Annotated in this window: 68 protein-coding genes and 2 pseudogenes (2 of these 70 running past the window's edge); 5 read left to right on the top strand and 65 right to left on the bottom strand. The window is 36.0% G+C overall.

Going from position 1 to position 56,115, the window contains the following annotated elements:
• The 3 genes from PSR14_RS18045 to PSR14_RS18055 form a co-directional block, all read right to left on the bottom strand.
• Positions 1–348, bottom strand: the beginning of a protein-coding gene (locus PSR14_RS18045) for a nucleoside hydrolase (protein WP_155005152.1). 600 nt of this gene lie to the left of the window's left edge; the window shows 348 of its 948 coding nt (coding positions 1–348); its start codon is at positions 346–348; the stop codon falls past the left edge of the window.
• Positions 349–454: 106 nt separating this feature from the next.
• The gene (gene panF, locus PSR14_RS18050; RefSeq protein ID WP_001104829.1) at positions 455–1,888 is read right to left on the bottom strand and encodes a sodium/pantothenate symporter; all 1,434 of its coding nucleotides are present in this window, start codon (positions 1,886–1,888) and stop codon (positions 455–457) included.
• A gap of 3 nt (positions 1,889–1,891) precedes the next feature.
• Positions 1,892–2,170 (bottom strand): YhdT family protein, encoded by a 279-nt coding sequence (locus PSR14_RS18055; protein WP_000800722.1) that lies wholly within the window; start codon positions 2,168–2,170, stop codon positions 1,892–1,894.
• Positions 2,171–2,443: 273 nt separating this feature from the next.
• Between PSR14_RS18055 and dhaS the strand changes: the two genes are divergently transcribed.
• Positions 2,444–3,928 carry an aldehyde dehydrogenase DhaS gene (gene dhaS, locus PSR14_RS18060; protein WP_406644039.1) on the top strand — a complete coding sequence of 495 codons (1,485 nt, stop codon included), beginning with the start codon at positions 2,444–2,446 and terminating at the stop codon, positions 3,926–3,928.
• Positions 3,929–3,978: 50 nt separating this feature from the next.
• Here the strand turns inward: dhaS and fabG are convergent, their stop codons facing one another.
• Entirely contained in the window at positions 3,979–4,719 is a 741-nt protein-coding gene (gene fabG, locus PSR14_RS18065) for a 3-oxoacyl-ACP reductase FabG (protein ID WP_000395021.1), read from the bottom strand.
• A gap of 283 nt (positions 4,720–5,002) precedes the next feature.
• Between fabG and PSR14_RS18070 the strand changes: the two genes are divergently transcribed.
• A complete protein-coding gene (locus PSR14_RS18070) occupies positions 5,003–5,152 on the top strand; it encodes a YfhD family protein (RefSeq protein ID WP_001035808.1) in 150 nt (49 codons plus the stop codon).
• Between the two features lie 72 nt (positions 5,153–5,224).
• Here the strand turns inward: PSR14_RS18070 and PSR14_RS18075 are convergent, their stop codons facing one another.
• From PSR14_RS18075 to fdhF, 17 genes and pseudogenes are all read right to left on the bottom strand, one after another.
• Entirely contained in the window at positions 5,225–7,078 is a 1,854-nt protein-coding gene (locus tag PSR14_RS18075) for a prenyltransferase/squalene oxidase repeat-containing protein (protein WP_074532810.1), read from the bottom strand.
• Between the two features lie 99 nt (positions 7,079–7,177).
• A complete protein-coding gene (locus PSR14_RS18080; protein ID WP_000447815.1) occupies positions 7,178–7,603 on the bottom strand; it encodes a divergent PAP2 family protein in 426 nt (141 codons plus the stop codon).
• Positions 7,604–7,680: 77 nt separating this feature from the next.
• Positions 7,681–8,622, bottom strand: a complete 942-nt coding sequence (gene rarD, locus PSR14_RS18085; RefSeq protein ID WP_000535534.1) for an EamA family transporter RarD — start codon at positions 8,620–8,622, stop codon at positions 7,681–7,683.
• Positions 8,623–8,714: 92 nt separating this feature from the next.
• On the bottom strand, positions 8,715–8,963 hold the full coding sequence (locus PSR14_RS18090; RefSeq protein WP_000871344.1) for a DUF1294 domain-containing protein: 249 nt from the start codon (positions 8,961–8,963) through the stop codon (positions 8,715–8,717).
• Positions 8,964–9,122: 159 nt separating this feature from the next.
• Positions 9,123–9,521, bottom strand: a complete 399-nt coding sequence (locus tag PSR14_RS18095) for a hypothetical protein (protein WP_001056287.1) — start codon at positions 9,519–9,521, stop codon at positions 9,123–9,125.
• 42 nt (positions 9,522–9,563) lie between these two features.
• Positions 9,564–9,788, bottom strand: a complete 225-nt coding sequence (locus tag PSR14_RS18100; RefSeq protein WP_000227057.1) for a hypothetical protein — start codon at positions 9,786–9,788, stop codon at positions 9,564–9,566.
• Between the two features lie 13 nt (positions 9,789–9,801).
• Positions 9,802–10,851, bottom strand: a complete 1,050-nt coding sequence (locus PSR14_RS18105; RefSeq protein ID WP_000957502.1) for a P-loop NTPase — start codon at positions 10,849–10,851, stop codon at positions 9,802–9,804.
• A 66-nt stretch (positions 10,852–10,917) separates the two neighbouring features.
• Positions 10,918–11,154: a molybdopterin converting factor subunit 1 gene (gene moaD, locus PSR14_RS18110; protein ID WP_098487413.1), complete on the bottom strand. Its 237-nt coding sequence runs from the start codon at positions 11,152–11,154 to the stop codon at positions 10,918–10,920.
• A gap of 4 nt (positions 11,155–11,158) precedes the next feature.
• Positions 11,159–11,623: a molybdopterin synthase catalytic subunit MoaE gene (gene moaE, locus PSR14_RS18115; RefSeq protein ID WP_098487414.1), complete on the bottom strand. Its 465-nt coding sequence runs from the start codon at positions 11,621–11,623 to the stop codon at positions 11,159–11,161.
• Positions 11,604–12,911, bottom strand: a complete 1,308-nt coding sequence (moeA, locus tag PSR14_RS18120; RefSeq protein WP_098487415.1) for a molybdopterin molybdotransferase MoeA — start codon at positions 12,909–12,911, stop codon at positions 11,604–11,606. The genes moaE and moeA overlap by 20 nt, the downstream gene beginning before the upstream one ends.
• Before the next feature lie 18 nt (positions 12,912–12,929).
• The gene (locus PSR14_RS18125; RefSeq protein WP_073541305.1) at positions 12,930–13,946 is read right to left on the bottom strand and encodes a molybdopterin-synthase adenylyltransferase MoeB; all 1,017 of its coding nucleotides are present in this window, start codon (positions 13,944–13,946) and stop codon (positions 12,930–12,932) included.
• Between the two features lie 24 nt (positions 13,947–13,970).
• Positions 13,971–14,750, bottom strand: a complete 780-nt coding sequence (locus PSR14_RS18130) for a formate/nitrite transporter family protein (RefSeq protein ID WP_098487416.1) — start codon at positions 14,748–14,750, stop codon at positions 13,971–13,973.
• A 189-nt stretch (positions 14,751–14,939) separates the two neighbouring features.
• Positions 14,940–15,956, bottom strand: coding sequence for a GTP 3',8-cyclase MoaA (gene moaA, locus PSR14_RS18135; protein ID WP_048557172.1), 1,017 nt, complete (start codon positions 15,954–15,956; stop codon positions 14,940–14,942).
• A gap of 20 nt (positions 15,957–15,976) precedes the next feature.
• Complete coding sequence (gene fdhD, locus PSR14_RS18140; protein WP_113732761.1) at positions 15,977–16,774, bottom strand: formate dehydrogenase accessory sulfurtransferase FdhD; 798 nt, start codon at positions 16,772–16,774, stop codon at positions 15,977–15,979.
• A 16-nt stretch (positions 16,775–16,790) separates the two neighbouring features.
• Complete coding sequence (locus tag PSR14_RS18145) at positions 16,791–17,135, bottom strand: DUF2294 domain-containing protein (RefSeq protein ID WP_000039582.1); 345 nt, start codon at positions 17,133–17,135, stop codon at positions 16,791–16,793.
• A 116-nt stretch (positions 17,136–17,251) separates the two neighbouring features.
• Positions 17,252–17,734, bottom strand: a complete 483-nt coding sequence (locus tag PSR14_RS18150; RefSeq protein ID WP_000729887.1) for a DUF1641 domain-containing protein — start codon at positions 17,732–17,734, stop codon at positions 17,252–17,254.
• 12 nt (positions 17,735–17,746) lie between these two features.
• Positions 17,747–20,029, bottom strand: a pseudogene (gene fdhF / locus PSR14_RS18155) (formate dehydrogenase subunit alpha); the annotation flags it as partial.
• Positions 20,030–20,368: 339 nt separating this feature from the next.
• On the opposite strand from fdhF, the gene PSR14_RS18160 reads away from it, so the two are divergent.
• A complete protein-coding gene (locus PSR14_RS18160) occupies positions 20,369–21,193 on the top strand; it encodes a helix-turn-helix domain-containing protein (RefSeq protein WP_098487418.1) in 825 nt (274 codons plus the stop codon).
• Between the two features lie 9 nt (positions 21,194–21,202).
• On the opposite strand, the gene PSR14_RS18165 is transcribed toward PSR14_RS18160, so the two are convergent.
• From PSR14_RS18165 to PSR14_RS18180, 4 genes are all read right to left on the bottom strand, one after another.
• Positions 21,203–21,823, bottom strand: coding sequence for a replication-relaxation family protein (locus PSR14_RS18165; protein WP_098487419.1), 621 nt, complete (start codon positions 21,821–21,823; stop codon positions 21,203–21,205).
• Complete coding sequence (locus tag PSR14_RS18170; RefSeq protein ID WP_406644040.1) at positions 21,765–22,946, bottom strand: FtsK/SpoIIIE domain-containing protein; 1,182 nt, start codon at positions 22,944–22,946, stop codon at positions 21,765–21,767. The genes PSR14_RS18165 and PSR14_RS18170 overlap by 59 nt, the downstream gene beginning before the upstream one ends.
• 115 nt (positions 22,947–23,061) lie before the next feature.
• On the bottom strand, positions 23,062–23,244 hold the full coding sequence (locus PSR14_RS18175) for a hypothetical protein (RefSeq protein ID WP_098487782.1): 183 nt from the start codon (positions 23,242–23,244) through the stop codon (positions 23,062–23,064).
• Complete coding sequence (locus tag PSR14_RS18180; protein ID WP_406644041.1) at positions 23,241–23,558, bottom strand: hypothetical protein; 318 nt, start codon at positions 23,556–23,558, stop codon at positions 23,241–23,243. Before PSR14_RS18180 ends, PSR14_RS18175 begins: the two co-directional genes overlap by 4 nt.
• Positions 23,559–23,762: 204 nt before the next feature.
• Between PSR14_RS18180 and PSR14_RS18185 the strand changes: the two genes are divergently transcribed.
• Positions 23,763–23,975, top strand: coding sequence for a helix-turn-helix domain-containing protein (locus PSR14_RS18185; protein ID WP_088114837.1), 213 nt, complete (start codon positions 23,763–23,765; stop codon positions 23,973–23,975).
• Positions 23,976–24,309: 334 nt separating this feature from the next.
• Here PSR14_RS18185 and PSR14_RS18190 read toward each other — a convergent pair whose 3' ends face one another.
• The 14 genes and pseudogenes from PSR14_RS18190 to PSR14_RS18255 form a co-directional block, all read right to left on the bottom strand.
• Entirely contained in the window at positions 24,310–25,065 is a 756-nt protein-coding gene (locus tag PSR14_RS18190) for an N-acetylmuramoyl-L-alanine amidase (protein WP_098487249.1), read from the bottom strand.
• On the bottom strand, positions 25,065–25,505 hold the full coding sequence (locus PSR14_RS18195) for a holin family protein (protein ID WP_098487248.1): 441 nt from the start codon (positions 25,503–25,505) through the stop codon (positions 25,065–25,067). Before PSR14_RS18195 ends, PSR14_RS18190 begins: the two co-directional genes overlap by 1 nt.
• A 16-nt stretch (positions 25,506–25,521) precedes the next feature.
• A pseudogene (locus tag PSR14_RS18200) lies at positions 25,522–26,481 on the bottom strand (tyrosine-type recombinase/integrase).
• Between the two features lie 105 nt (positions 26,482–26,586).
• Positions 26,587–30,516 (bottom strand): phage tail spike protein, encoded by a 3,930-nt coding sequence (locus PSR14_RS18205; RefSeq protein ID WP_406644043.1) that lies wholly within the window; start codon positions 30,514–30,516, stop codon positions 26,587–26,589.
• A complete protein-coding gene (locus tag PSR14_RS18210) occupies positions 30,513–31,994 on the bottom strand; it encodes a distal tail protein Dit (RefSeq protein WP_098487246.1) in 1,482 nt (493 codons plus the stop codon). The genes PSR14_RS18205 and PSR14_RS18210 overlap by 4 nt, the downstream gene beginning before the upstream one ends.
• Positions 31,995–32,035: 41 nt before the next feature.
• Positions 32,036–35,671, bottom strand: a complete 3,636-nt coding sequence (locus PSR14_RS18215; protein ID WP_098487245.1) for a DUF2207 domain-containing protein — start codon at positions 35,669–35,671, stop codon at positions 32,036–32,038.
• Between the two features lie 230 nt (positions 35,672–35,901).
• Complete coding sequence (locus tag PSR14_RS18220; RefSeq protein ID WP_000415934.1) at positions 35,902–36,258, bottom strand: hypothetical protein; 357 nt, start codon at positions 36,256–36,258, stop codon at positions 35,902–35,904.
• 4 nt (positions 36,259–36,262) lie between these two features.
• The gene (locus PSR14_RS18225; RefSeq protein ID WP_098487244.1) at positions 36,263–36,853 is read right to left on the bottom strand and encodes a major tail protein; all 591 of its coding nucleotides are present in this window, start codon (positions 36,851–36,853) and stop codon (positions 36,263–36,265) included.
• Positions 36,854–37,183, bottom strand: coding sequence for a hypothetical protein (locus PSR14_RS18230; RefSeq protein ID WP_098487243.1), 330 nt, complete (start codon positions 37,181–37,183; stop codon positions 36,854–36,856).
• Positions 37,180–37,551, bottom strand: coding sequence for an HK97 gp10 family phage protein (locus PSR14_RS18235; RefSeq protein ID WP_098487242.1), 372 nt, complete (start codon positions 37,549–37,551; stop codon positions 37,180–37,182). The genes PSR14_RS18230 and PSR14_RS18235 overlap by 4 nt, the downstream gene beginning before the upstream one ends.
• 26 nt (positions 37,552–37,577) lie before the next feature.
• Positions 37,578–37,931 (bottom strand): phage head closure protein, encoded by a 354-nt coding sequence (locus PSR14_RS18240; RefSeq protein WP_098487241.1) that lies wholly within the window; start codon positions 37,929–37,931, stop codon positions 37,578–37,580.
• A gap of 1 nt (position 37,932) precedes the next feature.
• Positions 37,933–38,226, bottom strand: a complete 294-nt coding sequence (locus tag PSR14_RS18245; RefSeq protein ID WP_098487240.1) for a hypothetical protein — start codon at positions 38,224–38,226, stop codon at positions 37,933–37,935.
• Positions 38,227–38,231: 5 nt separating this feature from the next.
• Complete coding sequence (locus tag PSR14_RS18250; protein ID WP_098487239.1) at positions 38,232–39,383, bottom strand: phage major capsid protein; 1,152 nt, start codon at positions 39,381–39,383, stop codon at positions 38,232–38,234.
• Positions 39,384–39,386: 3 nt separating this feature from the next.
• The gene (locus tag PSR14_RS18255; RefSeq protein WP_098487250.1) at positions 39,387–40,175 is read right to left on the bottom strand and encodes a head maturation protease, ClpP-related; all 789 of its coding nucleotides are present in this window, start codon (positions 40,173–40,175) and stop codon (positions 39,387–39,389) included.
• Between the two features lie 373 nt (positions 40,176–40,548).
• Here PSR14_RS18255 and PSR14_RS18260 point away from each other — a divergent pair, with 373 nt between their 5' ends.
• Positions 40,549–41,778: an IS110 family transposase gene (locus PSR14_RS18260; protein ID WP_098487274.1), complete on the top strand. Its 1,230-nt coding sequence runs from the start codon at positions 40,549–40,551 to the stop codon at positions 41,776–41,778.
• 121 nt (positions 41,779–41,899) lie between these two features.
• Here PSR14_RS18260 and PSR14_RS18265 read toward each other — a convergent pair whose 3' ends face one another.
• From PSR14_RS18265 to PSR14_RS18390, 26 genes are all read right to left on the bottom strand, one after another.
• Positions 41,900–43,054 carry a phage portal protein gene (locus PSR14_RS18265; RefSeq protein WP_262727231.1) on the bottom strand — a complete coding sequence of 385 codons (1,155 nt, stop codon included), beginning with the start codon at positions 43,052–43,054 and terminating at the stop codon, positions 41,900–41,902.
• A gap of 6 nt (positions 43,055–43,060) precedes the next feature.
• Entirely contained in the window at positions 43,061–44,746 is a 1,686-nt protein-coding gene (locus PSR14_RS18270) for a terminase TerL endonuclease subunit (protein WP_098487826.1), read from the bottom strand.
• Positions 44,743–45,054 (bottom strand): P27 family phage terminase small subunit, encoded by a 312-nt coding sequence (locus tag PSR14_RS18275; protein ID WP_098487825.1) that lies wholly within the window; start codon positions 45,052–45,054, stop codon positions 44,743–44,745. The genes PSR14_RS18270 and PSR14_RS18275 overlap by 4 nt, the downstream gene beginning before the upstream one ends.
• 124 nt (positions 45,055–45,178) lie before the next feature.
• Positions 45,179–45,514 (bottom strand): HNH endonuclease, encoded by a 336-nt coding sequence (locus PSR14_RS18280; RefSeq protein WP_098487828.1) that lies wholly within the window; start codon positions 45,512–45,514, stop codon positions 45,179–45,181.
• Positions 45,510–45,782, bottom strand: a complete 273-nt coding sequence (locus PSR14_RS18285; RefSeq protein WP_001014577.1) for a hypothetical protein — start codon at positions 45,780–45,782, stop codon at positions 45,510–45,512. The genes PSR14_RS18280 and PSR14_RS18285 overlap by 5 nt, the downstream gene beginning before the upstream one ends.
• A 6-nt stretch (positions 45,783–45,788) precedes the next feature.
• The gene (locus PSR14_RS18290; RefSeq protein WP_000778981.1) at positions 45,789–46,007 is read right to left on the bottom strand and encodes a hypothetical protein; all 219 of its coding nucleotides are present in this window, start codon (positions 46,005–46,007) and stop codon (positions 45,789–45,791) included.
• The gene (locus PSR14_RS18295; protein ID WP_000398645.1) at positions 46,007–46,177 is read right to left on the bottom strand and encodes a hypothetical protein; all 171 of its coding nucleotides are present in this window, start codon (positions 46,175–46,177) and stop codon (positions 46,007–46,009) included. The genes PSR14_RS18290 and PSR14_RS18295 overlap by 1 nt, the downstream gene beginning before the upstream one ends.
• A 566-nt stretch (positions 46,178–46,743) precedes the next feature.
• Positions 46,744–47,286, bottom strand: a complete 543-nt coding sequence (locus PSR14_RS18300) for a site-specific integrase (protein ID WP_071679576.1) — start codon at positions 47,284–47,286, stop codon at positions 46,744–46,746.
• The gene (locus tag PSR14_RS18305; RefSeq protein ID WP_098487824.1) at positions 47,286–47,768 is read right to left on the bottom strand and encodes an ArpU family phage packaging/lysis transcriptional regulator; all 483 of its coding nucleotides are present in this window, start codon (positions 47,766–47,768) and stop codon (positions 47,286–47,288) included. Before PSR14_RS18305 ends, PSR14_RS18300 begins: the two co-directional genes overlap by 1 nt.
• A gap of 27 nt (positions 47,769–47,795) precedes the next feature.
• Positions 47,796–47,966 (bottom strand): hypothetical protein, encoded by a 171-nt coding sequence (locus tag PSR14_RS18310; protein ID WP_098487823.1) that lies wholly within the window; start codon positions 47,964–47,966, stop codon positions 47,796–47,798.
• Between the two features lie 105 nt (positions 47,967–48,071).
• Positions 48,072–48,254, bottom strand: a complete 183-nt coding sequence (locus PSR14_RS18315; protein ID WP_098487822.1) for a hypothetical protein — start codon at positions 48,252–48,254, stop codon at positions 48,072–48,074.
• A gap of 19 nt (positions 48,255–48,273) precedes the next feature.
• Positions 48,274–48,396: a DUF3983 domain-containing protein gene (locus PSR14_RS18320; RefSeq protein ID WP_098487827.1), complete on the bottom strand. Its 123-nt coding sequence runs from the start codon at positions 48,394–48,396 to the stop codon at positions 48,274–48,276.
• Positions 48,397–48,735: 339 nt separating this feature from the next.
• Positions 48,736–48,861 (bottom strand): hypothetical protein, encoded by a 126-nt coding sequence (locus PSR14_RS18325; RefSeq protein ID WP_257147407.1) that lies wholly within the window; start codon positions 48,859–48,861, stop codon positions 48,736–48,738.
• 528 nt (positions 48,862–49,389) lie between these two features.
• A complete protein-coding gene (locus PSR14_RS18330; protein WP_239694356.1) occupies positions 49,390–49,869 on the bottom strand; it encodes a hypothetical protein in 480 nt (159 codons plus the stop codon).
• A 35-nt stretch (positions 49,870–49,904) separates the two neighbouring features.
• On the bottom strand, positions 49,905–50,306 hold the full coding sequence (locus tag PSR14_RS18335) for a YopX family protein (protein ID WP_046648231.1): 402 nt from the start codon (positions 50,304–50,306) through the stop codon (positions 49,905–49,907).
• Positions 50,293–50,472, bottom strand: coding sequence for a hypothetical protein (locus PSR14_RS18340; protein ID WP_046648233.1), 180 nt, complete (start codon positions 50,470–50,472; stop codon positions 50,293–50,295). The genes PSR14_RS18335 and PSR14_RS18340 overlap by 14 nt, the downstream gene beginning before the upstream one ends.
• Positions 50,473–50,765: 293 nt before the next feature.
• Positions 50,766–51,137 (bottom strand): hypothetical protein, encoded by a 372-nt coding sequence (locus PSR14_RS18345; protein ID WP_098487864.1) that lies wholly within the window; start codon positions 51,135–51,137, stop codon positions 50,766–50,768.
• 35 nt (positions 51,138–51,172) lie between these two features.
• Positions 51,173–51,772 (bottom strand): hypothetical protein, encoded by a 600-nt coding sequence (locus PSR14_RS18350; protein ID WP_098487045.1) that lies wholly within the window; start codon positions 51,770–51,772, stop codon positions 51,173–51,175.
• Positions 51,773–51,812: 40 nt separating this feature from the next.
• Positions 51,813–51,989 (bottom strand): hypothetical protein, encoded by a 177-nt coding sequence (locus PSR14_RS18355; protein WP_257147355.1) that lies wholly within the window; start codon positions 51,987–51,989, stop codon positions 51,813–51,815.
• A gap of 34 nt (positions 51,990–52,023) precedes the next feature.
• Entirely contained in the window at positions 52,024–52,188 is a 165-nt protein-coding gene (locus PSR14_RS18360; protein ID WP_016098383.1) for a DUF3954 domain-containing protein, read from the bottom strand.
• Between the two features lie 71 nt (positions 52,189–52,259).
• Entirely contained in the window at positions 52,260–52,526 is a 267-nt protein-coding gene (locus PSR14_RS18365; protein WP_098487046.1) for a hypothetical protein, read from the bottom strand.
• A gap of 41 nt (positions 52,527–52,567) precedes the next feature.
• Positions 52,568–53,380 carry a DnaA ATPase domain-containing protein gene (locus PSR14_RS18370; RefSeq protein ID WP_098487047.1) on the bottom strand — a complete coding sequence of 271 codons (813 nt, stop codon included), beginning with the start codon at positions 53,378–53,380 and terminating at the stop codon, positions 52,568–52,570.
• The gene (locus tag PSR14_RS18375; protein ID WP_098487048.1) at positions 53,343–54,347 is read right to left on the bottom strand and encodes a DNA replication protein DnaD; all 1,005 of its coding nucleotides are present in this window, start codon (positions 54,345–54,347) and stop codon (positions 53,343–53,345) included. Before PSR14_RS18375 ends, PSR14_RS18370 begins: the two co-directional genes overlap by 38 nt.
• A gap of 244 nt (positions 54,348–54,591) precedes the next feature.
• Positions 54,592–55,239: a sigma-70 family RNA polymerase sigma factor gene (locus tag PSR14_RS18380; protein ID WP_098487049.1), complete on the bottom strand. Its 648-nt coding sequence runs from the start codon at positions 55,237–55,239 to the stop codon at positions 54,592–54,594.
• 25 nt (positions 55,240–55,264) lie between these two features.
• Positions 55,265–55,573 carry a hypothetical protein gene (locus tag PSR14_RS18385; protein ID WP_098487050.1) on the bottom strand — a complete coding sequence of 103 codons (309 nt, stop codon included), beginning with the start codon at positions 55,571–55,573 and terminating at the stop codon, positions 55,265–55,267.
• Positions 55,574–55,735: 162 nt separating this feature from the next.
• Positions 55,736–56,115 carry the final stretch of an ORF6C domain-containing protein gene (locus PSR14_RS18390; protein WP_098487051.1) on the bottom strand. It continues 445 nt past the right edge of the window, so the window shows 380 of its 825 coding nt (coding positions 446–825); the start codon falls outside the window, past its right edge; it ends in the stop codon at positions 55,736–55,738.

Consider the following 56,115-nt stretch of genomic DNA (forward strand, 5'->3'; position numbering starts at 1 on the left):
TTCAAGTATGTCAAAAAACTCACAAAAAGGCTTTATATTTGGAGAAAGATTTTTTGGCGGTCGAATTGGTCCTAAACCTTCCGCCCCATGAATTTCTGGATAGTATGTTGTAATATCTCCAGATAAAGGGATTTTCGCACCATTAATAACAGGTATGTCTTCCCGCCCTGCCAGTTGCAATAAATATGCCGCATTACTTGTCGCCTTTTCTTGCGTTACATTTCCATATCCAGTTACTACACCAACAATATCAATATCAGGATGTAACAATCCATACATAATTGCCAAAGAGTCATCAATTCCCGGGTCTCCTAAAAACAATACTTTTTTCATCACCCTCAACTCCATCCCCTCAATTGTTATTAATTTATGAATATTCACAGGATTACAGAATAAAAAGAACAAATTTATACGAAAAAACGCAGTCCTCTAAGGACTACGTTCTCCCACTAACCTATACTGTTTTCTTTACAGCACTCATACTTCCAACGATATAAGCGATAAACGCAAAACAAATTGGGAAGACAACTGTATGTATACCGAACGGATTTGGATAGAAAAGATGGATACACATATATGAGCTTACCCCAACTAAAATAGATGCAAGCGCTCCTGTTGCATTTCCTTTCCTCCAATATAATCCTAATACGATTGGCCAAATGAATGCTGCTTCTAATCCACCGAAAGAAAATAAATTTAACCATATTAAAAAATCAGGTGGTTTAATTGCTGCTGCATAAACGAGCAGTCCTACGATAGCAGTAATCCATAAACTCCCTTTTCTAATCGTACTATCTGCCGCATCTTTATTTATGTAATTTACGTATATATCTTTAATGATTGATGAACTTACAAGTAGCAATAACGAGTTTACTGTAGACATAATCGCTGCCATTGGTGCAGCTAAGAAAACCCCAGCTAACCAAGGTGGCAACACTTCCATCGCGAGTAGCGGCATTACTTTATCTGGTACCGTTATACCTGGAAGTACGACTCGTGCGAACACACCCGTTAAATGCATACCAATCATAATTGTACCGACAACAATCGTCCCAATTATTAACGCTTGATGCATCGCTTTTGAATTTTTATAAGACATGGCACGCACACTAATTTGCGGTAAACCGACAACGCCAATTCCAATTAAAATCCAAAATGATGTCACATATGATTTCGTTAAACTACCATCTGCTCCGAATGGTGTAATTAAATTCGGATTGATTTGAACAAGTTCCTGCATAATCTTTTCAATTCCACCACCGGCAACGACAGTAGCAATTAAGATGATTGTCGTTCCAACTAACATAATGATACCTAATAACGTATCTGATAAAGCAACTGCACGAAATCCACCAATTAATACGTACACAAGTACAGAAAAAGTAAATAAAAATAGTGCTGTTGTATAAGAAAGACCCGTTAGCGACTCGATTAATCGGCCACCGCCGACCCACTGAGCTACTGTTGCTGAAAATAAAAAGATAATAATACATAACGCAGAAAGTATGACAACTGCTTTATTATTATATCTTCCCTTTAAATAATCGATAAGAGTAATGGCTTCCATCTTCCTAGCGATAATTGCAAACTTTTTACCGATAACTGTTAAAACGATATAACCTGTTACAACTTGAATCGCAGACAACAATACCCATCCAAGCCCCATATTGTAAGCAATACCAGGACCACCAATAAAGCTACTAGCACTACCGTATGTAGCAATCATTGTCATCGCTAATAATAAACCACCGAGCTCACGCCCACCTAAAAAATATTCTTGCAAAAATTTATTATGGGCAGTCGCTTGTACACGTCTTGAAGCATATACACCAATTAAAAATACAACGATAAACGAAATTATCATTGGAATGATTACATACCAATTCATCTATTATTCCTCACTTTTTTCTTCCTCATCGAGTGAAATATCTTGAAATACAAAACGAACAACTAAACTAAGTAAAATAACCATAACGATAAATCCAACGATACAGCTATAAAAAAACCATGCTGGAAAACCAAATACATATGTATATTCACTTGGATTTTTACTACCAAGCCCATAAGCAAATCCGTACCATATTATAAAATTGATAATAGCAAGTCCAAGACCAATTAACGCTTCTCTATGGGCGATTCGAAAGCGTGGATCATCATGATAATTCTTCATTTTTCTCCCTCCTCTCACGATGTATTATTGTACCATTGTTCTTCTAGTTTTTCCTACTAGAAAGCAAAAACAAGCAGGATTTTTTATAATCATATAGAAGACTTTCTTACATTACATATTTTTTACAATTGTAACACAAATGAAATTTGAATTTTCAGTATTTGTTAATTATGATTTTAATTAGAGGCTTTCCATCTAGTTTCCACATCCTTGATTTCGGAATAAACGCCGTCTCGTACTGCGTTTACATTATATTTTCAAGGGGGTTATACAATGAGTCAACTAGCTGTAAATCTTCATGAAAAGGTAAAAAAGTTTCTTCAAGGTACAAAAAAGTTATATGTGAATGGATCTTTCATTGAAAGCGCTTCCGGTAAAACGTTTAACACACCTAACCCAGCAACTGGCGAAACACTTGCCGTCGTTTCTGAAGCTGGTCGCGAAGATATTCATAAAGCTGTCGTTGCAGCTCGCATAGCTTTTGACGAAGGTCCTTGGTCTCGCATGAGCACTGCTGAGCGAAGCCGGCTTATGTACAAGTTAGCTGATTTAATGGAAGAACATAAAGAAGAGCTTGCACAGCTTGAAACGTTAGATAACGGAAAGCCAATCCGTGAAACAATGGCAGCAGACATACCACTTGCAATTGAGCATATGCGCTATTATGCTGGCTGGGCGACGAAAATCGTTGGTCAAACAATCCCTGTTTCCGGTGATTATTTTAACTATACACGTCATGAAGCTGTTGGTGTCGTTGGTCAAATTATCCCTTGGAACTTCCCACTTCTTATGGCAATGTGGAAAATGGGAGCAGCGCTTGCTACAGGATGTACAATCGTTTTAAAACCTGCAGAACAAACTCCACTATCTGCCTTATACTTAGCTGAATTAATTGAAGAAGCTGGATTCCCGAAAGGTGTTATTAATATCGTTCCTGGATTCGGTGAATCAGCTGGACAAGCTCTTGTTAATCATCCACTCGTTGATAAAATTGCATTTACTGGTTCTACTCCAGTCGGTAAGCAAATTATGCGCCAAGCATCTGAAACATTAAAGCGTGTTACACTTGAGTTAGGCGGTAAATCACCAAATATCATCTTGCCAGATGCTGATTTATCTCGCGCGATTCCTGGTGCACTTTCTGGTGTTATGTTTAACCAAGGACAAGTATGCTCTGCTGGATCACGTTTATTTGTTCCGAAGAAAATGTATGATAATGTCATGGCTGACCTTGTCCTTTACTCTAAAAAATTAAATCAAGGTGCTGGCTTAAGTCCAGAAACTACAATCGGTCCTCTCGTTTCCGAAGAACAACAAAAACGTGTAATGGGCTACATCGAAAAAGGGATTGAAGAAGGTGCTGAAGTACTTTGCGGAGGAAGTAATCCATTTGATCAAGGCTACTTCGTTTCTCCTACAGTATTCGCTGACGTAAATGATGAAATGACGATTGCAAAAGAAGAAATTTTCGGTCCAGTTATTTCTGCTATACCTTTTAACGATATTGATGAAGTAATTGAACGTGCAAATAAATCACAATTCGGCTTAGCAGCTGGTGTGTGGACAGAAAATGTTAAAACAGCACACTACGTTGCAAGTAAAGTACGTGCTGGTACAGTATGGGTAAACTGTTATAACGTCTTTGATGCAGCATCTCCATTTGGAGGATTTAAACAATCCGGTCTTGGCCGTGAAATGGGATCTTATGCATTAAATAACTATACAGAAGTGAAGAGCGTTTGGCTTAACTTAAATTAAAGAGAAAGAACCTGACCTATCCGGTCAGGTTCTTTTCATTATGTATGTCTTTAAACTTGCAGTCCCCCGCTCACATTTAATACTTCTCCTGTAATATAGGATGCGTATTCTGATGCTAAGAAGGCAGCTGCGTTCGCAATATCTTCTGGCGTTCCAATTCTACCAACCGGAATCGCGCCGACCATCTTTTCTTTCACTTTATCTGGTATCGTTTTTGTCATATCTGTATCCATAAATCCTGGGCAAATCGCATTACACGTAATACCGAAATTTCCAACTTCCTTCGCTGCCGTTTTCGTTAAACCTACAACGCCTGCCTTCGTAGCTGCATAGTTTGCTTGACCTATGTTTCCTTCTCTACTAATTGAAGATATATTAATAATACGTCCATACCCTTGTTGTCTCATGTAAAGCAGCGCTGGTTGCATACAATAAAAAACTCCAGTTAAGTTCACTTGTAATACTTGTTCCCAAGCAGACTTCTCCATTTTATGTAACATTGCATCCCTTGTAATCCCAGCGTTATTCACCAAAATATGTAATGTTCCGAATTTTTGAACGGCATATTCAATTAGCGACTTTGCTTCATTTTGATTACTCACATCACATCGATACAAGCTCACTTCATATCCTTCATCCAAGAACTCACGTGTCGTTTTTTGTAATTTCTCTTCATTTACATCACTAATTAATACTTTCGCCCCTAGTTTTGCATACACCCTTGCAATCTCTTTTCCAATTCCCTGTGCAGCTCCTGTTACAACAGCTGTTTTCCCGTTTAAAAACTCCATACCTATCCCCCATTTCTATTACTTATACTGTATATTTCGGCTTTTTACTTTCCAATTCCTCTTTGTATAAAAAAGTCTATTTGTGTCAAACTAACTTTGCAACGTCGCATAAAGTGAAACTTTAATCAGTGGGGATTTTCTTCATCCCCACTGATTATCAGCCCTCACCAATCGGACTTTTATGGGCAGCCCGTCCCCCCTAACTTCTTTGCTTTCACTGAATTTTAAGGTGGGGGTCTTACTGCCCATTAAAGCGGGATAAAGTGCAAGGAGATTGTGTCGAATGAACAAAAAAAATTTCAAACAAAACAAAGCTACTGATGGCATTGATGTAGAGTTCTCTCGTGAACTTGCTGACCACAATGACTTAGAAGCAAACGCACGTGCAAATGCCGCTGATGCACGTCAAAAACGCCAGTCAACTGAAAAATAAGGAAAGCACAACCTTATTCTTTTCAACAGGGACCTACTACCCAACAAAATAAACCGAGAGATATCTCTCGGTTTATTTTCTATATTTTTTTGTATAATGTGCCAAAGTAAGTAGCGGATAAATTTGGGCATAGCTATGATAACGAATATAAAACCCACCAGGTAAACCTGTTCCAGTAGGATATTTTTCATTCACATAAGGATTCGCAAGCAAATATGAAATGCCTTTTCGAATAGCTGGCGTTTCTGTATCATAGTAAGAAATGAGAGCATCTAACGCCCATGCTGTTTGAGATGGTGTACTAAATGGTAAAGTAATGAATCTTTTCTCCATACTACTTTGGCATGATTCTCCCCATCCACCATCTTCATGCTGTATATGTTCAAGCCATAAAGCTGCTCGTTTCAATGATGGATTGTTAGATGGAATTCCGAGTGACCGTAAACCTGTCATAACAGCCCACGTACCATATATATAACAAATCCCCCATTTCCCATACCATGATCCATTTTCCTCTTGTGCATTCATTAACCAATTTATCGCACTTTGTTTTTGTTTCTCAGGTAATTCATTTTGCGTATATGTCCCGAAAAGCTCTAACACTCTTCCTGTAATATCTGGTGTGGAAGGATCTGTAATCATATCACTTGCATTTTCGATTGGTAAATTTGCTAATAATTTGCTCGTCACACCTTTTTCAAACGCTCCCCAGCCCCCATCATTATTTTGTAATCCTTTAACCCAATCAATCCCTTTCTGCCAAGCATTATTTACCTTTTCATTCTCTCTACTTCTTGCCAACACTCTTAGTACAGCAGTTGTATCATCAACATCTGGAACTGTCGTATTTACATCCGAAAAACCCCAACCGCCAGGAGTAAGTGCGGGAGCATGTACGCTCCAATCAGCTTTTTTTGTATGCTGTTTTTTTAATAAATATGTTATTGTCTGTTGAATCATCTTGTGATCTTTCGGAACTTGTGCGTCTTGTAACGCATAGCTGAGTAAAGCCGTATCCCATACAGTTGAAGAAGAGTTTTGCAAGTGACTCCCTCTTTCCATCTTCCATATATAAGATGTTATACCAGCTATAGCCTTTTGAATCATTGATGATTGAAGAGAATGCCCTAACGCAAGTAAAGCATAAATCATATAAAACGAGGCAGTTGCGTAACTATATAACGTTCCATTTTCATCAATACGCTCTTTCATGAAACGTTCGACTTCCTCATATCCTTTATGATGTAACGAAAGTGGATACGAGATAATTTGTTTTACATCACTTAATAACGTTTGAAACAAAGGAGACCGATCCTCCCGAAACCATTCTCCGCCCCCGCCCGCAATGTGATTTAAATTTGGCAATAACTTTTTCCCTACTCGAAATCTTTTATTTAAACACACCATCATCGGAATTAAATGGATACGTGCTGAGCTACTCAATTCAAATATACTGAGGGGGGAATCATTCTGTAGAAACATGATTGGTGTTGGTACATGAAAGAGTGAAGGATATTCATATTCTCCATGAATTGCTAATAAAAACTTTGTCATAAAATGAGCACACGCCACGCCTCCGCGTTCCTTAATGAAATTTTCCGCTCGCTTCATATTCGCATCTTCTTTTGTATATTTTTGCGAAGCAAGTAAGGCGGCATAAGATTGAATGGTAGCTGATAAATTACCTCCCACTTCATCTTCATACAATTTCCACGTTCCTTCATTTGTTTGAAGTGATGCTAACCTTTTTACAAACGGTTCTATCTCTTTATCTCTACCTAATAATTTTAATAAAAAAATCATATGGCAATCTGTTAATGGAGCTCCTTCAAAACAAAATCGCCACGTACCATCTTGCCGTTGCATCGTTTGAAGTGCAGTTGCTCTTCTCGCTATTTCTTCATGCACTTTTTCATATAATAACAAGTTACTCACCCACCCTTTCGAAATCCGTATAACGATATTCAAGAAAGTAGCTGAATATGTATGAATACAAAGAAAAGCAGAACATATAAGATGCTCTGCTTATAAACAATATCCTACTCCGACAATAATCCCTAATAAAGCACCAACTACTACTTCATACGGCGTATGCCCGACAAGTTCATTTAACTTCTTATATTCTGTTTGTCTACCGTGAAAAAACTCATTCAATATTTTCGCCTGTTTACTTACTGCAAGCCTTACTCCTGAAGCGTCATACATAACTATAATGGCAAAAATAGCAGCAATTGCAAATAAAGTACTTTCCACACCTTCCACAACGCCAACACCTGTCGCCAGTGCTGTAACAGTTGAAGCATGAGAACTTGGCATCCCACCTGAAGCGAAAAACTTTGCAAAATCAAATTCACCCGTTTTAAATAATTTAAAGACTACTTTCGTTAATTGTGCTAAAAACCATGAAATTACAGCGGCCATAAGCGGATCGTTATGTAAAATCGTTTCCACGTTCTCAGCTCCCTACTAGCTATAATGGAAATCCTATAGTATCAGTATAAAGAAAAATGCGTAGAAAATACTACGCATTACGATACTTTTGCTGATTTATTTTTTATAAATTTCGGTTGTTTCTGCACTAAGAACTTTGTTTTCGCTACCGAGAATACAACTAATGCAACCCATATACAGAAAAATGCAATCATATGAGTAGATGTGAAATGTTCACCAAATACGAATACACCTAAAATCAAACTAATTGTTGGTGCAATATATTGTAAAAACCCTACCATATAAAGCGGAATAAGTTGGGCTCCTTTTGCAAAATAAAAAAGTGGCAATGCTGTAACAATGCCCGCTCCTATTAATAGTAATGTCGATGACATTGAGATCGAGCCAAATGAGCCGAAACCATGTACTCCTGTCATTACTAAATAAATAATCGCAAACGGCGTTACTAACATCGTTTCCATCGTAAGTCCAATTGTCGCATCATAGTTTAACATTTTTTTTGTTAATCCATATAATCCAAATGAAAGGGCAAGTGATAAAGAAACCCACGGAATAGCCCCGAAACGTACTGTTAAAATGATAACCCCTACTCCAGCTAAGCCAACTGCAACGTATTGCCAAAAGTTTAACTTTTCCTTTAAAACGACTGTACCAAGTAAAATACTAATAAGCGGATTAATATAATAGCCAAGACTTGCTTCAATGACATGATTATGATTAACGGCCCATATGTAGACAAACCAGTTTCCGCTAATCAAGACTGAAGCTATTGTTAATGACATTAATAATTTAGGTCGTTTAAAAAGATTCACGAACTCTCCAATAAACTGACGAAATCTCTTCGTAACACCTAATACGATTAACATAAACACGAATGCCCAAACGATGCGGTGTGCTAATATTTCATCTGCTGGGACTTCCTCAACCCATTTCCAATAGATTGGTAGTATTCCCCACATCGTATACGCACCAGCCGCATATATAATCCCTTTTTTTTGCTCTGCTGATTGACTCCCCATCTTCCTTTTTCTCCTCTTCTCATTTTTTCTCCATTATACGTTCCCACGTGCTCACTTTACCAATAATCAATCTGCATTTCTTTCGACATTTCTCATACAACGAATAATAAACATACCGTTATTACAACAAGTAACGGTATGCCGAAAACAAATTTCTTTTTATGAGTTTTATGATGAAACATATACATACCGATCCAAGCTCCAACTGCTCCCCCAGCTGCTGCTGATAAAAACAACGTACTTTCTGGCGTTCTCCACTGTTTCTTCTGCGCTTTTCGTTTATCAAGCCCCATAAGGCTAAAAGCTATAACGTTAATCATAATAAAATAAATCCATTTCATCGCTTTCTCTCCCTATGAAAAATTCGCTTAATGGTAACATGAAAAAACGATGGAAACAACTGAAGAACACTTTTTATTAATTCGTTACCTCCATATTTACATAGCCAATCAAAAGACTAATTATAGCTATTAAATAGAAAGGTGTTATGGGCAAGATCCTTATATTTCATTCCCTTCACCCACTACCATAGCATCAAAAAAACTTCTCTCAATCACTTTTTCATCAAAGTGAAGAACTACAATTAGCCCTACATATAAAGAAACGAAATGTAAAAACCATTCCCCATTATCATCCTTATTAGCTAAACATTTAAATATCTCTTGAAATTGCATACGCTCGTCTATAGCAACAACCGGTCGCACACCAAAATATTTCAATACGAAATGTAAATCAAGCTGCACGGATAAGGATAAAATATATTTTAATAACTCCGTATAATGAGCAACATTTTTTTGACTATATAGCTTCACGAGCTTTTGATGTAAATGAGCAATCGATAATTCTTCATCAGTCATTTTTGTTGCTTCTATCGTTTCAATCATCTTCTTCATATTCATTACATTTACCCCTCCTGTTACAAAACAAAAGCCAAAGCTTATTTATTTTATAATCAGCAATAATTGAGTATTTCTCGTCTCTCTTTCTTCTTCACTAACTAAGTCATACTTTTTTAGAAGATGAAAGACATCATTTAATATTTCTTGTGAGTGATTACCTTGCAAAAAATTTTTTAATCCTTTAAAAATCTCTTCAGATAAAAAACTCTTTTGACTTTCAAGTTTATTCATTACATCTTCAATAGAATGATCGATATTACACACCATAAAAATCCCTCCTCTATCCTTTATAAATAATATCTTCTGCTAACGATGTAAACACTTCTCCAACAAGAGAATCTTCATCATATACAGATGAACCGCTATTTTCTTCACGTTTTGCAAAAGGTACTTGTGCGATTACTTCTGTTTGCAATTGTTCTGCTAACATTTCGCCGCCGCCTTTTCCAAACAGATAATTTTTCGATCCATCTTGTTCTTCATAATAAGCCATATTTTCCACAATACCTAAAATCTCGTGTTTCGTATGTTTTGCCATTACGCCTACTCTAGATGCTACGAATGAAGCTACATTATGTGGTGTTGTAACGATAATTTCTTTCGCCTGCGGAATCATTGCTGCAACATCAATAGCAACATCTCCTGTACCAGGTGGTAAATCAAGAAGTAAATAATCTAATTCTCCCCAGTGCGTATTCGCAAGGAAATTTTGAATCCATTTATTTAACATCGGTCCGCGCCACATAACCGGATTATTTCCTTCTGTAAAAAATCCCATAGACATAATTTTAACACCGTGACTAATAACTGGAATTGCTGTTTGATCAATCATCGTTGGTTTTTGATTCGTTTCCATCATAGCTGGAATGCTAAAACCATATATATCTGCATCTAATATCCCCACTTTTTTGCCCATACGAGCTAAAGCTGTTGCAAGATTAATTGTTACAGTTGATTTTCCGACCCCACCTTTTCCGCTCGTTACAGTAAGAAATTGTACTCCTGAATCAGGACGAAGCATGCTTGGCATACCAGTTTCTGTTCTAGTATTTTTCTTTAACTTCTCTGTTAAGACTGCACGTTCTTCTTTTGTCATAGAACTAAATGTTACAGCCACTTTAGAGGCACCAATTGCGTGAAGCGATTCTTCAATATCTTGTTGAATTTTTGATTTTAACGGACATCCTTGAATCGTTAGCACTACTTCAAGTTTAACCTCTGTTCCATTCATTTGTATATTTCTAACCATGTTTAACTCCACAATACTTTTGTGTAATTCTGGATCCTCTACATGTTTTAACGCATTCATTATTTGTTCTTGAGTAAGCATAGAACTCATCCCTTCTCGTATTCGAATTTATATATAGCATCTTCTTATCGTTTCAAGAAACGCTTATTATCCACCACTAACAGACGGGATGAATGCGACAATATCTCCAGCTCGTATCATCTCTTCATTCGTTACAAACTCTTCATTAACAGCCACCATCACTCTATCAAGCGATTGTAAACTATAGTTTGCTTTGAGCCATTCTTTTAATTGCTGCACAGTCATTTCTTGTTTTTCGGAAATTACGAATCGATCTAACCCGACTTCCTCACGCAAATTTGCAAACAGTAAAATTGTAATCATTTTCTCATTCTTCCTTCTTCGGTTTTCCTGCTGGATATGGTGTATTTTCAAGTTGATCGCCAATCCACATCGTCCCATCTTCCCAAAATTCTTTTTTCCATATTGGGACGATTCGCTTTATACGTTCAATTGCGTATTCATTCGCTTCATAAGCTACTTTGCGATGCGGTGATGAAACTGCGATGACTACCGCAATATCCATTATTTCTAGCCGTCCTACTCGGTGCGTAATTGCTATTTTTGCGTCCGGCCATCTTTCACTAATTTCTTCACCAATTCTCATAAGTTGTTTTACTGCCATCGTTTCATATGCTTCATACTCTAAATGTAGCGTTCGTTTTCCTTTTGTTAATTCTCTCACTGTACCAATAAAAGTTGTAATCGCACCTGCGTCTCTTCTTGCAACCTTATTTGTTACTTCTTCAACTACAATCGGTATATCTACAATTTCAAATAGCACTTGTCCCATTAGAATCACCTCTCACTTTATAAAATGTCCAAGGCCATTCACTACCTTCGTTATCTTCCAACAAGAGAACATCTACGAACATATCTTTTTTATACCCTCTCGTACCACTTGGAAGTACAATAAATATATTTGTCTCTGCTAGAGAAGAAACTGAGCTAGATTTATCAAACCCTGACGGATAAGCGATTAACTGCCCTTCGTTATATGTTAGTTTTCCTCGTACAAATCTTGTAAATGGATTTGGCTTTAAAAAGTCTTCTCCTAATAACGCTTTTTCTCTTTTCACATGTGCTTTTTCACTAAACATATACGTTCGAATACAAGGTCTTACAAACAATTCAAATCCTACGTAACAAGCAGATGGATTTCCTGATAAACCGAATAATAACTTGCCATTTAATTGCGCTACAGTCGTAACACTTCCTGGCCTCATTGCAACTTTATTAAAAAGAACTGATGCACCTAATTTTTCGTATATAGCTGGCAAATAATCGTAATCCCCTACGGATACACCACCTGTTGTAATGAGCATATCTACTTGGCTTAATGCTTCTTTTACAGCCGTAAAACACGTATGAAAATCATCGCTAAACTTCCCAAAATATTTTACTCTTCCGCCTGCTCTTCGGATTTGAGACAATATCATATACGTATTACTATTTCGGATTTTCCCTGGCTGTAATGAATCGTTTACATCCAGTAATTCACTGCCAGTCGCTAATAGTCCAACTACAGGCTTTCTCGCAACTGGCACCTCGCTATACCCGAATGTAGCAAGAAGAGCTGAAATACCTGGATTAATGTATGTTCCTTTCTTTACAAGAACCGCTCCTTTACGAGCATCTTCACCTTGAAAAGAAATATTATCGCCCGCTTTGAATGACCGCTTCAATTCCATATACTTACTGCCAGCCTCCTCATATTGACGAGTCAGCTCTAGCATAACAACTGCATCACATCCATTCGGAATTTGCGCTCCCGTCATAATTCGAACTGCTTGAAACGGACCTACTTTCTCATCGAATAGCGATCCTGCACCAATTTCACCCACTACTTCAAATACAATTGGCGTTTCATAACTTGCTAAATTCGTATCTTCTGCTCTAATAGCAAATCCGTCATACGGGGAACGATTGAATGAAGGTACGTCATAGTCAGCTACTAAATCCTCCGCTAATACACGTCCATAAGCTAATTCAATAGGTAGTAGCTCCTTTAAACCCTCATTAGCAAATTCCATTACTTTACGAACAGCTTCTTCAACCGTAATTGGCACTCTTCTTTCCATTATTGACAACCCTTTCTATTAACCGAATACGCGATAATATAACTGTTTCGCTTTTGAAATATCATTTGTACCATGAATGAAAACACGACCATCTCGAAAAATAACGACGCGGTACTCATCTAGTTGGCAAGATAGTAAATACGGATTCCGATCTACTTCCCCCAGTTTTTTTAATACTTTTTCTATATCATCAAAATTGTACTGTCTACTTTCTACCGTTCTAATTTGAACTGTATTTCTTCCGCACAAAACAGCTACCTTCGTTTGATTTTCGTATGATAAATAAGGATAAGTTCGATTCAAACCGCACGAAGGGCAATCGTCTGTCTTGATTTTTCCTAGTTTTATAAAATGGTTTTGATTACTCCATATATCAAACATAAAAAATGTTTTTCTAATTGCTGCAAAATCTTCTACTAAAATTTTGAGTGCTTCCGCCACTTGATATGCTGCAACGATTTGAACAGTCGGACTAATAATTCCAGCTGTATCACACGTCACACCTGTAACTGGAACGTTCTTCAGCACACAATGTAAACACGGTGTCTCTTGCGGAATAATTGTATAACTCATACCGTACGAGCCAACGCAAGAACCATATACCCACGGGATATTATATTTTTGTGATAAATCATTTATTATAAATCGGATATCGAAATTATCTGTTGCATCAATTATTACATCAACATTTTCTAATAGTCCTTCCAAGTTTTCTGCACATGCATCCATTACGAAAGCATCTATTTGTACTTCCGAATTAAGTTTTTCTAGCCGATTTTTAGCAGCGATTGCTTTTGGCAATTTCTCTCTCGCATCTTCTTCAGAGTACAGTTGTTGTCTTTGTAAATTACTCCATTCAACATAATCACGATCAATAATCGTCAACTTCCCAATGCCTGCACGTACGAAACTTTCAGCACTTGCACTTCCTAATGCGCCTGCCCCTACAATTAACACATGTTTATTTCGAATCTTTTCTTGTCCTCTACCCCCAATCGGTTTGAACAACTGTTGTCGTGAATACCGCTCAGCCATTACATACCCTTCCTCTCACGAACTCTATTTCATATTAGAATGCTGTTTTTGATAACAAGCATAGTAAGCAAACCCAACAAATCCAGCTCCTCCAATTACATTCCCGATAAAAACAGGAACAAAATTTCTAGCAAGATCCATCCACGTCAGATGCCCTGCAAAAATGACTGCTGAGATGACGAACATATTTGCTCCTACTTGCTGAAATCCAATCACTACAAATGCCATTATTGGAATCCAAATTCCGATTATTTTTCCGACAAAATCACTCGTCCCATAAGCGAGCCAAAGCGCCAAACAAACGAGCCAATTACACCCAATTGCTAAAATTAAAGTTCTTCCAAAAGATTCATGTAACTTGCCTTCTGCTATCGCTACCGTTTTATTTAAATAATCCCCCTCTGTTAATCCGCCAAGATGACCGAAACAATACGCTACGAAAATAGCTCCTACAAAATTCATGAAAGTAATCCAAATCCAGTTATTTAGCACACTAACCAATGTAATTTTCTTTGCATAAAGCGCCATAGACATTGACATCATATTTCCGGTAATTAATTCTCCTCCTGCTAATACGACGAGCATGAGTCCAACAGGAAAAACCGCGCCTCCTAAAACATTTACTAAACTCCCCCAGCGCTCAGGTAAATTACCTAAAACGCGAATGTTAAGTAAAAAACCGAGCGAAATAAATGCTCCTCCTAAAAAACCGAGAATAAGCATTGCTGGCAAGGTCTGACTTACTTTTTGAACACCGGCCTCAATAACAAGCTCAGCAATTTGTTCCGGTTTATGAAATGACATTACCAATTCCTCCATTTTCTCCAAATAAAAAAGCAGCTTCAAAAAACCTCTTCAAAATAAAGGTTTTTGAATGCTGCTTAATTTCTCTGCACATCTTTTACAGAGAGATCAATCATCACTTTTACTATAAAATAGAAAATCTACAATTCTTGTACACCTTCCATTTTTCACTTTTATGTCAACTTTATATTAACCACCGATATGTGACATTTCAATTTTAGGCATAGCTTTTTTATTACTATTACTTAACCGTTCATCTGAATAACGATCTTCTCGTTTGTTCCATATATCGCGTACGACATCTGTTATTTCCTCGTCAGTGTATTCTGATCGAAGCAGTTCTCTCAAATCATTTCCTTTAGAAGCGAACAAACAAGTATATAATTTTCCTTCTGCAGAAATACGAGCTCTCGTACATGAGGAGCAGAAGGAGTCTGTTACTGATGAAATAATACCTATTTCTTCATCACTTCCAATATAACGATAGCGAGTCGCAACCTCTCCTGCATAATTCGCTTCTATTCGTTCTAATGGCATAACTTGATGAATCGTATCTACTATTTCTTGTTTAGAGACAACCTCTTTTAAATCCCAACCGTTATAATTTCCAACGTCCATATACTCAATAAAACGAAGAATATGTTTATTTTCCTTAAAGTATTGCGCCATCTGCAAGATATCCTGTTCGTTTTTCCCCTTTTGAACGACCATGTTTATTTTAATTTTCATACCGACTTCAGCTGCAGCTTGTATTCCTTCCAGAACCCTTTGTACTTTGCTTCTATTACCATTCAAATAGAAAAACCGCTCTTCTTCTAAGGAATCTAAACTAACTGTCACACGTGATAAACCCGCCTTATATAAATCAGGAGCAAACTTTTTAAGTAACGATCCATTAGTTGTTAAACCGATATCCTCCACACCATCTATTTTATTCAGGCGCTCGATAAGCTGCGGAAGACCTCTTCGAAGTAACGGTTCTCCGCCTGTAATCCGTAATTTTCTAACACCTAAAGAAACGAAAATACGCGTTATCCTTTCAATTTCATCAAAAGATAAAATTTTATCATTAGACAAAAACGAGTAATCAGGACCAAATATTTCTTCTGGCATACAATATCGACAGCGAAAATTACAGCGATCAGTAACTGAAATACGTAAATCCTTTAACGGACGTTGTAGTTTGTCTAATGTGACAGATTTCATATTTATTGCCTCGCTTTTACTTATTTTATATTTAAAACACGCTCCGGATGCGTATATACATTTAAGGATTCATTCCGAATAAATCCTATCGTAGTAATACCTAATTCTTCAGCTAGCTGTAAAGCCAACTCAGTTGGAGCTGATTTTGACAGTATAATTTCACAACCAATTTTTGCAACTTTCAATAATATTTCCGAAGAAATACGACCGCTAAAAACAATGATTTTATCTCTTATAGAAATATTATTTTTTAAACAATAACCGTAAATTTTATCTAACGCATTATGCCTTCCGATATCCATTCGACTTAAAATAATACCATTCACATTGCACAAAGATGCATTATGAACGCCCCCTGTATGACGAAATGTCTCCGCAGATTGCTGCATTTCTTTCATTAATCGAAAACAATCTTCTGCAGTAACCTGTACATGGACGCCATCCATTTTCTTTGCGCTTAGTGCATCATTTGCAAAAACAAATCCTTGTCTACTCATACCACAGCATGAAGTAATATAACGTTTATTTTGCATTTGTTCGTAATACGGATTTACTTTTGCCGTCGTGACATGTACAAATCCTTCTTTCTCTTGTACCCATATGTCATCAATATCTTCATAGTTCCGAATGATTCCTTCAGATGCTAAGAAGCCTATTACCATATCTTCTATATATTCTGGAGTACTAACCATTGTAACAAACTCCTGTCCGTTCATTTTAATCGTGACTGGAAACTCTGTTACAATGCTGTCCTCTATATGTTTAAACGCCCCTTGTTCATAACGAAAGATTTCTCTTTCTACCTGTATCGGTTTCACGATCAGTATCCTTCTCTCACGTTATATTTTTATCAAAAACAAATACCGAAACTGCAATATCTTCTTCTACTTTCATATCTGAAAATAGGTTCACTAATTTCGCTCCAACAAGTTCCTCCAAATGTTCACGGGAATTCGCGGCATATACTTCTTGAATCATTTTCGTTCTAGCCATATGAACCATTTCCGCACCGTCCATCGTACTTGAAATGAATTTTTCAGTAGGTGTTAAGTTTCCATAAAGAGTCGCAATCGCCATATTTTCAGCAAAAACAGTATGAATTCGTTCTGGCCCTTTTCCGAAAAGTTCCTTTCGAAGTTTTCGAATCATATCATTAAATTCATGTACTTTTTTTGACATACAATTATACCTCCCAAAAAGCCTCATTTTACTTTATTATATATTTTACCAAAATGAGCCTTCCGCCCAAACTATTTCGTACACACATTTGGGCGAAAAGATTCACTTCGTGAAGGTTACTCGTCTTTTAACCCTTTACCCATACCTTTTAAGAAATGAAGCCCAAATCCGATAGCACGGTTAATGTCTGGGTCTTTCAATACTTTCATAAGATCGAATACCCCTACCTTTTTATTACTCTCTAGATGTTCATTACCTTCTTCTAGCCCTACCAATAAGCTACCTATAAGCTTTTTCGTAAGCTCCGGATCAAGTTCTGTTAAAGCACCCGCAGCCCCCATCATATTATTAATTAAATTTGTAACGGGCTCACGAGTCACTTGACCAAGAACAATCTTTGCGATTGGTTCTTTCGCCTTTAGCATAGAATTTGCTGCTTCTAGCATGCCAATATCATTCAATTCCCCTACTATATTAAACATTTGATTTAGAGCGTCTTCATTATTAGCTAGAAGCTCTTTTAAATCGTCTAATTTTTTCTGTTTTATTTCTTCCTCAGTTAATTCTTGTTTTTGAATCATTTTTATAGGTGCAGCCATATTTTTCTCCTCCTACTTATCCGTTAAATGCACATACCCTGGACGTGCCCACTTACGATGTACCTCAATACCAGATTGAGGATGACGTTTTTTATTACGCGGGTTCGCTTTTGGCATCGGATTTTCGCCATCAACTTCCAGCACTTCCATACGCACTTTCGTCTGTTTATAAGCAGGTGTGTTCGTACGCGTATCAACGGCAGGACCTGTTAAGAAATTAATTGCTGTTTCATTATCTGTAGAGTTCATCGGTAAATATAACTCATTCGCTTTTACACGATCTGTTACAAGTGCACGTAATTTTAACGCTCCAAACGGAGAGACAAGACGGACTAATGAACCAGTTTTTACTCCACGTTCTTTTGCAAGTGCTGGAGAAACTTCAACGAAAACGCCAGGCACTTTCGTTTGAATACCTGTTGATTTATTTGTCATATTCCCTTCATGGAAGTGCTCAAGCATACGACCATTGTTAATATGAAGGTCGAACTCAGCTGGGAATTCAGCTGGGCGCACCCAGTCAGCAATCGCAAAACGAGCTTTTTTATCCGGGAAGTTAAATCCATCTTGGAAAAGAAGCGGTGTATTCGTTCCATCAAAACTTCCCCAATGGAAACTATTCCATCCTTCCAATACTTCATAGTTTGCTTGTGAAAATAGTGGTGATAAACTTGCCATTTCAGCAAAAATTTCACTTGGATGACTATAACTCCAGTTTGCACCTAATTTATTCGCAACTTCCTGCACAATCCACCAGTCTGGCTTCGCATCTCCAAGCGTAGGAAGAACTTGATATAGTCTTTGAACACGACGCTCTGTATTTGTAAAAGTACCTTCTTTTTCAAGAGATGGCGCTGCTGGTAATACAACATCTGCATATTGAGCCGTTTTAGATAAGAAAACATCTTGCACAACGAAGAAATCAAGGCTTGATAATACTTCATGTACATGATTCGCATTAGAGTCTACAAGAGCCATGTCTTCTCCGACAAGATACATAGCTTTCATTTTCCCTTCGTCAATCGCGTGAAGCATTTCAATATTATTCAGACCTGGTTCGCTATTAATTTTCACTCCATAAGCCATTTCAAATTTCGCACGTTCCATGTCGTTCGTAACGTGTTGATATCCAGGAAGCCATCCTGGTAAAGTACCCATATCACAAGCACCTTGTACGTTATTATGACCTCGAAGCGGATATGCACCAGCGCCTGGACGACGATAATTACCTGTTGCAAGTAGTAAGTTTGAAATTGCAGCGGAAGTATCAGATCCACCTGTATTTTGCGTTACCCCCATTCCCCAAAGGATACATGTACCATCTGCATCACGAATCATTTCAGCCATTTGAATCAGTGTTTCTTTTGAAATACCAGTCATTTCTTCTGCATATTCAAGTGTATATGCTGTAAGGCTCTCTTTGAAATCTTCAAAGAAATTTACATTCTCATCAATAAATCGTTGATCGTGCCAGCCTTGATCAATCATATATTTCGTAACAGCCATTAACCATACTTGATCTGTTCCTTGTTTTGGACTAATAAAGACATCTGAACGCTCTGCCATTTCTGTTTTACGAAGATCAGCCACAATTAATTTTTGTCCGTGTAATTTATGTGCACGTTTAATACGTGTAGCTAAAACAGGATGACCTTCTGTCGGATTACAACCTACAATAATAACAAGACCAGATTGTGCAATATCTTTAATCGTTCCAGCATCTCCGCCCATACCAATTGTACGGAATAATCCGTCTGTCGCTGGTGATTGACAATAACGTGAGCAGTTATCAATATTATTCGTTTCAAATACTTGTCGAGCTAATTTTTGAATCACATAATTATCTTCATTCGTAATTTTAGATGAAGAAATAAAACCGATAGCATCTTTACCGTACTCTTCTTTAATCGATCCTAATTTACTTGCAACTACATTCAACGCTTCTTCCCATGTTGATTCAACAAACGTTCCATTTTTACGAATTAAAGGTTTCGTAATTCGTTCTTTAGAATTTACGAAATCCCAACCAAATTTTCCTTTTACACAAGTAGAAATTGCGTTAACTGGCGCATCAGAAGAAGGTTGTACTTTAAGAATTTTACGCCCTTTCGTCCACACTTCAAATGAACAACCTACACCACAAAATGTACATACTGTTTTCGTTTTCTTCGTACGAGTATCACGCATGGCCGCTTCCACTTCTGATACCGCAAAAATACCGCTATATCCAGGCTCTACTTCTTTAATTAAATCTACCATCGGTTCAAGAATATCTGGCTTTAGTCCCGTCATAAATAACTTACAAAACCTTATTTTCTAAAAACCGCATAAAACGGCTATATTACGCAATTTTGTACTATATCCAAATTTATAAATAGCAACATATTTCTGGTTATTTATGACCAATTTGTTACCGCAAAAATTCAAAATTAAACTAATAAAAAATAAAAGAGCACAGCGTGTTAATAAAGTGTACCACCACTTGATTAACCGTCCGCCTAATCACACTAGGCAAACACTTGCTGTAACTCTTTATGTACTTCATTTTACCGTACGTAAGGGTTCTTCCGCAACAGTTTGCTTACATTTTGTGGCATACTGTTGCTTTTTTATTTTCAGAGGAGACGAGCCCTTATGAAAAAGAAACAAACAATTACCATTCTTGCTAGTACAGAAACGTATAAAAATTTAGTGTCTTTCCAAAATCTCAAAGAACTAAATGACACTGTACGCGCATATAAAGAACAATTTGCTGATCAATTAAATAAAAATCAATTGGCTGTACTCAAACATTTACACAGCCATTCTTGTAAATACTTTGGCGTTTCTTTTAAATCAAAAAAGAAGATTGCTGAAGCACTTCTTATTAGTCGTAGAACCGTTATTCGTGCATGCCTACACTTAGAGTCTCTAGGGATTATCAAACAACTAGAAATGAAACGTAAGAGTGACATGAGACAAACGAGTAATATCATTGTCATTCAACCAATCATTGTAGAAAAACAAATTGTCACACCATCCCCTGATAAAAACGTTGAAATTTGTCACACCAAGAAAACAACTACTATTTCTTTAAAACAAAAGAATAAAAATATAAGTAAACGTAATAGCATACAAAATAATTCGACGCCAGAAGAGAATATAAAACAAACGAATTTTATTGCGCATTGGGTTCCAGAACGTTTTGCTTCTCTTGCCTCTGCTTATTATTCAAAAGCGAAAACCATTCAAGAATTTTGGAGAGTAGTGAAACAATGTAATCGTATAGTAAATCATACAACAGGACAAAGTGCTTTTGATAAAGAACAAGAACTACGAATTGGTGTACAAGCTATGAAAGAATTTACGATGAAGGTAAAAGATGGAGTTAAAATGAAAAAGGGTAAGTTTGCGTATTTCAACGGTATCGTAAACAATTTGATGAACAAATATTATTTTGACCCTGAATTTGGTATGTGATGCTCTCTTTTACACTTCAGGTATCACATATACCTTTGCATATACACCTTGCTGCACAGCAAATTGTTCTAGCGTCTTTTGCCTAAATGGTGTAAGTGTAAAGAAATGAAGGATAGGGACTTTCCCGTTATATTTGTTTTTATAATACACTGTGAATTCACCATACTTATTCATTTTTTCACTGTTCACATTCATCATTTGTGTACGATCTATTTCAACTGCATTTAGAATCCCGTCACTATCACGGTACTTTACATCCGGAATAATGGTTCGCTTCTTGTCATCTACTTTATAACGGATAGGGGCTTCTATCTGCCAATCTTCAGGACAAAATAGATTCAGCCACGCTTCGTTTCTCATGAGGCTGTGTGCTAATCGAATGGTGGGCACAACCTTTTCTGCATCATCGAATAGCGCACGTCCTTGTTTATTGAGGTAATATACATGCTCTTTTTTATAAACGGTACTATTCACATATGGACTTAAATCTTTTAAAATTCGATTTGCATTTCGAATTCCTCCCATATCGTGAATTGCCATCAAGTGTCTTCTTGTCGCAAATTTTAGGGTTCTAATCGAGGTCAAAATCATCATCTGACGATTCATTTTGATATGTGTTTGCATATGCATCCTTTTTCACCTCGTATTGTTTTAATACGTCCCACATCTGTTCATTTGAGATATAAGGGACTTGAATTTCTGTTAATCGATCCGTTTTAAAAAGTGCACGCCCTGGTATACTTTCAATTGATTCAAGGCCAGTTTCATCAATGACAACTTGAGAAGCTGTTTGAGTTGGTAACCGAAATCCTAATTTTGCATCACTGTTTTGTTTCACTTGACGGGGTAAAGTATCACCAGTAGGGTACTGTGTACAAAATATCAACCGAAATCCTAATGCTCCACCAATTCGCGCTATGTGAGAAAGCATTTGTTGACAAGCTCCTAGTAACTTTTGTTGTTCTTTATTCATGCTCTTATCTGGACAAAGTTCTGCACCTTCATCCACGATAATAAAATAGCGTTCTCTTATATTTGTTTCTACCACGTTGGTATAATGGTGTTCTTTCATAAAAAGCATTTTTTCTTCCATCTTTTTTAGAATCGTGCTTAATACCTGAAAAGCTTCCATTGGCTTTTCTGCAATTGAATCCACCTGCTTTATTTTTTGGTATGCTCCGAACTCTAATCCTCCCTTTAAATCAATAATAAACAAGTGTGTATATTCTGCTTGTGCATTAATAAGAGATGTCATCACATTCTTTAGGAACACAGTCTTTCCCATACGTGTTAAACCACCTAAAGTCATGTGTGGCGTTTTATCAAAATCATGATAAATTAACTCTTCTAAACTTTGCCCTATTGGCACAAGCCATTTTCCAACTTGAATTAAATTTGTTGACCATTCCCACTTCTTTGGTATTTCTTGATCGAATACACGAATGTTCAATTTATAATTGTCATACTGAATTCGAACAGGTTTATTTAATCCTTCACTTACAACATCTTCAACTTTTTGAATAACTTTACTTGGCATACCAACAGGCAACTCATACACGTATGTTGTACTTCGATCATCATGAGTTCGCTTCTTGAATTTTGGATAATGGATCCTATCATCTTTTTTAATTGCAATTCCTGACACTTCAAAAAATACTTGTATCTTCTTTTTATCATCTATTTTACTTTTAAACCGATCACTTACAAATGCAATAGTTAAAGCTGTCGTCGGGACCAATAGTAATTCCAGCATAAACATTTCTCCTTTAGATATCCTATAAGGATATCATTGCACTTTGTTGGAAGAAGACAGAACAAGCATTTTCGCTTATGAATTCTACTGTCCCTCTCTTCCACATCATATTCCTTCATAGAAACATAACGAGAACATAACGTAGAAGATATAAGAACGAGCCCGTAAGCGTCGTATACAAGGTTATATGTGGAAGCCAATGTGGAACACTCTTCCCCATTTTTTCAGCTACACTCATCGCAATTACAGACAAACCTGTTGCCGTCCAAATAATAATTGCTTCTCCTGCAAGTGTCATAGCCATTCCTCCTCAATCTGTTCCTCTTTCTCACGAAATTTAATCCCTGATTTGGTAGCTACAATTTGATACCGCTCCATTAAATCTTGCCAATTCAATATATCTTCCTCTTCTCCATATAAATCTTCTTCAATGACTTGTGATAAACTGAAATACCCTTTGTACTCTTTGTTATCAAATACTTCATGATTCCTCATGTGAGTAAGAATTGATTCCATCTCTTTTCTGGATCTTGACTCGTTATACATGTGACGTAATTCTTTTGATGAATATAAATACGGCGTTACATTGAGATAACTATAATGAGAACGCATATAACCCTCTCCTCTCTTGATATCTACAGTGTCATACGGAATTCCAAGTAGAATTCTTCGTGGGCTTCCGTATGGAAGTAATATAGGTATATGAACCAGAAGTAGGATTATTGCTTGTCAGTATTAATTTAATTTAACTTTTATAAAAATTATATTTAACAGGTAATTATTATTTTTTAGTGAATATATTTATAGGTGATGCTAATGATTGAATTGAAAAGTAATATAGGAGAATTAGTGCAGAAAAAAGGATTAAAAGGGAGATGGATAGCTCAACAATTAAAGATTACTCCTAGTCAAGTGAGTAATTATATACAAGGTCGTTCATTTCCCACGATTGACAAAGCATTTCAACTTGCTGATATATTAGACTGTAAGGTAGATGATCTATATGAAAAAATTAATAAGAAAATATAATTCCTTACAGAACACAAAAAAATCCGCCTCCAAAAAGAGACGGATTTTTTTGTTAACTATTTCAGTTAAGAATGGTTGAATATAAAATATAATATAACAAAAATTATTAGTCAAAAGCATATATTAAATTGCTCCGGCTCCGGCTATGCCATATAACATGCCAATCTATACAGAAAAAGCATTCCAGACTTCACCACTTCGGAGTGTTTTTTCTCATATTTTAACATTGTATTACACAAAATAAATTAACACGTTCCTCTTTTATAATAAGCATCCTATGTAACCAGAGCACTCCTAAAGAATGTTCTGGTTTTTATTATTTATTTTAATCAAACTATTCTTTTGTATAGAAGTATTTAAGTCCTTTAGCATCTAACCACGCTGTAGCCTTGTCCAGCTCGTTACCTTGGCGATATGCTGTTTCAAATCTAACTAATCCTTGTTTATCTCCATATGAGATAATACGAGATTCATAACCTAGGGCATCCATCATTCCTAACATCTCAGGTACTAACGCTGTCCCAAATTCATACGTAACAACTTTATTAAATTTATTCACTATAATCTCCACCTTTCCTGTCTCTTGTGTTTTATTTGAATTTTTAATACTAGATGCTCTATTTGCACATTGATTTTTAAACCACTGAACACGTCCTTCATCTAACATTCGATGTGGACAGTACTTCCCATTTCTCTCTTGATGAGTCTTAACTTTACTAATCGGTATATCAAATTGAGTCATTAATTGAGCAATCACTTCAACTGCATTCAATTCAGCTTTGCGATATCTTGCTCCGCCTGATTGTGAATAACAAATTTCAACCCCAATACTATGACGATTCCCTCTTCCATTAGTACCATCTCCAGCGTGCCATGCGTTTCTGTTAAAAGGAATTAACTGAATAGCTTCCTTATCATCCACAGCGATATGAAATGATGTTCCGGTGCTATTGTTAGCGACATTATTACGCTCATTTATAGCCGGTGCGTCATTGTACGTGTTATGAAATGTGATTTCTGTTGGATTCATTTCATACGGGCATAAGACGGAGTAACGACTTACAGGTACTAACATTCGTTTAATTTCCATTACTTTACATCTCCTTTTCTATTAGTATATTCAGAGCTTGTCTTATTGTTCTTACCACCTAAAATTTCAACTGCATTTGTTAATGCTGAAGGTAAGGGAATTCCCATACGACCAGCGTTTTCTAAAAGTGAAAGTAACTCATTACCCATGAAGAAGAAGATTGTAGCTTCACGAATTGCATTGTTACTTCCCAGTACTGTATCGAGCTGGGCGGCCGCGCCAACCAAAATAAAAAGCACCACCTTTTTGGCGATGCCTTTAAAACCAACTTTGCTTTTTAACTCTCCGTTATAACCTGCTGCAATCATGCCAGTTAAATAATCAATAACTGCCATCGTCACTAAGACTTTCAATGTTGCATCCCATCCTCCCAAGAAATACCCACAGAAGCCACCAAACGCGGCTATAAATGCTTTTAGTAATACATCAATACGATCCATCTTTTCCTCTCCTTTTTTATGCCACAAAGTAACTTGGATCCATTCCAAATATCTCTGCAATATCTTCCTCGCTTCTATCCTTCAGATAAGATTCAGTTGTGGAGATATCAGAATGATTGGCAAGCGATTTTAACTTTTCTAGTGGTACACCTTGTACTTTTAAATTATCTAATCTGCTATGACGAAAACAGTGAGGGTTAATTTTAAATTCCTTACCTTCTTTTTCGTACAGCATCTTAGCAAATATCTCACACCAGTAGTTAAAGACGCTTTTATTTAATGTTCTTCGCTCACCGTTCTTATAAACTCTTACAAATAAATCTGGAATTGCATCTTTACCTCGTTGTTCTATATATAAACGAATACATTTCTGTACTCGGGGATTGTAATACAATCTGAATTTCTTACCTCGCTTACCACATACTACATTTGTAAAGTAACGTTCTGTCAGCCCTTCTTTTTAAACTTGATAAACTTCATTCTTTCTAGCTGCACTATAGTAAGAAAGTGCTAAATAAGTTGCTAACATATATTTCTCTTGTTCAAGTAATTCATCGATTAACCATTCAATTTGTTCTTCTGTTATAAAAGTGATTTCTCTAACTGGATTCTTAGGTAACCCGCGAACCCGCGAACCTACATTAAATTCATAATTATAGTCATCATCATCTGCGCAAAATTCAAGTGCTGAACGTAAAGCACTCATCAATCCATTTACACGCGCATTAGACATCCCCATATCCTGAAAAATAATAGATAAATTTCGAATGTCTTTACGTGTTAAATCAATAAGATTTTTATTTTCGAAGTGTTCATGTATTAGAAACAAAATAATTCGTAAATCCCAACCATATTGCTTTAAAGTGCTTGCCGCTTTCCCTTGTGCTTTCTTTTCGATTAGAAAATCTTTAACTAGGTTTTTGTTTACTTGGCTAACATGCTTTTCATAAATTGCTTGGTCTACTATTCGTTTCACACTGATCATCTCCTCAAAAATAAAAAGAAAAGCGAAGTCGCTCCTCTTGATCTATGAATTGAAATTAATCAAAGCCATATTTTGTGTAAAATAAAAAAGACCAGCTTATGGCTGCTCTGGTTTCTGATCAATTAATTTTTGTAATAACTCTTCTAATTTGGCTATCCGATTTTCTTGACTAGCTACTTGTAATTTTAGATTTGTTATTTCTACCTCCTGTTCCTGTACCGTTGCATCAACTTCCTGTAAAGCTCTCATTGCAATGGATGCGTATGAATATAAGTGAATACCTTTACCACTTTCATCCACAAACATTTCATCACATTCATCTACAATTAAACCGTAGTATGTTTTAATATCTTCTGTTGTCACTGGTGGGTCATTAGGGCTTTTCTCTTCTCTCATCCGGTATAGTTCGTTTACAGCATTCTTATAATTAAATTGTCTAATTCTAAGATTCCTGATTTTTTCTAAGGCAGAAAAAGAAATATCACGGATATTAGATTTATATTCCCGTAGTGAAGGAGTCATAAAGTTCCCTTGAACAGCACCCCAGCCATTTTGAGTAACAGATGATTTCAGTTGGATAACTCCTGTATATCCTGCTGCACGGCTATTACGTATAGTTACATTGGGTAATCTTAAATCAGAATCTGTACTATTATCTTCAACGACTAACGAAGTTTGATACAACCCCGGTTTCCCTCTTCTGAAATACCAACTTCCATTTCCAGCATAAAAAACATGGTAATCATTAGCGTTTAGAACACTTAGTCCGTTTCTTTGCAACTCCCAATACACAGACTTTTGGACTGAACCATCAACTATGCCATTGCTAATACCAATGCTCGCATAAGCCCCGGGCCATCCTGCACCTGCTTGAGACATAAACAAAGTGCCTTCTGGAGCATTAGTCTTTTCATCTGAACCTAAGATGAAAGTCGGTTGTACTGCACCATCTGTTCTTCTGTAATGCCCCAGAAATGCTCTAGCAACTCCTCTTTCATAGAGACGTATAAATTGATCATCTAAACTAACATAGTTATCCGTATTTGATGTTCTAATTTGGCAACCGCTCAGCAATCCAGCTTTAATCCACTCAGCATTAACTTTACCAACTAAATCTATTCGTGCAGCATTTAACTTAATGTTTTCTTTACTCATGTTAATGGCTGCTATTACATCATTTTCTTTTACCGATATACTAACGCCCTTTTCTGTTAACTGAAGACGGGATTCCATATCTCTTACATAGGAATCTTTAGCGAATTCTCCATCCGCTTGTATTCTTGTATATACTTCTGTTTTTTTGGCAGCTGCATTGATACCCTGTTCATTGATAGTGAAACGGTTATCGATTAAAGTCATCTTCTGGTTAAATTGCTCAGTTGCAAGCTTATTAGCTAATTCATCTAATAAATCTTGTTTATTCTGATTAACTGTTTGCTTCAACTCTGGAATCTTAAAACCAGCAACATAATCCTCTACTTGTTTAAGCTCAACTTTTGCTCCGATTGCGGTTGCCTGTTGTTCAAGTTTAGTATTAGCTTCAGTAAGCTTTTTCCCTTGATCGGATACTACATTATTTAAATTACTAACTGTGGAGGATAGTCCGCTTGCTGTTTGCTCCACATTAGACATACGCTTTTCAAATCCAGCTTGGCTATTTTGAACATTTGTTACAGTAGTTTTTACGCCATCCACACTTTGTTCCAACTCATAAGTTGACTTACTGAAATCAGTGGGAATTGACCCTTTTTCAAGTTTGGTTTTTTTGAATCTGAATCTTTTACCAATGGAATTTGTATTTCTGGCGAATCTTAAACGTAATCCCCAACCAGTAGCGCGCGTATCAATATTGAATGTCCATACCTCACGTTTCCAAACATTTGATGCAGGTACTCCCTTTTGTACATTTTCACTCCATACGCCATTGATAAACTGGAATAAAATGAAGTCAACATGAACGTCATTTTGTAAATCCAGAGAGAGTGTCATGTCTTTACTTTTTTCAAAGTCTCCCATTTTTGTATTATCTAAATGGAATTGATAGAAAGAGTCGGTATGATCCGAACACTCTAACACGATGTATTCACCAGGCTGTACAGCGAATTTAGCTTTGTTTACTTGGGCACCTCCGACCATTCCAATTGTTTGTGGTTTTTCGTTTGGTCCAGTGTTAATAAGCCAATTTTCACCGCCTACTGTACGAGCTTCAACCTGCTCTAATTTTGTAGAAATTTTCCCAGCTTCTTCTTTTATGTCAGTAGTTGTTTTCTTTAAATCATTAGTTGTTTGTTGTACATCGGAAATCGTCTTCTTTGTGCCTTCCACAGTTAATTCAACCGTATTTAATTTACTGCTAATTTCAGTATCTTTTTTCGTTAACGTTTCGATAGAAGTTTTAAATCCACTAGAATCTTGTTCAAACTTAGTTACTTTCTTATCGATTTCACCTTGTTTGTTTTCGATATTGGAAATTGTACGGCTTACACCCTGTAAACCTTCCTGCACTTCATTAAACTGCCCTGTCGCCTGATTCTGTGCTTCTTGAACTTTTTGATTTAACTCTATTTTTGTAGTTTCAATATCTTTATTAACCTGATCTAATGTTTCTTTTTTTACAGATTCAACATCTGGTACGACCGATTCCCAAGCTGTACCTGTCCATATCTTTAATATGCCGGGCTTACCGTTACTAATATCACGCCACAGTGTTTTAAAAGGTTTAAGACCTGTTGTTGGTGGGTTCATTGCTTCAATGATATCTACCGTGTTATTTTTAATATTTTCTTGCGCTTTTTCAGCCAGTATTTTTGCTGCTTCTGATTCTTTTTTTGCATTACTAGCTGTTTCGTTAGCTTCTTGAACCAATTTATCTAGCTGATCTATCATTTCTTGTTTATTACCTAATGAACTGAGGATACGGTTATAAATCTTTCTTAATTCTTCATTCGGATCAATAATCTCATGATAATCCCCAAATACATATTTATCTTGCAATGGATTTTTAAACGATTCATCACCAACAATCGCCCTTGCTTCTAAATAAAGCTTAGGTGTGAATCCAGTGTCCTTTATTCGAATCGTATCGCCCTCATTAATTAACTCATGAGATAGTCCAAATACACGACCGATTGATTGTGCTTCAACTTCATAAAAAACAGAAGAATTTACACGTTTTTTTAACTCTGTATTCATAAGAGTCATTAAACGTTTTGAATCCATGTCTTCGTTTTCTGTCTCGGGACTATAGAATCCAAATTTATGTTGCCCTTTCTCATTCCACCTTTGAAATGCATCGCTGTCCACAAGATAAGGGACACCATTATTTATTTCCGTAATGGTAATAAACTCTCCGCCTTCTTTTTTTACGAAACCTAGTAAGGCTGTACAAATGTTTTGGGAGTTTTCAATCCGTTTAATTCCTAGCAAGTCTTTACCGAGGGTTATTTCTTTCCCTGTTTCTTGACCACGCTTTTTTACCATATCTACATAACGTCCAACGATTTGAGAGCCTACAACTTCAGCACGGTACTGTATTTCTAGTTCAAATAATGATGCTATCTTTTTTAGAAAGCTTAATGGATCAATAAATTCATCGATAGTCATAGAACGGAAACTAGCATATTCTAAATTTCCTTTTTTCCACTTCGTACCTGCAAGAGCGATATCAACCATTTCAATTACTGTCTTACCTTCTAATTTTTGTGGAGGGATAATTCCAGCTTTAGCAAGTTGAATCCATTCTCCTGATGCATAAGCAATTACTGATCTATCATCGGAATTCTTTTCAATTTCAGTAATTACATATGGAACAATTCGACCATCGCGCACTTCTTTTAATACTAAGTTTTGTTGCATAAGTGTGGATGAATGCCTTGTATTATCAAATACATGAAACTCTAATGTATCAATGTTATTTTTGATTTCCCAATGTCTTTTATCATCCCAATAATCTATAGGCTGAATAGATGCTACAATTTGTTCTGTTTTAAAATCAACAACATGCAATTCACCACTTGGCGTTCTCATCTATATCTCTCCCTGTAACTGATTGTAGCTGCAACATCTGGTGGCATAATATCAATACGATTATCTCCACGTATAATCTTAGGAAATTCGCTGAATATGTCTTTAATATTGATAGCATCTTTTCCGTTAATCGTAACAAGACTTCTTTCTGTATCAATTATCACTTTGTCTCCTGCATCGAAAATATAAGGCTTTGTATTAGAAGGAACTTTATTTATTTTCCAAATCTTTAAATCATCTATTTGTATTACATCAACAGGTTGGTTGTTATCCCACTTACATACCGCAATCATAACTTGTGCAATTTTTCGGTTAGTCATCGGATTTCCCGTTTCATCGATCCAACGCTCAACAATTGAAGCATCATCGATTTCTGTCCCATCTCTGAAACGAGCTACATAAACAGTCCACTCTTTACCTCTTCTCGCAATACGTAACCTACCGTAAAATTGATTAAATGTATTAGGGTGCGCTCCGCTTGTATCTACTAATTTTCGTATACTGTTGGGTGTTCCGGCATTTCCAATTCGCATGTAAGCTTTTGTGATTTCAGCATCCCAATATAAATCGCTCATATTGATTCGTGCGACAATATTACTTGCATCATCCAAAAGCAATACCTCGACACGCCCCATCTCCCCAATACTTTTAGATTTCAAACGCACCCATGCTTCCATTTCGAAATCTTGAATAGGGCCGCCTGGAATGTTTTTCTTAGCTATCGCTCCGTGGAATCCTTTCTCTTGTCCGTAATCTTCACAATATAACGCGTAACCATCCCTTGATTTAAAACTACCTGTACCTTTCATTTCTTCAACTTGTCCCGTAACAGGAGTCCAACCTATAGGTGAAGCCATTTCATCCCATAACACACGCTCACGCTCTTGTACCGTTGTTTCTTCCACAGTTAAGGGATAACCAATACGGAAATAGTTTCGTTCTAAAGGATATTTACCAAACCATACATCTAAAAAAGTGCTTGGTTTTTTTACAGTCATTTCAATTAATGCCGGAGCTTCTACGCTTCCTTTATTCGTGAAATAAGAAGTAATCTCAGTAGACCAACTTTGTGTGAAAGTGTGAGTCTGTACCTTTCCTAATTTATAAGGCATTGGACAAATAAATTTAATTGTACCGATTCCAAGTGTTACAAATTCATCCGGATCAAAGCTATCATCTACAACAGCTAAATATGTTCTATTTGGTTCTACATCGAAAATAAGCTCTGTTGGTTGATCTGTAATTAACCAATCCGCAATTTCTTCTTTTATGATTTCTAAATCAGATCCATCAGGAACGATAATTCCTACAGGAATAGATAGAACACGCATTTCTGTTTGTGTGTTTAATAGTCTTGCACCTGGATAACCAGGAACACTTAGAAAATTCCTTTTTAATGGCGCCCAAGTTGGTCTTTTCCATCCTTTTGCGATTTGAATAAAGTCTTTTCGTTCGTTATTAAATGTAAAAGAACTCATGCTGACACCTCATTCCTTTATAAAATAAAAGAAACCCAAACCTAAAAGGCTGAGTTTCTTTGCTCTTCTCTTTCTTGATACTCTTTCGTATATCGATAAGTACCACGCGCCACATCTCGTCCCTCTAAAACAACTGGCACTTCAATAATCAAATCTCCACCTTGTGTTGGAATCATTCCATTTCCACCTGGTTGTCCAGGAGAATAATTAAACACTTGGTTTGCAACCGTATTTGTCATAGCTTGTCTACTATTGGACATACTTCCATATACACCACTCATAACAGACTTTAATCCTGCTAATTGACTCATAGAACTAGCCATCATCCGACTCATATCACCCATTAATTGATTCATAGTCCCAGTAATGCCGAGTGATTTTTCTTTTGATGATAAAGGTGTAACTGTGATTGAATTACCCTTTTTCGTAAATAATTCTGGTCCAGCTTCACCTGTAATAAATGAACCATCACCTACAGGTTTTCCACCTTTAGCAAGCATTGGTACATGTGGAATAGTTGGAGCACTTACTCCTGGTATATTATTTAACAATTCTGCTGGTGTATTAAATCCATCTATAAATTTATTAATGATACGAATAATTCCATTGATAGCTGTACGAATACCGCTTTTAATACCATCCCATACACCTAACACCGCTGATTTCATACCCTCAAATGCTCCACTAACTGCATTTGTGACCCAACGAACAGGAGTCATAATAGCTTCTTTCAAACCATTCCATACTGAAGATGCTGTTGACTTAATACCTTCCCAAATGTTTGAAAGCGTGGATTTAATACCGTTCCAGATACTACTACTTGTACTACTAATCATATTCCAAACAGTAGAAATAGCTTGTTTGATGTTATTAAATACGGAACTTGCTGTGGAAACAATTGAGTTCCATAAACTAGAAAGATAGCTTTTAATTGCATTCCATACCGCACTTGTAGTGGAACTTATCGTGTTCCATGTATTTACGATCCAGTCTTTTATTGAATTAAATATTGGCGTTACAAAAGCAACTAATCCATTCCAACATGATTGTAAGAAGCCCTTAACAGCATTCCATACAGTCATTGTTGCGGAACTGATTGTATCCCACACGGTAATGATCCAAGACTTGATTTGTTCGAAAATCGGCATAACAAATGCTACAAGCCCGTTCCAACAAGAAACTAAGAAATTCTTAATCGTTTCCCATACAAAACTTGTAGTAGAACTAATGGTATTCCAGCATTCAGAAATGAAATTCTTTATACCTTCAAATATTGGTGTAGCAAAGTATAAAATCGCTGTCCAAATCGCTTGTAAGTATTGAGTAATGAAATTCCATACAGTTTGAATCACTGTAGAAATACCATTCCAAATCATAGAGAAGAAATCAGCAATCCCTTGTAAAATAGGAGTTAAAAAGGCAACTAAACCATTCCATGTCTCTTGGAAGAAGGTTGAAATAGAAGTCCATACTTCGGTGAAGAAAGTTGCTATTCCTTGTAAAACAGAAGTAAGGTATTCCACAATTCCATTCCAAATTTCCATACAGAAATTAAAAATAGATGTCCAAATACCAATGTATGCTTCTAAAATGGCGGTTCCCCAAGTTACAACAAACTCAACTATTCCATTCCATAATCCTATTAAAAACTCCTTAATTGAGTTCCAAACTTCTGATGTAGTTTCACTAATACTATTCCATGTTTCACTTGCCCATTGTACTATGCTATCCCATATTCCTACTAAGAACTCTCCAATTGCATTCCAAGCATCAATTGTCCATTGCCTTATAGAATCCCAATTTTGATAAATTAGTACACCCAAGGCAACTACAGCGGCTACAACTATGGCAATTAGTGCGACCCACCCCATCATTGCAGCCCCTATACTCGATATGACGACAACAATTGGTGCTAAAGCCATAAATGCCCCCGCAATTACTCCAATAGCTATTGCGATAGCTGCCAAAGTAGCCGCTAATTTAGGGTTATTAGAAATCCAGTCAGCTATTTTAGCAACAACATCAGCTATAACCCCAAGAACAGGTTTAAGAGCCATTTGTAAATCTTGCATTGCTTTTTGAAATTTAACTGCTGGATTTGCATCCATTTTTTTAATAGATTCATTTAAGTTTTTTTGGTTCTTATCAAAATCTACAACTTTTTCTTTTGCACCTAGTAAAGTATTAATGATATTTTGCCCTTGATCTTCATACATCGTACCAAAAAATTTAACACCTAGTTCATTCCGTTTTGTTTCGTCATCAACCTCTGATAAAGCCTGCGCAATTTCAGTCATAGCTGCGGAACCTTCTTTACCACCGTTAGCTACAGCTCTCCCCCACTTTTCAACTTGTTCTGCTGAAATTTTTGTACCCTCAAGAGCTTCTGTCATAGCTTTATCAACGCCTTGACCAAATTCAGCCGCTTTGACACGACCTTCTTTTAAGCCATCTAGCAAATTATCAATATTCCAGGTTCCTGTATCAACACCAGCCTCCATAATCGCCTGTACTTCTTCAGCACTATATCCAGCCCGTGTTAATTGCCCACCATATTCAGCAATAATATCTAATTGTTCCGGTGGAAAGCCCATTTTTAGTAATGCATCAGCCATCCCAAGAGCGCCTTCTTGTGATATTCCCAATTCATTGCCGATTTCATTTGTTTCTTGAATTAGCTCAGTAAAATCTATACCTTCATAGGATTGTGCAATTGCGGCCGCTCCTTTTACGATAGCTGCATTCGCTTCATCACTTACGCCTTTATTTAAAGCCCATTGCCGGCGTACACCTTCTAAAGATGCTTCAGCATCCACTCCATAAGCTGAAATTCCCCTTACAGCTTCCTCTACTGATTTTTTCGATGACTCTGGAACATCAAAAGCTATATCAATTTTCGTTTGTAACTTTGACATATCCATTGCTTTTTCAATTGCAGTTGCAATTCCGCCACCAGCCGCTAAACCACCAATAACATTTTCAAGCCCTACTTTTAAGCCTTCAAATTTTTTCTCCGTCCTGCCAGCTTCTTGTTGTAAATCTCTTAGTTCATTTTGCACTTGCCGTATTGAGTTTCCAGCATCCACAGAACGAAGAGCACGTTGTAATTTATCAATATCTGTCCCTGCCCCTAATGCTTCACGACCAATAATTCCAATTGCTTGCTCTAATTGCTTACTTGTAGCCGTTCCATTTCGAATTGCATTCACAAGACGATTTCCTAATGCTCCTGCAAAATCATCAACACTTTTCCCAGTTGCGCTAAACAATGTTTCTAATTGCCTTGTGGAACTCGCTACATTATCTTGTTCAGCCTTCATATTTCCAAGCTTATTTTTCAGACCATTAAGAGACCCTTCTGTAAATTCAATCTCACGCCTAAAAGCACGATATTGCTCTTCAGAAATTTTACCGTTTTGAAATTGGGCTTGTACTTGTTGCTCCGCTGCCTTTAATTTATCTAATTTCTGCGTTGTATTTTCTATTTGTTGTGTGAGTAACTGTTGTTTTTGTGCTAATGCTTCCACATTACCGGGATCGAACTTTAGTAACCGTTCAACATCTTTCAACTCTTTGGTTAAATCATTACTGCGTTTATTTACGTCTTTTAAAGCATTTTGAAGACCTGTGGTTTCGCCACCAATTTCAATCGTAATACCTTTAATTCTTCCCGCCATTTTCTCACCCCTTTCTTAGAATGAATCGAAGTCTTTTTGATTTGCTTTTCTAACTTTTTCTTTGTCTGGATTCTCCATTTCAGCGAATTCAGCAATGTAATCAAAGCAATCACCAATTGTCATATCTTCTAAATCCCAACTTGTTAGTTTCGCTTTATAACAAAGAGCAAGGAATGTATCAGTGGTTAATTCTTCATCACTGAACGTCCCTTGCTCTCCATTACTTTTCTTTATTTTTTTTTTGCACCCATCGTACTTTGAATCATGTCCATAATTTCTGGAAGAATCTCAGAGATAGGGAACTCATCAAAACCATCTAACCATGTAATTGGATCAGCAATTTCTGGATTTGCTGTTTTTGCATATAACCAAACTAGATCATAAACAACCTCAAAATCTACTTTACTTAAATCTGCATTCGCTAAATCAATAGTAGCGCCAGCTTGAGGATTTGAAGGAGCAATAACTCCTAATTTGAGCATATCCGCAAATAAATCACGTCTAAACTGAGCTTTATAACGTTTAACTGTTGCTGCTGTACTTTTTAATCGGACTTGTTTTCCATCTATTGTAATTGTCTTTTCCATTCACTTACGCTCCCTTTTGTGTTTCTACTGATTTTTTTGTATATACTTCTTTGAACCAATTCTCATAAACTGCTTTCGTTGTTTTAGATGTAGTTTTTGTCTTAACCATACGTCTACCATTAATATCAATCGGACTAGAAACAAATTTAAGTTCATTCGTATTTGGTTCAGCCGAATTTGTTTTCGATTTAGATGCAACTGTTGGACGACTTGCTGAGTTATTAAACATAACGTGACGTGTTGCTTTTTCATCTCCATCAAATTCAAATAACAAGGCAAATGGTTTCCCTTTCGCATCAGCTAATTCATTTAATACACCATCTACTTCGTCTAACTCTTCACCTAAAACATCTACAGCAAATTGTTCTGGAATTGTCGCAATAGATAGCGTTCCATCGTAACCTTGGTTATTACTTGCTGAATAATAAAGCATGTCATCAGCATAGAACTCGATTAAATCACCACGTGGATCTAATGTTAATTCAACAGCTCCTGGAATCGGAATTGGAGTTTTAAATTTTACTACCCCATCTAAATTTTCATAAAGTGCATAATAAACATTTTTTAAACCGAAGGTAACTTTGTTCTCACCCATTTACATCAACCTCGTTTCATATATTTTTTGAAATAGTTTTTCGGATTCAATAAAAGTCCCATATGACTCATAAGGAATCTCATGATCGTCTAGGACTTTTTCAAGTTTGGCTTCTGCAACTAAATCTTTTTTATTTGTATAAAGCTCAATGTTTAAATCATTTATTTTGTGGTAGACCTTGTTATCAGCCATTAAATTTGCTGATCCATCCACAAGGAAACAAATATAAGGTGGCGCTGGTACTGGTTTAGTTGGTGTTGCTGTAAAATGAGAATAAGCCACAGGATAGCCTGTAGCTTCAAGGATTTTTGTTAATTCACCTAATATCATTTTTCAATCGCCTTCTCTATACGTTTTTCATATTCAGTCACCATCCATTCTTCAACAGGACGGATATGCGGAGTACCAAATACCCTTCCTCCATTTGCCGTCGCATGACCTTTTTCAAGTAAATGCGTTAATCTGTAATCAGTCCTATTGTGGATAAATATACTCTTACCAATCTTTTTTTTAGTCCAACCTTTTACATATGAACCTGATCGGATAAGTTTTTTATTCCGTATATTATTCTTAATCTTCTCAACGCCTTCAGACGTCAATTCATCTGTAATTTGATCAACATCTTCACTCACCACTTGTGAATATCTTCTTAATTGCCTTGTGATTTCATCTGTTAGTCTGCCAATCTGAATAGACATTATTTTTCACCTCGAAATCATTTATATCAAGTATGCTCCTTTGCGATAATAGTCAACGTTTGATACATTTCATCATCATTCATTGGAGGTTCGATAATATCAAAGATACGGTCCTTCATTTTAATTCGCATTAATTCTGTAATACCTGTCGTATAAGGAATTACAAACCGATAAATTCGTGTAGATTGTGAAGCCGAAGCTTCAATGTACTCCGAACCTTTTACCGTTTTTATCATTGCCCACGCTTTTTTTACTTCTTGCCAATTACCTGTTTCAACTTCTTGATTTAATTCATCTTTTATTACTTCAGGTTGTTCAATAATAATTCGATTTCTACAATCACCTGTATTCAGTGGTTTCTTGTACTGAAAAGGACGCATATTAATCACCGTCCAATTTAATTTCTTCTAACGCTTTATCGATGCCTAAACTATTAATCTGACTTAAAAAATTCTTATCAAAATACTCTAATGCATCGTTATAAACATAACGAGAGCGTTCAAAGACTAATTCCTTGAACTCCTCGTCATTATTTAAATCATAATCTCCGCAAACCCTAATTAACGCCTTGTTAGACGTAGAAAGGATGCGCTTTAGGTTATCATCTTCATCATCACCTAAGTGCATCCTATTTTTAAATTCTTGTAATATTTCAGTTGAAATCACTGTATCCATTCACATCATCCTTGTGTCGATGGCGTTACTTCTTCAAGTTTCAATGTATAAACTTGTGAAGTGTATTTATCCTTTGGTTTACCTGTAGCATATTGTTTAGCAATATAAACTGTCGCATCTTCTAAAGCTAGTGTTTCTTCATATTTCTTGATTGGCTCTGTTCCACCCATTGCTGCAACATATTGACCTTTAACAAAGAATAATACTTTTCCTTGAGGTACAAACACTGACTCTGTAAGGATTGGGTTAAATGGTAAGCTAGTTACATATACTCCAGCTGCGTTTTGAATTGTCGCGTTTGCCTGGATATCAAAAGTATCAAATGGATTAGTTACCATAACAACTTTACCAGCGATATTCTTTGGTCGATCTGCATCTGAACCATCAGCGTTTAACTTTTTAGCCAGTAATTTAACAACGCCTTTTAATTCATTGATTGTTTTGCGACCTGGTTCAAATGTTAAAGTTCCTACTGGCTTTTTATCAGGATATACTCCATTCACAACACTTCCACTTGGATCTTTTAATAATCCGATAGGTTCATTTTTACCCGTACCAGCTACAAATCCACGCTCTAAACCTACTTTCATTGCTTCTGTAATCATTGTACGAACATAACGTTCTACCCATACAGGCCCAAGTTTCAGCATGTCATTTGCTAATGGAATAAATGCCGTTAATTTAAGTTGTGAAATGCTATCTTTACGGAATGTAGCATTTAATTGCCCTTTAATATCATCAAATAATGGTCCCCATACCGCTGCGCCTTCTGGATCTCCGTAAATGAATTCTGTTACTGCACCTAAGTTCTCTAAACCAATATGTTGTAAGAAAGGATGATCTTCAACTAAGTCATCAAAAATACGTTCTTGAGTTGTTTTAGGTAAAGTTTCAGTGGACTTAAATCCACCTTCCTCAACAACCGCATTAAAGAACTTCATCTCCTCACTTGTTAATACATTTGCACCGCGAGATTGCATAATAGAACGATCTACCATTGATTCATTTACTTGATTTAAAATATCAGCTCGTACATCTGTAGCGAGTGCTTCAATCATGGAGTTTAATGCTACTGTTTGTTCTTCTGCTGTACCTTCCTGTGTTGCTTTCGCGAATGCTAGTTTCTTTTCTTCAAAATTATTAAATTTAATAACCATATTTTATTTTCCTCCTAAATTTAAAAAGAGCGTACTCAGATTCTGTTTCGGTTTAACAGGCTCTTGAATAGGCTCTTTTGGATTTTGATTCGTTTGTAAATCATTCAGAATTTCATTTTTTAATCCTGATAAAGCTGCGTTTAAATCTTCTTTTGTAATTCCTTGTGGTTTACCTTTACTCAGCGTTCCGCTTCTAAAGCCATCGATTACTTTTTGCGGAATCATGGCAGAATTGGCAATTGAAGCTGTCATTTTAAGCGAATTCTCCATAAACATTATTTCATCCACAAAATTATTTTCTAAAGCTTGTTGTGGACCCATCCATGTTTCTTCCGCCATCATATTAAGTAGTTCTTCTTCTGATTTACCACTTTTAATGACATAGGCATTTACAAGTGTACGATCTGTTATTTTTAACATCTCGGCCGCCTTTGTCATATCGCGATGGTCTCCACCACTCAACATTGATGCATTATGAATCATGATTTGTGCTGTTGGTGAAATACGAACCTTATCGCCAGCCATTGCAATAATAGAAGCCGCACTTGCTGCTAAACCAACAATTTGAACTTCCACATGACCAGGATAATTTTTTAATGCCGTGTAAATTTCTGAACCCTCATCTACATAACCACCTGGGCTATTAATTGAAACAATTAAATCCTCACCATTCGCATTATCAAGCTCTTTTGAAATCTTACCCGGACTTGTAGCATCCATTTCAAACCAATCATAAATCCAAACTTCATCATTTGAAATAATCGGTCCTTTAACGTCAATTTTCACCGTCATTTTCTTTCTCACCTCCTCGTATATTAATATTTAAGCCCTATTACAGGCTTAGATTTTCTTCTTAATAAGAGCCCTATAAATAAAAATACTTGGACGTCCCAAGATATTTCTAGATAATGATTTTAGGATCATTTGGGACAATTCTTTCACCTCCTGTGGATTTACCACATTTGAAGAGTGTTTCTCAGTGAACGTGCGGGACTCCCTACTCGCAGGCTGAGCAGCCTGACCCTCGAACCTAGATGATAGTAGCTCTAGGGCGGCTTTCGATTCAGGACTAGCTCTCATACACGAGGTTGTTGGTCGGCGTACACACTAGAGATATCTCGAGACGTCCAAGAAATGATTCTAATATAGAAGGGAGGTCTCTTACATGAGATTATTTGTTGGTTTAGATGTAAGTTCGTTTGATATGAAAGTTTGCTTTTTAAATGGTGATGGAGAAAAACTGGATTCTTTTTCGGTCAGTAATGACCTACCGGGAGCTACTACACTCAAAGAAAAATTATTACAGTGTGTTGCAGGTAAAGAGGTCGACATCCTTAAGATTGGTCTAGAATCCACCTCTGTTTACAGCTTTCATCCTTCTATGTTTCTTCACCATGATATAGATTTACAGCGTTTTGGAGCAAAAGTATTTCTCCTAAACCCAAAGCAAGTCGCAAATTTTAAGAAAAGTTATTCTGACATGAATAAAACCGATGAGATTGATGCCTTTGTCATTGCTGATTACTTACGATTTGGCCGTAATCAAATGTCTATCGTAAAAGAAAGCCAGTACGTGGCACTGCAGCAATTAACTCGATCACGATACCAACTTGTCAAAATGTTAACGAAAGAAAAACAACACTTTCTTCAACACCTAAGTTTTAAATGTAATACATTTTCACAAGAGGTGGATACTTCCGTATTCGGTAGCGCCATGACAGAACTATTTCTTGAAAAATTCAGCTTAGAGGAACTCGCTAATATGCCTTTAGAAGAACTCGCTGAGTTCCTACAGAAAAAAAGTCGAAACCGTTTTGGTGATCCAAAATGCGTAGCAGCATCCATTCACAAAGCTGTGAAAGTTTCTTATCGCTTGGATAAGGTTGTAGAAGATTCAATAGATGTCATCTTAGGTACATCCATCGCAGTCATTCGTACGTTTCAACAGCAAATCAAGGAATTAGAAAAGTCTATTAAAAAAATCATGGCTGGTTTGACCCAAACACTTGAATCTATTCCTGGAGTAGGCCCTGTTTTCGCTGCCGGTATCATTGCTGAAATTGGCCAAATCGAAAGATTTGACGATGAAACAAAAATAGCCAAATACGCTGGATTATACTGGCGAAAGCACCAATCCGGTCGTTTTACAGCCGAAGATACTTCATTATCCCGTACAGGTAATCATTACTTGCGTTATTACTTAGTTGAAGCCGCCAATTCAGTAAGAAAGCATGTATCAGATTATCAAGAGTATTACGTGAAAAAATATAATGAAGTACCAAAACATCAACACAAACGTGCACTCGTTCTAACCGCAAGAAAATTTGTGCGATTGGTGGATGCGCTACTACGTAGCCACCAACTTTTTACGCCTGGAAGGTGTGTGAAAGAATGACATAAAATTTTGTCATCGCTACCTTTCATTATTTTCCAGTAAATTACATTCGTTACTGGTTTAGTTTTGTGATGCCTTTTTTAAACAAATTGACCTTTGACAACTTTAAACTTTGTTATTTCTAAGTTGACATACTACCGCAGGTCTCAGATTCATCTAATTTTGTATAGTTTTTCGTAATATGATGGATATTTAGATTTGGATCATCAGAATCTTCATAATCTACTTCTGAACGAATCTCATTTCCTGTAAATGCACTTGAAGAAATGAGTTTATCAATACTTGTCGCAAGATCAAATATACTTTGATAGGAAACTGCCTTAATCACAATTTTTTGTCCCAAAAGATATTCATTCATTTCAAAGAATTTAACGTTCGCTTCATCAGATAGCTTTTTTAATAATGGCCTTACTGTGAAAAGCATATAATTTTTTGTTTGTTTTTCTACATCAGCCATTTCCCCATATATCAATGCTGTAGGAATACCAATTGCCATAGCTACTTGATTTAAGAAACCATTTGTTACTTTATTGATTTCATCCACACTTGGCCCATTCGCAACACCATTGTATATCTCGTTGTAATTAATACCCTTTTGTTGCGGAACGATAGCAAAATCCTTATTACCAAACGCCTGATACATATCATCAATAAACTTTTGTAATTTCGCTAGGTTCTCTTCGTTTTTGGAACCTGTCATTTCCATATCAACTGTTCCGCGAACTTGATTTTTACGTTTTTGAGAGTTTAATATTCTACCGAATAAATCACCATAGTCTGCAAACAGTCCATCAATAAGTGGAGATAATTTATCATTACGATACTTCAAATGAATAACTTCGCTTTGCTTAAAACTTCTCTTAAATGTATAATCTTTTACCCTTACACCAGTAAAAGTATCTTCAAACACAGCATACTCATTATGTTGAAATCCATCTGCAATAAGTAAATCACCATCATCTGCTTGTATGACTAAACACTCATTATCATAAATAAGTTTGCGAACAAACCTTTCCCAAAAGGTACTTGCGGTCATATTCTTGTTTGGTCTTACATTTAATCGATAATAAAGCTCATCCTTCTTAAATGCTTTACCATTTCTTACTCTAAATTCAGATTGACTAATTGTCCTTCCTAAAAATGATACGCATGTATCAATCGCCAATCGTTTCATATGAAGCCTGTTTGCTGTATCATAAATTATGTCCAAGTCCAACATGAAGTCCAATTCCTTATTTCTTTTAAATACTGAACCTAACCATCCAATTGTCACCACCCCCTTTTAAAATTTCAACGCATTCAGCAAGTCCAATGCTGCACCAACATCTTTTTCTCTTACCTCATCCGCTCGATACATAGCATGCACAAACGCTTGGAATCCATCTGTTTTTCTACGAACTGGCTCTTTCTTTTCATATATCTTATTTCCATCTTTTTTTATAACAACGAGTACATTATTGGTATACCAACGCATTAACGGATTATTACCAAAAATAATCTGACGATGTGCAAATGCAACTTCAATTCTAGGAGCGAGCAATCCATGAATAGCTTTCGGATTCCTAATGACTTCAACCTCAAACCCAGCATCCTCAAAAAGTGTCCGTAGCAAATCTGCACGATAATTATCCATTATGATTTTCTTAATATTATAATAATTTCGCATTTCAACAAACCAAGCAACTATAGTATTAGGATCAATCGTTTCTCCTTCTACGACTGTCAGAAGACCTTGCTCTTCCCATTCTCGGATTGGTGCAAACTTCTTCTTACCAGCCATTTCAGCATCCTGTTTTTTCGAATAACTATAGTATTTATCAACGAATTCCTTTCTAGCATACGAATGAGACTTCCATATATAATCCCCATTACCTCTAAACAGCAATCCGCATGCTGCAAAATCACGAATCATTGCATAATCGAGCGCACCAATACATTCTTGACCACGTAAGTCTGGTATCTCCCGATCTGTCGCTGCAATCTCTTCCCACTTTGCGACAGACCTTTCTAAATCTGTAACAGGTAAATTCATACGCTTTGTCATGAACTCTTCTCTGTTACTAGGGTCGTCCTCTAAATCTTCATATTCTTCTTTTATCGTTTCAAATAAACCTTCTGCATACTCGCTTAATGGCTTTGACAACATAGGATTAGCAAGTTCCCAATTATCAATATCATCAACTTGACTTTCATCATTTAGTTTACAAATGAATGGAAAAACTGCATTAGGACGAGCTTCGCCATTTAAAACCTTCATTGCTTTTTCTTTTAACTTATCTAAAAATCCATCTCGTACATATCCATCTGTACCAATATAAAACTCACGTGGATTTTTCTTTTTCCCCAAACCACTGATATGAACACGAACATCTTTATTACTTTCATATTGATGTATTTCATCAAACACAACGGCACCATCACGCAAACCATCTTTTGTTTCTCCATTTGAAGTTCTGTACTTCAATATACTTTTCGTAACCTTAGAAGTAGTTTGAGTCTCTGTTGCTTTAAATCCTTGCTTTAAAATTTCATATTTACGAACAGTGTCTTTCACCTCATCAGGACTTGTCTTTGCTTGATCTTCACTATTTGCAACAACTGAAATGTTATATTTAGGAATACCATGCAATTCACTAATTAAAAAATGAGTAATGACGGATATTAAACCGTTTTTTCCACCACCACGCCCTAACATCCACAAGAATTTCCGGTAAAAAACACGGTCATTGTTCTTATAAAATAAGAAAACGAATGCTATTAAGAATTTTTGAAATGACTGTAATGGAAAATACCACTTTTCCCCAAAGCGAATACACTTCTCAATCATTTCATCATCAAAATACAAATCGTCTCTGTTCAAAATATATTTTTCTAGATATTCAATTAACAGTTCTCTTTCTTTGTTGAACTTTATTTTCCCACTTCTATAAAGCTCAATATATTCATCTACATACTTTTGCCTAATCATATTAAATCACTTTGACTGTAACCCGAATTAGAAGCACCTGCTTTAGGCATAAATTTTATATCTCTTCCTAAAGCAATTAATGAACTGTTAATTTTATTCCTCTCACTTATAAGAGGGTGGGCTTTAACAAAAACTTGAGAACCGTTTTTTATCGTTACGGACTCGCCTTCTTTATTAATAGTTCTATTTATTTTTCTAAATGCTTTTACAAGATCAATATATCTTTCTACCTTTTCAACTTCGACTAAATCTGTAATATCAATGCTATTCATGAGCTGTTCTTTTAACCTCACAATACTAACAGCCATCTACCCACCCCCCCTTACGTGCGTAAAATCGAAAAAAACCTGACAGTTAACCCCCTCCTCCGGTGCCCCTTAGAGCAATTTTTGATGAAATTTTTTAAGGGGGGGTGTTATATTTGATTCTTTTTTACCACTTTTCATCGTGTTCCCATTTGTTTATCTTTTTAACAAATACTCTACCGTGTTCTTTATTATGGCAATCCACACAGACTGTTTCTAAGTTATCCATTTCTAATGCAAGCTCAGGATGATGTTCAAGTTCTTTTATATGATGGACAACGAGTTGTATCTTCTTACGCTTCGCACTCTCGCTGTATTCATTCGTGTCTGTTTGTACTCTTCCATTACGTTTGCATTCCTGGCACTCATAGTTATCACGCTTCTTTACTTGCTCTCGTATACTCTTCCATTCACCACTGTCATAGAACTTACGCTTCTGTTGTTTGGTCTTGTATTCTTTAATCACAACAACCACCAGCATATAATTGTCGCTCAGCTTCTTGTAATCTCAAAATACCTTGAACTGACTCAACATCACAGTTATTAATTAATAAGCAATACTTCTTTGCCTTGGTTAAATCATATTGCACACGATATACATCTTCACTTGTATCAGTGATTTGCACATCTTCTTTTAGCTTTAATGCTTCAATTAGTTCCTTTGTAGAAAACTTAGATAGAACCTCTACCGCATCTTTATGTACAATTTTTTCTACAAGCGTTCCATTCATCTATCCTCACTCCTTACTATTAATGAATTCATCCATTGCCTTACCAAGCAAACTAACCATTGCTTCTCTCTTTTGCTTTGGTGTTGTGTTATCTTCTAACTCATTAAATATAGGGATTGCACCTTCTAACTTCTGTTTATCGATACGCTCATTTACAAGGTCCTGTCCTAACATTGAAATGAATGTACCAATTACAACAGCTTGTTCTTGTTTAGTTAGTTTCATTACTCATCATCCTTTTCAATTAAATGCTCAAGACCTTTTAATGCTTGTTCACCATTCACATATATCGTTACATTTTTTAATATTGAAATTACATCATCTAATGATTGGATTTTATTCGGATCAATCTTATATTGCTTTAAAGGTTTAAATGTCATTGTTTTACCTTCCATCATTCATCCTCCTCCAAAATAAAAAGCATCCAAATGGATGCTTGAAATAAGTTATTAATTTGTATTTTGATTACGGTACGTGAAGTTTCACACTTCTTCCAATCACCTAATGATGTTCTGCTGATATGCATCAACAATATTAAGTAACTGGAAGAAGAGCAAAAGCCCTTCTTCGCTTGAATAACATAAATTGCAGTTGAATATGAAATCAAGAAACAACTATTCATCCAATCTGCAACCATCGCCACCGGTCATGACGATCCATTTTCATTATCAGGAATTTTGTGAGAAATGTTTTCCGCCACTTCTCACAATACAAATATATCACGTTGATTCAAAAACAACCGGCACATTTCCTGCCAAAAAGCGGTCACGACTCTGCCACTTATTTTTATATTCTTCTCTTATGTATTTTATCTTAATGACTTACCCATATCTTATATTGTGTGTAACTGACCCCTTCGCCAAATCCCTTGATATCATTGACTTAATTATACTTTCCCTTTTGAGTTACACAGTATGAAATTTATGAGTAACTGTATAGATTTAAAAAGAAAAAGCAATGCTTAGATTTTAAATCTAGTCATTGCTTTATCCATTGCATCTTGGTTTACACCTATATAACGCAACGTGACCTTCTCTGACGAGTGATTGAATATCTCCATGAGTAATGCTATGTTTTTTGTTTGCATGTACATATGATAGCCGTACGTCTTTCTCAGTGTATGCGTTCCTATTTCATCTAATCCAAACTCTGCCGCTGCTCCACTTAATATCTTATATGCCATGCTACGACCGATTGGACGATTTCTACCTTGTCTACTTTTCAATAGGTACTCATTATCTTCTCTTTCTTCAATAAACCATTTGAGCTCTCTTTTCAATGCTGCAGTAATTTGTATTCGTTTCTGTTTCCCTGTCTTCTTTTCTCTCATAGATATATGACTACCTTTGACATCTCCTACCTTCAATTTCAAAATGTCCGAGATTCTTAAGCCTGTATTGATTCCCATAATGAAGAGAATGTAATTACGTAAGCTCTTCTCCTTAAAATAATCTTTTAGCTGCTGTATTTGCTCTGGATCACGTATTGGTTGAACAAAATTCATTATTCATTACCTCCCGTTTCTTCTGTCTCGTAAATTTCTAATCCAAGTGCAAAAGCAAGTTTATAAAACGCTTTAGACTTCCAACGTCGATAAGTACGCTCTGACATCCCTATTTCGTTGTAAACCATGTAATCACATACGTCCTCTTCTTCTAAATAACGTTTATAAATAATATCCCTTTGAATAGTTCCTGCGCGTCCGTTTCCTAATCGAGTTAGAAACTGATCAATACGTAATGACATTCTCTCCAGCCATTCTTCTCGTTTACTTTGTTGAATATTTGCTATAGCAACATCTTCTAACGGTTTTCCGACTGTATGTGTAGGACCATGCTCACGTATTTCATAAGAAGGAGTGACTTTCATTTCTTTACGCATCATCCCGAATTGTCTATGTATACGCACGCTTTCCAACACACCTTCTAATTCCTCTTGTGTTGCTACTCTATCAATTTTTGGTAAGAAAGATAATTGTTTAGTCATGTAAGACCACTCCTTTTTATTTTTAAATTACTTTTGTCTTAACGCTCCACGTCTGCGTTCATAACGAGGTCCATGAATCCCCATTAAATCCTCTATATCACGCGTACTTAACTTCTCTTTTTTTCTTTTCTTATTTTTCTTCTTTCCTTGTTTTGATTGCTTTTTCCACTCACGTAATTGATCTCTTAGCACCTTCATTTTCCCATCTCCCCTTTTCAAAATAAAAAGGACACCTATTCCTAAAACAGCTGTAATTGCTGCTTTAATGAATTGGTGTCCTCTAGTTTTCTAGCCGGACTATATTTATTTGCTTTTAACCTTCTTGCTTCCCTTATAAAATCCATATTTATGATCAACTTCTGAAATCAAAATTACAAGTGCCATAATGATTCCAGCTTGTACAAAACTTTTTGCATTACTGAAGGTCACAAACATGATGATTAAGTAAAGAGCCAAATACATTCCAAAAAACTGTTTACCATTCATTTTTATTCCTCCAATATTGTTATTTTATAATTCCAGCTTGTACAAAGATGTTTCTCCAAGCGTTATTGACTTGATATTTATCAACCTCTTTAGCACGGCGAGCAAGACGTTTCTTTAATTTCTTTTTCTTATGATTATTCATCAGAATCATTCCCCCTTTATGTTGAATTCGTTGCCTTCTAAATGAATTAATACGTTGATACTTTTTAACCACTCGTACTATTGGCTTCAATACTTCACAAAGTGTTTCTATAAAATCAGTAATTATTTCACAAATACGATTAAATACATTTTGAATCATTTCTTTAAATTGCAGCATTTCTGGACTATCAACAATTTGTTGCACCATTTCTCTTTGCTTATCCTTATCAGGTTCATTTACCGCTGCTTCCATTCGTTTTTTAAGATCTTGCATTTCCTCATTCATTCTCCTAATCTCACTTTCTATTCAAAGGATTATTTTGTTAAGAAATAAATTTTTTCAAGCTTCACGCCCTGTACCATCAAATATTATTTTCGTTTCACATTCATTACAGAAATCCACATCAATTTCTTCATTATTTGGATCAACCGTTTCCTTGTTGCACATCGGACAAATTTGAACCATTTCCCTCTACCCCCTGAATAAAACTCAATATTTCGTTAACACTATAGTTGGAGGAATTTTTATATACCCATTAATTCCTCCCTTTCTTTAAGGGTTGAACAGTTAGTTTCTGCTAACTGTCCTTTATTCATTTGAATAATTACCATAACTTTGTGCATACTATCTATAAGCTGCTTTCTTAACAGTGTTGGCAGCTCGGAACCTTTTTGTAATGGAGTAGTTAGCTTTTGCTAGCTGCTCTTTTTTGTACATGCAACTTTAATTCTAAAAAAGCATATATTATTTTGAAGATACGATTCATCTTCAGAGACATAAATTACACTCCAGGAAAAAGCACTGTTCGAAGGTGCTTTTTCTTATGCATTCTTTTCTACAAAATGAAATTTTTATACAAAATACACACAACTAAACCTACATAATTTCATATGATATATTGCATCCTTTCTTTTTAGAGTGGATAGTCATTACAGAAGGGCACTTCCCGAAGTGCTCTTACATTTACATACCAAATAGCGTTTTTGTTTGAATTTAATTCAATGCATTAAACTCTGCTGCTACACGTTCACACAAATATGATATTTGCAATGGATCGGATACAGTCAAAGCAAGCAATTCTTCATAATCATTGTGATTTTCCATTAACGGAAGCAAACGCTCTCTACACGATGCCAATTGCTCTAAAAGTTCATCCTTTTCTTCTTTTAACTTTTTGACTTTTCTTTTAAATTGCTCGCATTCGTATTGGGAACACCGTATGACACCTTCCATTTTGTTTTTCGTTTTTACCCTCACCTTTTTACTGGTATCATGTAACAAATCCATTGTTTCTTTATGATCTCGTTCGCTTTTCTCTAATACCCTTGCAACCTTATCATGACTTTGTTTCCAATCGTCAATTTCTTCTTCCACTCTTTGCAAAACCGTTAATATATCGACTATATCCGAATCATCCATACGAGTTACCATTTCATTTCTAAGACGATCTTTTAATTCCTCAATTTCCTTCATTCGAATCCTTCCTTTCTCTAAAATAAAGATTTGGTTTAGTTTTTTAATGTCTTTAGATTGTCATAACCATTTCCAATCACTTCAAACTCATTCTGATCTTCAACTAAATGTGGCAACAATAACCTAGCAAATTCCTCAGTCCTAAGGGTTAAAACTGAATATAACCAATCAATAGTTCCTTCAATTACTTCTGTACTTTCAATTTCTTCCCGACTACAATCCGTATATATCACTCTTATCCACCTTACAAAATCACCAAGATAAATATCGTTTCCGTTCTTATCTATTAAACCCGTACACTGCTTTGGTTCTGTACACATAAGCCAACTGTCATTTTCGTTATCTAAGATCCACCAATCATCTTCTTCATCTCTTGATACACATTCACTAAAAATCCACTTTTCTCCATCATGAGCCTTGAACTTAATCTCTTTCATTTTTAACTTCCTCCTTACTCAGTTCCATAATAGTTCGAACCATCCAAGCAAAACTGTTCGCTTCAACTAATACGGATTTCGCTTGTACCAAACTAGCGTCACATATCAGTTGTAACTTTTCTTTTGTTGTCATTTCCTTTTGCTCAATTATTTTTTCCCAGCCCATTTTGTCTCCTCCAATCAAATAATAACTTTATTAAAATAGCGTCATCTGTCCGCTCTTATTCTGCTTTTCCAATTCTTTTATTCTTTTCTCAAGCCTTTGTATTTCTTGGTGTAAGAGATGGATCGTCTTGCTATTGTGATTTCGTAAATTAAGGCACCTTCTATGAACCATGTTGTTGTACTAGTCAAAATCAATCTCATCTTCAAAAATTAATTCATCACATATTGGACATTCCCCTAAAATACAACCGGATGCCATATTCATTCTTCCTTTCTACAAAATAAGAATTTTGTTTAAATTTCATCTTCGTTTTCTAGCTGCACAAAATCAACCGATTCAGAATAATATCCGTTTGATTCACCTAACCAACGTAATGTTACATATCCCTTGATTGTTGCTAATTTATAAAACGTCCATGTACTACTTCCCCAATCGTTATCTGGTCCATCTTGATTAACTTCTTCCGCCATAGTTATAGGTGAACCGATAAGATCATCTAAATCTCCAATAATTTCTTCAATTCCAACTCCCTCACAGCACTCTTGCTCGTGGTACATTTTGTAAACTTCACCATCGGAAGTATAGAATGTTAGCTCATCCGGAACATCTTTCTTAATTTCTGTTAATACTTTTCCTAACAAAACATCAAATGCTACATAATTCATTTTTCATCCGCCCTTTCTCCCAAATAACTATTTTGTTATAAAGTCACTACTGCTGCTGGTTTGCTTTTCTCTAATTGTTCAATTACCATTTGCAATCCTAACCAGTAACTAATTAAACGACGTGGCAACCTTTTACCGAAATTCCAAATGTCTTCCAAAGCGTCAGAATCTAGTGAGCTGCTATGATAAACATCACTTAACCAAAAATGGTAACCTTCCATAGATGAACTCTCATCAATTGCTGAAATAATACGATCATATACTTCCCGTCCGTCTTCTCTTGTTTCATTTATATCGTATTCCTTCCAATATTCATCAAGTTCCCTTTTTGCCTTTTCTTCATCGAAATTCCAACGTTCTTCACAAAAAGCCGTTAACTTTTCAGTGAAACACCCTAAATTGAATCCTTTAATATTTTCTAATGTTGCTGGACATGTAAGGTTATACACCGCTTCGCCAATATCACCTGAAATAAATACGTTATATCCTGCAAGAACAAATTTAGTACGATACATATTTGTTCCGGGCTTGCCCCAATAAATAACCTGTAATCCTTCTTCACCTTGAATTTCAGCTACATGATCTCCAAACCAATTCTCCCTAATATCTTTAGTTGCTTTTTCAACGTATTCCATTTTCTATTTCCCCCTCTTTGTATTCAAATAATGCTTTTGTTTAGTTTTTATAGATATCTATTTTCTTAACTACACACTTCCCGAGCGTTCCTGTGTCGATTTCTACAGTAGAAACTCCGACTGTGTGTCCTTTCTTTACATAAAAATCATATAGTTCATCGGCTTGCTCTTGCGTATGACAATAAATAATGTCTAACACGTTGCTATATAATTTCATTTCTTATCACCCATTTCTTAATAAAATTCAAATTTTATTTGAACTTATTCGTAATCGTTGTTTGTGTATGGGACACTTTTCCCTTTACCCAATATAAGACTTGCTGTCCGTAGCCGCTCTTTGGGGGTTCTTCAAAGTTGATTTTCCCATCCACCACAATGTAGATGCCGTTTGTTTTCATGTCTATTTCTCTTTTCATCTATGCCTGTTCTCCTTTGCATTGGCTTGTCCATTTTAGGAAATGCATGTGCTCTCTGGATGAAAACGCCCTTAGTCCAGCTCCATAATTTCTTTCAACGTTCGCTTGGACACATATACTTTTATAATTTGAATTCTCCCATATTTTTCTTCGGCCTTTTCTTTTGCTTCATCCTCTGTATTGACTTCAAACCAACGTAACTTCTGCTTTTTATCTTGATCAAAAAATTCTACTGCATAGGTAGGTGTTAATGAATGATTAGAGAGGAATTTCTCAGCCGTACTATGTGCTGTATAATCCATGTTTCCTACGATATCTTCAAAGGATAATTGTTCCATGCTCTCAACTCCATTCCCGCAAAATGATTCACTTCTCTCTTTTACCGTCTATAGCTTTCTCCCTCAACTTCAATCAAATAATCATTTGCCATCCCTAGCAATCTATCAGCAGCTGCAAAGCCGATTTTTTCAGGTAAGGTATATTCATCTTCATTTGAGCTAAAAATGATTGGCGCTTTACGCTTATATCGCTCATTAATGATTTCGTAATACATTTCTTCACGAGATTCTGTATGTTTACTCTTACCTAAATCATCCCAAACCAATACATCCGCATAATCTACGACTGTATGGAGCTTTTCAAAGTATTCTTTTTTATCATCACGCTTTGCTGACATAATCTCTGTCATAAAAGTGACATCACTTATACAAACCACTCTGCACCCTCTCGGTTGTGCATTTACAATGTCTTTATTTACTGTTTGAACATTTTGTATGATCCATCTAGCAGCTGCTATTTGTAGATGTGTTTTACCTAATCCGTAATTGTTGTGAAGTTTCATTTTTTCAACTCGTTCATTGATGGATAAAGCTTTTAATCTAGCTTCGCCATAGGTAGCGATATATCCAAAACTATTGCGCTTCGTATCTCTGATTTCATTAAACTTTTTTAAGTATTCCATCATGCTGTTAAACATTTTCTTTTGCATATCGGTATGACGAATATAATTTTTAAAACGTGCTTCTTCAAATTCTTCTGGTATCATTGCATTTTTCAACCTTGCTATTTCAGATTGTTTCTTTTGGCAATCACACATTCTACCTGTCCATCCATTTAAGATCATTCCCGTTCCACTGCATAACGGACAGGTATCATTAAGCGTCTTCTCCGAGCCATTCAATGTTATTTTCATATTCTTGTTGTGATTCCTCTCGTTCCTTGTCTGTAAGCTCTCTCCACTTTCTTGTTGGTTCTGGCAGTTTTTCATAGCCCTCTTTTGCAAATCTGCCATGACTTCCGCTATGCTTGCGAATCTGCTCATTTTTCTTCACCTCGTGTTCTTCTTTGGCTTCAATCACTAGCCTGTCCCATTGCTTTCTCAACTTACTAGGTGACAATATATTCTTTTTCCAAAAGGAATGATTCTGAGACCATTCCAAGAGATACACAATTTGTTGATTCGTTTTCTTGTCTCTTTCGCGAATTAAGCGGAATTCATTGGCCCACTTCTCGAGGTTCGGTTCTTTATGTTCTGGGTTAGTTTCTAAAATTAACTGGAATAACAATTTGGCATGCTCCATGTCGCAAGTTTCAAACTTGTGACAAGAAGTCTTTTTATTTGTAGTAATCTCTGTAGTAATCTTTGTATTTGTCCCACGTTTCAATGTAGGAGTCTCCTCCGTTTTAGTGTGGGAGCCTCTCTCATTAGAATGTGGGAGGGTGTCACTTTCTGATGTGATAGGTTCTTGATATAAAATAGAAATTTTTTCGATGTTTTTCACAATTGGTTCCACATACATAACGTTGTTATGCCTCGTCCCGTTAACTATGATCGTACGAAATTCAATTGCAATTAATTCTCTTTTTACTAAGTATTTGCACGCTTCTTGTACTTGTCTTTTGGTAAAACCAAATGAATCAGCCAATTGTTGATAACTTTTTTGAAGTTTGTCTGCTTTAAATTTTTGTTTATACTGAATTTCATTCGTTCTTTCATCCTTTATTTCAGTTGGTTTATACCAATAAAAAATCTCGCTAAGTATTGTAATTGCAACCATATATGGTTTGCCATTTTCTAAAGTAAGGTACTTAAACCAACCTTGGTCTAAAGTGTTACCTTGAAGGTTTATTCTTGCGACTTTTATGACATTGGTATTCATTCTCGTCACCCTTCTCCATCTAACATTTTTTCAATATATCTTTACTGCCAGAGTATTTGATATTTCTCAACTTAAAGATTGAATATTTTTCATTTTCAACCTTTCGTTTTTCATTTTTTCCTGTTAGAATGATGAATAAGTTGTATTCTTTCACGAAATACCCTGACTTTTGACCTGCTATAACAGGTCTTTTTTTGCATATCGTCCACAATATGTGTTATGATGAACAACATATATGTTTCTATTAAATCACCAGCCCCAACTGGTGGTTTCTCTTTATCATTCTTCTCCCTAAGAAAAAGGATTTTTGTTTCAGTGGCTTATACTCTGGATTCATCTTTAAAAATGCTCGTGTCTTTCTTGTTTGAACAGTAGATTTTTTCATCTCTAATTTCCTAGCTATTTCTTCTGTGGTATACCCTTCACCGACGTGCAGAATAATTGACTTTTCTTGTTCTTCCAGCACACTTGTTACTTCTTCAAACTCAATGGCTAACATTACTTCTTCTTCCACCTTGATTGGAGAAACTGCGTAAAATTCGTTCACTGTTTCATCCTCTCCATGCAAATCAATCGAATGAATATTCATTTTATTCCTTTCCTCATGACTCACTCGTCTGCTTATCTTAAAAGACGTTCCTTTCAAGTGAAGCTCATCACTCATTGCCCATTTCATACCTTTCATCACGTATGCATTGAATGTATCTACTCTCTCTGGATCATAATTCACACAATGCTCCCATAAATACAGATAGCCAACTTGAATTAAATCATCCAAATCCATATTGTTTATTTCTGCAATCTGTCCAGCTCTTGCGATACTTCCAAATTGTTGCTTGATTGCTGCAATCACTAAATATTTCTTTTCTTCAAATAATTCTTCTGCTGTCATTTTCTTTTACCATCCTTTCTTGTTTTTAGTTATAATAGTTTGCTATACAATGTACCCTCTCTACAGCTGAAGCATTGATGCCTCTACTTCTTAAATGTTCCACAATCCCTAAAATACTTTTACGATCCTGTTCAAGTTGGTTATCATGTTTTTCTTTCTCACGGTATAGCGCTATAAGCTCCCGTCGAGCCAATCGTGCTTCTTTAATCCAAGTGCAAAGTAACAATGAACCATTCTTTTGAATCGCTTCTACTTGTTTCTTTTCACAATGCTGTAAGAATTCATCTAGTATTTGTTTTTTCTTTACATCTTTCTTTAAAACTGATAACGTCATAGCGCTTTTCCCCCTCAAATTCATTCCACATCTTTTGTAAATTCTTTAATTGGTTTATCTAGAGCATAAACAGCAAATAAAAGCCCACAGATGCCAAACCCAACAATACATAGTGATACAATACTTTCTTCCATCATGGTTATCTCCCCCTTTCGGCTTGCTCTACATCTCAGAAAACTTAATTTGAGAGTTTACTATATTAATTTTCTCACTCAGCACAATAGGTAACGTATACTCTCCAACAATCTTTGTTGCGAGTTCTAAATGACCTCGTTTAATTGCTTTATGACTTGTTACTCCAAATTCACGATACAGTTGGTTATAAATATCACGGTAGACTTTACCTCTAATCCCCGCATGCTGGTATGCATTAGACTGTTTACCACCTAATAGCGCAACGCCATGACGCTTGACTGCATTTGATATTTCATCGCATTCTACAGCAAATAACGGAGCATTTTCTCTTAAGTCTTTGACATCTGATTTGATGTGCTGTAGCTCTTGTTTTTGCCCTTCTAGCGCTTCAAAAGTAAGCTTTAAGA

Origin of the sequence: Bacillus sp. A01H, from assembly GCF_045277205.1 — a bacterium.
GTDB lineage: Bacteria > Bacillota > Bacilli > Bacillales > Bacillaceae_G > Bacillus_A > Bacillus_A paranthracis.

What these genes read in the sequence shown, in the direction of transcription:
- PSR14_RS18255 (WP_098487250.1), bottom strand. Translation starts at nt 40,175, where the DNA reads ATGACGGTGAAAATTGACGTTAAAGGACCGATTATTTCAAATGATGAA.
- PSR14_RS18290 (WP_000778981.1), bottom strand. Translation starts at nt 46,007, where the DNA reads ATGAAACTAACTAAACAAGAACAAGCTGTTGTAATTGGTACATTCATT.
- PSR14_RS18235 (WP_098487242.1), bottom strand. Translation starts at nt 37,551, where the DNA reads ATGTCTATTCAGATTGGCAGACTAACAGATGAAATCACAAGGCAATTA.
- moeA (WP_098487415.1), bottom strand. Translation starts at nt 12,911, where the DNA reads ATGGAAAGAAGAGTGCCAATTACGGTTGAAGAAGCTGTTCGTAAAGTA.
- PSR14_RS18105 (WP_000957502.1), bottom strand. Translation starts at nt 10,851, where the DNA reads ATGCTTACTCAAGAACAAATAATGAATGCGTTAAAACATGTAGAGGAT.
- PSR14_RS18340 (WP_046648233.1), bottom strand. Translation starts at nt 50,472, where the DNA reads ATGGGCTGGGAAAAAATAATTGAGCAAAAGGAAATGACAACAAAAGAA.
- PSR14_RS18130 (WP_098487416.1), bottom strand. Translation starts at nt 14,750, where the DNA reads ATGTCATTTCATAAACCGGAACAAATTGCTGAGCTTGTTATTGAGGCC.
- PSR14_RS18225 (WP_098487244.1), bottom strand. Translation starts at nt 36,853, where the DNA reads ATGGGTGAGAACAAAGTTACCTTCGGTTTAAAAAATGTTTATTATGCA.
- PSR14_RS18160 (WP_098487418.1), top strand. Translation starts at nt 20,369, where the DNA reads ATGAAAAAGAAACAAACAATTACCATTCTTGCTAGTACAGAAACGTAT.
- moaA (WP_048557172.1), bottom strand. Translation starts at nt 15,956, where the DNA reads ATGAAATCTGTCACATTAGACAAACTACAACGTCCGTTAAAGGATTTA.
- PSR14_RS18240 (WP_098487241.1), bottom strand. Translation starts at nt 37,931, where the DNA reads ATGCGTCCTTTTCAGTACAAGAAACCACTGAATACAGGTGATTGTAGA.
- fabG (WP_000395021.1), bottom strand. Translation starts at nt 4,719, where the DNA reads ATGGAGTTTTTAAACGGGAAAACAGCTGTTGTAACAGGAGCTGCACAG.
- PSR14_RS18195 (WP_098487248.1), bottom strand. Translation starts at nt 25,505, where the DNA reads ATGGATCGTATTGATGTATTACTAAAAGCATTTATAGCCGCGTTTGGT.
- moaE (WP_098487414.1), bottom strand. Translation starts at nt 11,623, where the DNA reads ATGGGACAAGTGCTATTTGAAATTGTAGATATACCGATTGTAGTTGAA.
- dhaS (WP_406644039.1), top strand. Translation starts at nt 2,444, where the DNA reads ATGAGTCAACTAGCTGTAAATCTTCATGAAAAGGTAAAAAAGTTTCTT.
- PSR14_RS18270 (WP_098487826.1), bottom strand. Translation starts at nt 44,746, where the DNA reads ATGATTAGGCAAAAGTATGTAGATGAATATATTGAGCTTTATAGAAGT.
- PSR14_RS18360 (WP_016098383.1), bottom strand. Translation starts at nt 52,188, where the DNA reads ATGAAAAGAGAAATAGACATGAAAACAAACGGCATCTACATTGTGGTG.
- PSR14_RS18150 (WP_000729887.1), bottom strand. Translation starts at nt 17,734, where the DNA reads ATGGCTGCACCTATAAAAATGATTCAAAAACAAGAATTAACTGAGGAA.
- PSR14_RS18185 (WP_088114837.1), top strand. Translation starts at nt 23,763, where the DNA reads ATGATTGAATTGAAAAGTAATATAGGAGAATTAGTGCAGAAAAAAGGA.
- rarD (WP_000535534.1), bottom strand. Translation starts at nt 8,622, where the DNA reads ATGGGGAGTCAATCAGCAGAGCAAAAAAAAGGGATTATATATGCGGCT.
- PSR14_RS18375 (WP_098487048.1), bottom strand. Translation starts at nt 54,347, where the DNA reads ATGAATACCAATGTCATAAAAGTCGCAAGAATAAACCTTCAAGGTAAC.
- PSR14_RS18190 (WP_098487249.1), bottom strand. Translation starts at nt 25,065, where the DNA reads ATGGAAATTAAACGAATGTTAGTACCTGTAAGTCGTTACTCCGTCTTA.
- PSR14_RS18335 (WP_046648231.1), bottom strand. Translation starts at nt 50,306, where the DNA reads ATGAAAGAGATTAAGTTCAAGGCTCATGATGGAGAAAAGTGGATTTTT.
- panF (WP_001104829.1), bottom strand. Translation starts at nt 1,888, where the DNA reads ATGAATTGGTATGTAATCATTCCAATGATAATTTCGTTTATCGTTGTA.
- PSR14_RS18285 (WP_001014577.1), bottom strand. Translation starts at nt 45,782, where the DNA reads ATGAATGGAACGCTTGTAGAAAAAATTGTACATAAAGATGCGGTAGAG.
- PSR14_RS18385 (WP_098487050.1), bottom strand. Translation starts at nt 55,573, where the DNA reads ATGACGTTATCAGTTTTAAAGAAAGATGTAAAGAAAAAACAAATACTA.
- PSR14_RS18295 (WP_000398645.1), bottom strand. Translation starts at nt 46,177, where the DNA reads ATGGAAGGTAAAACAATGACATTTAAACCTTTAAAGCAATATAAGATT.
- PSR14_RS18220 (WP_000415934.1), bottom strand. Translation starts at nt 36,258, where the DNA reads ATGGAAAAGACAATTACAATAGATGGAAAACAAGTCCGATTAAAAAGT.
- PSR14_RS18310 (WP_098487823.1), bottom strand. Translation starts at nt 47,966, where the DNA reads ATGAAGGTGCTAAGAGATCAATTACGTGAGTGGAAAAAGCAATCAAAA.
- PSR14_RS18090 (WP_000871344.1), bottom strand. Translation starts at nt 8,963, where the DNA reads ATGAAATGGATTTATTTTATTATGATTAACGTTATAGCTTTTAGCCTT.
- PSR14_RS18370 (WP_098487047.1), bottom strand. Translation starts at nt 53,380, where the DNA reads ATGAAAATAACATTGAATGGCTCGGAGAAGACGCTTAATGATACCTGT.
- PSR14_RS18145 (WP_000039582.1), bottom strand. Translation starts at nt 17,135, where the DNA reads ATGTCAAAAAAAGTACATGAATTTAATGATATGATTCGAAAACTTCGA.
- PSR14_RS18315 (WP_098487822.1), bottom strand. Translation starts at nt 48,254, where the DNA reads ATGAATGGTAAACAGTTTTTTGGAATGTATTTGGCTCTTTACTTAATC.
- PSR14_RS18210 (WP_098487246.1), bottom strand. Translation starts at nt 31,994, where the DNA reads ATGAGTTCTTTTACATTTAATAACGAACGAAAAGACTTTATTCAAATC.
- PSR14_RS18230 (WP_098487243.1), bottom strand. Translation starts at nt 37,183, where the DNA reads ATGATATTAGGTGAATTAACAAAAATCCTTGAAGCTACAGGCTATCCT.
- PSR14_RS18245 (WP_098487240.1), bottom strand. Translation starts at nt 38,226, where the DNA reads ATGGATACAGTGATTTCAACTGAAATATTACAAGAATTTAAAAATAGG.
- PSR14_RS18180 (WP_406644041.1), bottom strand. Translation starts at nt 23,558, where the DNA reads ATGCGTTCTCATTATAGTTATCTCAATGTAACGCCGTATTTATATTCA.
- PSR14_RS18350 (WP_098487045.1), bottom strand. Translation starts at nt 51,772, where the DNA reads ATGGAATACGTTGAAAAAGCAACTAAAGATATTAGGGAGAATTGGTTT.
- PSR14_RS18330 (WP_239694356.1), bottom strand. Translation starts at nt 49,869, where the DNA reads ATGAAGGAAATTGAGGAATTAAAAGATCGTCTTAGAAATGAAATGGTA.
- PSR14_RS18205 (WP_406644043.1), bottom strand. Translation starts at nt 30,516, where the DNA reads ATGAGAACGCCAAGTGGTGAATTGCATGTTGTTGATTTTAAAACAGAA.
- PSR14_RS18320 (WP_098487827.1), bottom strand. Translation starts at nt 48,396, where the DNA reads ATGAATAATCATAAGAAAAAGAAATTAAAGAAACGTCTTGCTCGCCGT.
- PSR14_RS18215 (WP_098487245.1), bottom strand. Translation starts at nt 35,671, where the DNA reads ATGGCGGGAAGAATTAAAGGTATTACGATTGAAATTGGTGGCGAAACC.
- PSR14_RS18100 (WP_000227057.1), bottom strand. Translation starts at nt 9,788, where the DNA reads ATGGTGTGTAATATCGATCATTCTATTGAAGATGTAATGAATAAACTT.
- PSR14_RS18355 (WP_257147355.1), bottom strand. Translation starts at nt 51,989, where the DNA reads ATGAAATTATATAGCAACGTGTTAGACATTATTTATTGTCATACGCAA.
- PSR14_RS18250 (WP_098487239.1), bottom strand. Translation starts at nt 39,383, where the DNA reads ATGGTTATTAAATTTAATAATTTTGAAGAAAAGAAACTAGCATTCGCG.
- PSR14_RS18325 (WP_257147407.1), bottom strand. Translation starts at nt 48,861, where the DNA reads ATGGTTCAAATTTGTCCGATGTGCAACAAGGAAACGGTTGATCCAAAT.
- PSR14_RS18070 (WP_001035808.1), top strand. Translation starts at nt 5,003, where the DNA reads ATGAACAAAAAAAATTTCAAACAAAACAAAGCTACTGATGGCATTGAT.
- PSR14_RS18170 (WP_406644040.1), bottom strand. Translation starts at nt 22,946, where the DNA reads ATGCTGGAATTACTATTGGTCCCGACGACAGCTTTAACTATTGCATTT.
- PSR14_RS18165 (WP_098487419.1), bottom strand. Translation starts at nt 21,823, where the DNA reads ATGCATATGCAAACACATATCAAAATGAATCGTCAGATGATGATTTTG.
- PSR14_RS18125 (WP_073541305.1), bottom strand. Translation starts at nt 13,946, where the DNA reads ATGGCTGAGCGGTATTCACGACAACAGTTGTTCAAACCGATTGGGGGT.
- PSR14_RS18095 (WP_001056287.1), bottom strand. Translation starts at nt 9,521, where the DNA reads ATGAATATGAAGAAGATGATTGAAACGATAGAAGCAACAAAAATGACT.
- PSR14_RS18345 (WP_098487864.1), bottom strand. Translation starts at nt 51,137, where the DNA reads ATGAATTATGTAGCATTTGATGTTTTGTTAGGAAAAGTATTAACAGAA.
- PSR14_RS18055 (WP_000800722.1), bottom strand. Translation starts at nt 2,170, where the DNA reads ATGAAGAATTATCATGATGATCCACGCTTTCGAATCGCCCATAGAGAA.
- moaD (WP_098487413.1), bottom strand. Translation starts at nt 11,154, where the DNA reads ATGATTACAATTTTACTGTTTGCAAATTTGCGTGAGGAAGTCGGGTTA.
- PSR14_RS18305 (WP_098487824.1), bottom strand. Translation starts at nt 47,768, where the DNA reads ATGACTAAACAATTATCTTTCTTACCAAAAATTGATAGAGTAGCAACA.
- PSR14_RS18300 (WP_071679576.1), bottom strand. Translation starts at nt 47,286, where the DNA reads ATGAATTTTGTTCAACCAATACGTGATCCAGAGCAAATACAGCAGCTA.
- PSR14_RS18260 (WP_098487274.1), top strand. Translation starts at nt 40,549, where the DNA reads ATGAGATTATTTGTTGGTTTAGATGTAAGTTCGTTTGATATGAAAGTT.
- PSR14_RS18380 (WP_098487049.1), bottom strand. Translation starts at nt 55,239, where the DNA reads ATGACAGCAGAAGAATTATTTGAAGAAAAGAAATATTTAGTGATTGCA.
- PSR14_RS18275 (WP_098487825.1), bottom strand. Translation starts at nt 45,054, where the DNA reads ATGGCTGTTAGTATTGTGAGGTTAAAAGAACAGCTCATGAATAGCATT.
- PSR14_RS18175 (WP_098487782.1), bottom strand. Translation starts at nt 23,244, where the DNA reads ATGACACTTGCAGGAGAAGCAATTATTATTTGGACGGCAACAGGTTTG.
- PSR14_RS18365 (WP_098487046.1), bottom strand. Translation starts at nt 52,526, where the DNA reads ATGGAACAATTATCCTTTGAAGATATCGTAGGAAACATGGATTATACA.